At 72.7% G+C, this 57,671-nt stretch carries 38 protein-coding genes, 1 rRNA gene and 1 riboswitch (1 of these 40 running past the window's edge); of the genes, 26 read left to right on the top strand and 13 right to left on the bottom strand.

All coding sequences use genetic code 11. From position 1 onward, the window contains the following. A 5S ribosomal RNA gene (gene rrf, locus ACJ6WD_RS31725) occupies nucleotides 1–76 on the top strand; the annotation flags it as partial. 138 nt (nucleotides 77–214) lie between these two features. Then, on the top strand, nucleotides 215–883 hold the full coding sequence (locus tag ACJ6WD_RS31730; RefSeq protein ID WP_233657766.1) for a TetR/AcrR family transcriptional regulator: 669 nt from the start codon (nucleotides 215–217) through the stop codon (nucleotides 881–883). A gap of 34 nt (nucleotides 884–917) precedes the next feature. Here ACJ6WD_RS31730 and ACJ6WD_RS31735 read toward each other — a convergent pair whose 3' ends face one another. The 4 genes from ACJ6WD_RS31735 to ACJ6WD_RS31750 all read right to left on the bottom strand — a co-directional run bounded on the left by ACJ6WD_RS31735 (nucleotide 918) and on the right by ACJ6WD_RS31750 (nucleotide 6,268). Next, the gene (locus tag ACJ6WD_RS31735) at nucleotides 918–2,390 is read right to left on the bottom strand and encodes a DHA2 family efflux MFS transporter permease subunit (RefSeq protein ID WP_407617046.1); all 1,473 of its coding nucleotides are present in this window, start codon (nucleotides 2,388–2,390) and stop codon (nucleotides 918–920) included. 229 nt (nucleotides 2,391–2,619) lie between these two features. After that, the gene (locus ACJ6WD_RS31740) at nucleotides 2,620–3,672 is read right to left on the bottom strand and encodes a type III polyketide synthase (RefSeq protein WP_233657768.1); all 1,053 of its coding nucleotides are present in this window, start codon (nucleotides 3,670–3,672) and stop codon (nucleotides 2,620–2,622) included. A 261-nt stretch (nucleotides 3,673–3,933) separates the two neighbouring features. After that, complete coding sequence (locus tag ACJ6WD_RS31745; protein WP_233657769.1) at nucleotides 3,934–5,145, bottom strand: cytochrome P450; 1,212 nt, start codon at nucleotides 5,143–5,145, stop codon at nucleotides 3,934–3,936. A 589-nt stretch (nucleotides 5,146–5,734) separates the two neighbouring features. Beyond that, nucleotides 5,735–6,268, bottom strand: coding sequence for a hypothetical protein (locus ACJ6WD_RS31750; RefSeq protein ID WP_331250107.1), 534 nt, complete (start codon nucleotides 6,266–6,268; stop codon nucleotides 5,735–5,737). Between the two features lie 188 nt (nucleotides 6,269–6,456). Between ACJ6WD_RS31750 and ACJ6WD_RS31755 the strand changes: the two genes are divergently transcribed. The 15 genes from ACJ6WD_RS31755 (at nucleotide 6,457) to ACJ6WD_RS31825 (ending at nucleotide 27,641) form a co-directional block, all read left to right on the top strand. Beyond that, the gene (locus ACJ6WD_RS31755; RefSeq protein WP_376557599.1) at nucleotides 6,457–6,912 is read left to right on the top strand and encodes a MarR family winged helix-turn-helix transcriptional regulator; all 456 of its coding nucleotides are present in this window, start codon (nucleotides 6,457–6,459) and stop codon (nucleotides 6,910–6,912) included. Next, the gene (locus tag ACJ6WD_RS31760) at nucleotides 6,909–7,931 is read left to right on the top strand and encodes an ATP-binding cassette domain-containing protein (RefSeq protein WP_407617047.1); all 1,023 of its coding nucleotides are present in this window, start codon (nucleotides 6,909–6,911) and stop codon (nucleotides 7,929–7,931) included. Before ACJ6WD_RS31755 ends, ACJ6WD_RS31760 begins: the two co-directional genes overlap by 4 nt. Next, nucleotides 7,891–8,754 (top strand): ABC transporter permease, encoded by an 864-nt coding sequence (locus ACJ6WD_RS31765; protein WP_407617048.1) that lies wholly within the window; start codon nucleotides 7,891–7,893, stop codon nucleotides 8,752–8,754. The genes ACJ6WD_RS31760 and ACJ6WD_RS31765 overlap by 41 nt, the downstream gene beginning before the upstream one ends. A 900-nt stretch (nucleotides 8,755–9,654) precedes the next feature. Continuing rightward, the gene (locus ACJ6WD_RS31770; RefSeq protein WP_016576406.1) at nucleotides 9,655–10,044 is read left to right on the top strand and encodes a cell division protein SepF; all 390 of its coding nucleotides are present in this window, start codon (nucleotides 9,655–9,657) and stop codon (nucleotides 10,042–10,044) included. Between the two features lie 55 nt (nucleotides 10,045–10,099). Then, nucleotides 10,100–11,539 carry a biotin transporter BioY gene (locus ACJ6WD_RS31775; protein WP_407617049.1) on the top strand — a complete coding sequence of 480 codons (1,440 nt, stop codon included), beginning with the start codon at nucleotides 10,100–10,102 and terminating at the stop codon, nucleotides 11,537–11,539. After that, nucleotides 11,536–11,892: a nucleotide pyrophosphohydrolase gene (locus ACJ6WD_RS31780; protein WP_016577351.1), complete on the top strand. Its 357-nt coding sequence runs from the start codon at nucleotides 11,536–11,538 to the stop codon at nucleotides 11,890–11,892. The genes ACJ6WD_RS31775 and ACJ6WD_RS31780 overlap by 4 nt, the downstream gene beginning before the upstream one ends. A 513-nt stretch (nucleotides 11,893–12,405) precedes the next feature. Next, nucleotides 12,406–12,861 carry a DUF6099 family protein gene (locus ACJ6WD_RS31785; RefSeq protein ID WP_233657937.1) on the top strand — a complete coding sequence of 152 codons (456 nt, stop codon included), beginning with the start codon at nucleotides 12,406–12,408 and terminating at the stop codon, nucleotides 12,859–12,861. Nucleotides 12,862–13,875: 1,014 nt separating this feature from the next. Continuing rightward, nucleotides 13,876–14,799, top strand: coding sequence for an LLM class F420-dependent oxidoreductase (locus tag ACJ6WD_RS31790; RefSeq protein ID WP_233657774.1), 924 nt, complete (start codon nucleotides 13,876–13,878; stop codon nucleotides 14,797–14,799). A gap of 301 nt (nucleotides 14,800–15,100) precedes the next feature. Next, nucleotides 15,101–16,681, top strand: a complete 1,581-nt coding sequence (locus tag ACJ6WD_RS31795) for a 3' terminal RNA ribose 2'-O-methyltransferase Hen1 (RefSeq protein WP_407617050.1) — start codon at nucleotides 15,101–15,103, stop codon at nucleotides 16,679–16,681. Next, the gene (locus ACJ6WD_RS31800) at nucleotides 16,678–19,461 is read left to right on the top strand and encodes a polynucleotide kinase-phosphatase (protein ID WP_407617051.1); all 2,784 of its coding nucleotides are present in this window, start codon (nucleotides 16,678–16,680) and stop codon (nucleotides 19,459–19,461) included. Before ACJ6WD_RS31795 ends, ACJ6WD_RS31800 begins: the two co-directional genes overlap by 4 nt. Nucleotides 19,462–19,733: 272 nt before the next feature. Continuing rightward, nucleotides 19,734–20,969: an arginine deiminase gene (locus ACJ6WD_RS31805; RefSeq protein ID WP_233657777.1), complete on the top strand. Its 1,236-nt coding sequence runs from the start codon at nucleotides 19,734–19,736 to the stop codon at nucleotides 20,967–20,969. A gap of 354 nt (nucleotides 20,970–21,323) precedes the next feature. Further along, nucleotides 21,324–22,328 (top strand): ornithine carbamoyltransferase, encoded by a 1,005-nt coding sequence (gene argF / locus ACJ6WD_RS31810; RefSeq protein ID WP_233657778.1) that lies wholly within the window; start codon nucleotides 21,324–21,326, stop codon nucleotides 22,326–22,328. Nucleotides 22,329–22,515: 187 nt separating this feature from the next. Then, nucleotides 22,516–24,045 carry an amino acid permease gene (locus ACJ6WD_RS31815; RefSeq protein ID WP_407617052.1) on the top strand — a complete coding sequence of 510 codons (1,530 nt, stop codon included), beginning with the start codon at nucleotides 22,516–22,518 and terminating at the stop codon, nucleotides 24,043–24,045. Between the two features lie 393 nt (nucleotides 24,046–24,438). Then, nucleotides 24,439–25,266 (top strand): enoyl-CoA hydratase family protein, encoded by an 828-nt coding sequence (locus ACJ6WD_RS31820; RefSeq protein WP_233657780.1) that lies wholly within the window; start codon nucleotides 24,439–24,441, stop codon nucleotides 25,264–25,266. After that, on the top strand, nucleotides 25,263–27,641 hold the full coding sequence (locus ACJ6WD_RS31825; protein ID WP_331248500.1) for an FAD-dependent monooxygenase: 2,379 nt from the start codon (nucleotides 25,263–25,265) through the stop codon (nucleotides 27,639–27,641). Before ACJ6WD_RS31820 ends, ACJ6WD_RS31825 begins: the two co-directional genes overlap by 4 nt. A gap of 59 nt (nucleotides 27,642–27,700) precedes the next feature. On the opposite strand, the gene ACJ6WD_RS31830 is transcribed toward ACJ6WD_RS31825, so the two are convergent. Continuing rightward, entirely contained in the window at nucleotides 27,701–28,726 is a 1,026-nt protein-coding gene (locus ACJ6WD_RS31830) for a ScbA/BarX family gamma-butyrolactone biosynthesis protein (protein ID WP_233657782.1), read from the bottom strand. Between the two features lie 140 nt (nucleotides 28,727–28,866). Further along, complete coding sequence (locus tag ACJ6WD_RS31835; protein WP_233657783.1) at nucleotides 28,867–29,484, bottom strand: ScbR family autoregulator-binding transcription factor; 618 nt, start codon at nucleotides 29,482–29,484, stop codon at nucleotides 28,867–28,869. Nucleotides 29,485–29,678: 194 nt separating this feature from the next. Between ACJ6WD_RS31835 and ACJ6WD_RS31840 the strand changes: the two genes are divergently transcribed. Then, nucleotides 29,679–30,710, top strand: a complete 1,032-nt coding sequence (locus tag ACJ6WD_RS31840) for an MDR family NADP-dependent oxidoreductase (protein ID WP_407617053.1) — start codon at nucleotides 29,679–29,681, stop codon at nucleotides 30,708–30,710. A 51-nt stretch (nucleotides 30,711–30,761) separates the two neighbouring features. Here ACJ6WD_RS31840 and ACJ6WD_RS31845 read toward each other — a convergent pair whose 3' ends face one another. Continuing rightward, nucleotides 30,762–31,412, bottom strand: coding sequence for a TetR family transcriptional regulator (locus ACJ6WD_RS31845; RefSeq protein WP_407617054.1), 651 nt, complete (start codon nucleotides 31,410–31,412; stop codon nucleotides 30,762–30,764). 452 nt (nucleotides 31,413–31,864) lie between these two features. Here ACJ6WD_RS31845 and ACJ6WD_RS31850 point away from each other — a divergent pair, with 452 nt between their 5' ends. Next, the gene (locus tag ACJ6WD_RS31850) at nucleotides 31,865–32,671 is read left to right on the top strand and encodes an HAD family hydrolase (RefSeq protein WP_233657786.1); all 807 of its coding nucleotides are present in this window, start codon (nucleotides 31,865–31,867) and stop codon (nucleotides 32,669–32,671) included. Between the two features lie 124 nt (nucleotides 32,672–32,795). Here the strand turns inward: ACJ6WD_RS31850 and ACJ6WD_RS31855 are convergent, their stop codons facing one another. Together ACJ6WD_RS31855 and ACJ6WD_RS31860 are read right to left on the bottom strand one after the other, a co-directional pair. Further along, a complete protein-coding gene (locus ACJ6WD_RS31855; protein ID WP_407617055.1) occupies nucleotides 32,796–33,665 on the bottom strand; it encodes a PaaX family transcriptional regulator C-terminal domain-containing protein in 870 nt (289 codons plus the stop codon). A gap of 4 nt (nucleotides 33,666–33,669) precedes the next feature. Then, complete coding sequence (locus tag ACJ6WD_RS31860; RefSeq protein ID WP_233657788.1) at nucleotides 33,670–35,277, bottom strand: AMP-binding protein; 1,608 nt, start codon at nucleotides 35,275–35,277, stop codon at nucleotides 33,670–33,672. Between the two features lie 190 nt (nucleotides 35,278–35,467). Between ACJ6WD_RS31860 and ACJ6WD_RS31865 the strand changes: the two genes are divergently transcribed. From ACJ6WD_RS31865 to ACJ6WD_RS31890, 6 genes are all read left to right on the top strand, one after another. Next, nucleotides 35,468–36,613, top strand: coding sequence for an acyl-CoA dehydrogenase family protein (locus tag ACJ6WD_RS31865; RefSeq protein WP_233657789.1), 1,146 nt, complete (start codon nucleotides 35,468–35,470; stop codon nucleotides 36,611–36,613). Nucleotides 36,614–36,716: 103 nt separating this feature from the next. Further along, nucleotides 36,717–36,903, top strand: a riboswitch (cobalamin riboswitch). Nucleotides 36,904–37,103: 200 nt separating this feature from the next. Next, the gene (locus ACJ6WD_RS31870; RefSeq protein WP_331248497.1) at nucleotides 37,104–38,603 is read left to right on the top strand and encodes a CoA-acylating methylmalonate-semialdehyde dehydrogenase; all 1,500 of its coding nucleotides are present in this window, start codon (nucleotides 37,104–37,106) and stop codon (nucleotides 38,601–38,603) included. Next, complete coding sequence (locus ACJ6WD_RS31875; RefSeq protein ID WP_233657791.1) at nucleotides 38,600–39,757, top strand: acyl-CoA dehydrogenase family protein; 1,158 nt, start codon at nucleotides 38,600–38,602, stop codon at nucleotides 39,755–39,757. The genes ACJ6WD_RS31870 and ACJ6WD_RS31875 overlap by 4 nt, the downstream gene beginning before the upstream one ends. Next, entirely contained in the window at nucleotides 39,754–40,839 is a 1,086-nt protein-coding gene (locus ACJ6WD_RS31880; protein WP_376557617.1) for an enoyl-CoA hydratase/isomerase family protein, read from the top strand. Before ACJ6WD_RS31875 ends, ACJ6WD_RS31880 begins: the two co-directional genes overlap by 4 nt. A 41-nt stretch (nucleotides 40,840–40,880) precedes the next feature. Then, nucleotides 40,881–41,789 carry a 3-hydroxyisobutyrate dehydrogenase gene (gene mmsB / locus ACJ6WD_RS31885; RefSeq protein ID WP_233657938.1) on the top strand — a complete coding sequence of 303 codons (909 nt, stop codon included), beginning with the start codon at nucleotides 40,881–40,883 and terminating at the stop codon, nucleotides 41,787–41,789. After that, nucleotides 41,786–42,577 (top strand): enoyl-CoA hydratase, encoded by a 792-nt coding sequence (locus tag ACJ6WD_RS31890; RefSeq protein ID WP_376444349.1) that lies wholly within the window; start codon nucleotides 41,786–41,788, stop codon nucleotides 42,575–42,577. The genes mmsB and ACJ6WD_RS31890 overlap by 4 nt, the downstream gene beginning before the upstream one ends. Before the next feature lie 120 nt (nucleotides 42,578–42,697). Here ACJ6WD_RS31890 and panD read toward each other — a convergent pair whose 3' ends face one another. From panD to ACJ6WD_RS31910, 4 genes are all read right to left on the bottom strand, one after another. Then, nucleotides 42,698–43,069 (bottom strand): aspartate 1-decarboxylase, encoded by a 372-nt coding sequence (panD, locus tag ACJ6WD_RS31895; RefSeq protein WP_016575632.1) that lies wholly within the window; start codon nucleotides 43,067–43,069, stop codon nucleotides 42,698–42,700. A 6-nt stretch (nucleotides 43,070–43,075) separates the two neighbouring features. After that, on the bottom strand, nucleotides 43,076–43,288 hold the full coding sequence (locus tag ACJ6WD_RS31900; RefSeq protein WP_016575633.1) for an MbtH family protein: 213 nt from the start codon (nucleotides 43,286–43,288) through the stop codon (nucleotides 43,076–43,078). A 75-nt stretch (nucleotides 43,289–43,363) separates the two neighbouring features. Further along, the gene (locus tag ACJ6WD_RS31905) at nucleotides 43,364–49,798 is read right to left on the bottom strand and encodes an amino acid adenylation domain-containing protein (protein ID WP_407617056.1); all 6,435 of its coding nucleotides are present in this window, start codon (nucleotides 49,796–49,798) and stop codon (nucleotides 43,364–43,366) included. Nucleotides 49,799–49,954: 156 nt separating this feature from the next. After that, nucleotides 49,955–50,887: a TauD/TfdA family dioxygenase gene (locus ACJ6WD_RS31910; RefSeq protein ID WP_331248493.1), complete on the bottom strand. Its 933-nt coding sequence runs from the start codon at nucleotides 50,885–50,887 to the stop codon at nucleotides 49,955–49,957. 731 nt (nucleotides 50,888–51,618) lie between these two features. Here ACJ6WD_RS31910 and ACJ6WD_RS31915 point away from each other — a divergent pair. After that, nucleotides 51,619–57,671, top strand: the 5' portion of a protein-coding gene (locus tag ACJ6WD_RS31915) for an amino acid adenylation domain-containing protein (RefSeq protein ID WP_407617057.1). It continues 358 nt past the right edge of the window; the window shows 6,053 of its 6,411 coding nt (coding positions 1–6,053); it begins with the start codon at nucleotides 51,619–51,621; its stop codon lies off the right edge, out of view.

Here is a 57,671-nt window from a genome sequence, read left to right on the forward strand (position 1 = left end):
GAACCCGGAAGCTAAGCCTTTCAGCGCCGATGGTACTGCAGGGGGGACCCTGTGGGAGAGTAGGACGCCGCCGAACTTTCATTGTGGGAAAGCCCCGCACCTTATGGTGCGGGGCTTTTCTGCGTTGTGGCTCATTCGCACGTCGTGAGGTACTCATCTGCAACGGCGTGAACCGATTGGTTCGGTTCGTTGGGGACGTGAGTAGGCTGGCGCGGTGAGCGGAGCCAATGTCTCAAAGGTCTCGGTTCCCCGGCGAGCAGCGCGCGGGCGGATCGACAAACGACAGGCCATCCTCGACGCGGCGTTCCTCGTGTTCGCCCGAGAGGGATACGGAAGGGCCAGCATCGATGCGATCGCCGACGCGGCGAGCGTGGCCAAGCCGACGGTCTACAACCACTTCGGTGGCAAGGAGGACCTCTTCCAGGAGGCCATGGCTGCGACTGCCGAGCGGTCAACTGACAGGAGCTTGGCGGTGGTTGCCGGCCTCACGGGCGAGGTGGAGGATTTGGCCGCGTCGCTTTCCGACGTCGGTTACCGGCTGCTGCTCTGTTATTCCAGTGACGATGCGTGGGCGCTGCGACGGCTGCTCTACGCGGAGATCGTGCGTTTTCCCGACCTCTTCGACACTGTCAGGGGGCATGGCCCCCGCCAGGTGTCCGAGGCGCTCGCAGATCGGTTGGCCCGGCTGGCGCTGGCCGGTCGGCTCCGGCTGACCGAACCGGTCCGAGCCGCCGAGCAGTTCGTCGCCCTCCTCACCGGCCCCGCGGAGGGACGGGCTGTCCTCGGCACCCGTGTCGTTGCCGACGACGAGTTGCGTGCCATTGCCGAGGCCGCCGTCGATACTTTCACCCGTGCTTTCGGTGTGCGGGAAGGGGAGGGGTGAGCGGGTGCTGAGGGAGCGTTTGCGTTGTGATGGCTCAAGCTTTCAATTGCTCGATTCCTCGGCGTAGTTGGTGCCGTTTCGTGGGGCCGTGCTTCCTTCGGCGGCGGCTACGGTGGCTTTCTTGCCGGGTAGGAAGAAGCCTGTGAGCAGAACGGCGAGGGCCGCGGCGAGTACCCACCGTGAGGCGTCTTGGAAGGCGGCCACCTGGGTGCGGCCGGCGTTGGTCTGGCCTTGGAGTATGAGGGCGACCACGGCGGCGCCGAGTGAGGCGCCGAGCTGGTTGATGATGTAGAGGGCCGCGGTGCCTTGGGGACGGCATCCTGGGGGAGAGTTCGGTACAGCGCGCCCATCGTGGGGCGCCGATGAGGCCCAGCCCCACACCGGTGACGAACGCGACGAGCCCCAGCAGGACTTCGTCGGTGCGAGCGTCGGCCTGGGTGTAGGCGAACGCGCTGAGTGCGACGAGCAGACCGCCGAGCGGGGCCAGCCGGCGCGCGCCCATGAGGTCGCTGATCCTGCCCGCGACGGGCATGGCCAGGAACGAGCCGATGCCGAGCGGGGTCAACAGCATTCCGGCGGCCAGCACTTCGTGGCCTCGCACCCGTTGCTGGTAGAGCGGCACCAGGAACAGCAGGGAGAAGAGCATGACCCCGGTGAGGCCCATGACCGTGACGCTGGCCAGGAAGCTGCGGCTGCGGAAGAGGCTCAGCCGGATGAGGGCCCGCGCGCCGGCTCGGGCCGCGTGCGCCAGGTAAGCGATCAGCAGCAGCGTCCCCAGGATGAGGGCGGTGCGGACGGGCGGGGCGCCGAAACCGGCGTTTCCGGTGGCCTGCGACAGCGCGAAGGCCAGGACGGCGAAGGCGGGTCCCAGCAGGGCCAGTCCGATGACGTCGAGCCGGGGGGAGGTTGCGCGTGTGCGGATCGACGGGCCGGCTGGTACCACCCGAAGCGACAGCAGGATCGCCGCCAGCCCGATCGGCACGTTGATCAGGAACATCCAACGCCAGTCCAGGCCCTGGACGATCACGCCGCCCAGGATGGGGCCGAGGACGGGCGCGAGCGGGATGACGATGCCCATCAGGCCCATCACCCGGCCGGCGAGAGCGGGGCCCGCGGCCGTTGCCAGTACGGTCAGCATGATCGGGTCGAGCATGCCGCCGCCGAAGCCCTGGGCGACCCGGAAGACGATCAGGCTCTCGACGTTCCAGGAGAGGCCGGAGGCCAGCGAACCCAGCACGAAGAGGGAGAGCCCGATGAGCCACATCCTCTTGCTGCCGAACCGTTCCATTGCCCAGGCGGTGAAGGGGATGGCGATGGCGACGGCGAGGAGGTAGCCGGTGGCGATCCAGCTGACCGTGCTGAGGGGGGCGTCGAAGTGGCGGGCCATCGTGGCCATTCCGGCGTTCACGATCGTGCTGTCGAGCAGGCCGAGGAGCCCGCCCAGCAGGAGCACCCCGATCAGCCGTAACAGGCTCGAGTCCAGACGATCACCACGTGCTCGCGTCATGTGTCTCTCCGGTGTCCGTGCCTGCCCGATGTGTCCGGGCGCACTGCACTGAGGTGGGGACGGATGAACTGAACTGAGTGGTTAAATCTAATGAACTGGGTGAGAGTGGCGCAACTGGTGGTTCCTGGATAATGAACCGAAGGGTTCAGTCGTGGTGTTGTTGTCCGCGCATGAATGACGGGCCGTCGGTGACGGCCCGTCGGGTGGCTGTTTGGGGTTCGGGGTCAGGTCAGGTCGTCGACGTCCACGTTCCCAGCGACATCTCCGCGGTGATGCCGGGACCGAAGCCGGCCATCAGGCCGCGTTGTCCGTCCTGTGCCGATGCCTCGTCGAACAGGCGGGCCAGGGCGTCGAGCACCACCGCGCTGGCGATGTTGCCGTACTCGGTCAGCGTCGCCCGGCTGAACCGGAACGCTTCGTCGGGCACTCCGAGGAAGCGGCTCAGGTCGTCGAGGATGCGCGGACCTCCCGCGTGGACGATGTAGAAGTCCAAGTTCCCCGCGTCCCAGTGGTTTTCCTCCGCGAGGCCGCGGAGTGCCGGTGCGAGCGGTTCCATCGTGCCCGGAACTCGCTTGTCCAACTGGAAGTGGAACCCGGTGGATCGCACCGCGTACGAGATCCAGTCCTCGGTGTGGGGGATCAAGTACGAGGCGTTCCGCTCCAGATGGACGCCGGTACCGCCTGAGCCGCGCATCACGGCCGCCGCGACCGCGTCCCCGAACAGGCCGTTGGAGAGCAGCGATCCGACTCCGATGTCCTCGGGCTGGTAGCACAGCGAGCAGAACTCGCAGGCGACGAGCAGGACGTTGGCTTCCGGGTACGCCCGGCAGAAGTCGTGCGCGCGGTTGATCGCGGCACCTCCCGCGGCGCAGCCGAGTTGGGCGATGGGGATCTGCCGGGTGTCCGACCGGAATCCCATGTGGTTGATGAGCCACGCGGTCAGTGCCGGCATCATGAACCCGGTGCACGACACGTAGACGATCAGGTCGATCTCGCGTGGTTCCACCTCTGCCTGGACGAGCGCCCTGCGCACCACGTCAGGGACGCGGGCCTTGGACTCCTCTTCGTAGATGGCACTTCGGGCTTCGAACCCCGGGTGCTCCAGCACCTTGTCGATCGGCTGGATCAGATGCCGCCGCACGACGCCCGTATGCTCGATCAGCCTCAGCACGAGATTCAGCTGTGCGTGGTCGGCGTGCAGCTCTCGTGCCAGTTCGAGGGTGTCGTCCCTGGTGATGATGTATTCAGGGACCGCGATTGCCGGTTTGCACAAAACGGCCATCGATGCACTCCTTGCAGACTGTGGTCCGCCCAGAGCTGTTCTCGCTTTGCACTTCGCGTTGTTGTCACTTCCGTTGTCGGCCGGCGGAATCCTCAGCGATTACGCCGGCCTGATGACACAGACCCCTGGAAGGACGCGAGCGGGCCATCCGTCGAAGAATGAACTGTCCCCGTACAGCTGGGTCATTCCTAGACCGTACGCCAGCGGAGTGAGTTCCGCATGCCGCCGCCGGGGCCGCGGATTCACCGCGGCCCCGGCGCCTCACCACACCACTGGCAAAGCCAGCGGGTAGCGCCAGATCGCGGTCGTGTTCCAGCGGAGTTCCTCGGCCGGCTTGGCGAGCTTCAGGTCCGGGAACCGCTGCAGCAGGGTGCTGAGCGCGACCTGGAGCTCCGTGAGGGCCAGCGGGGCGCCCAGGCAGTGGTGGGCGCCCCAGCCGAAGGTCATGTGGCCGGTGGCCTCGCGGGACAGGTCCAGTTCGTCGGGGCGCTCGAACTTCTCGCCGTCCCGGTTCGCCGTCAGGTACGACACGTGCACGATGTCCCCGGCCCGGATCGTCACGCCGCTGAGCTCCACGTCCTCCAGCGCGACCCGCGGGATGCCGACCCCCTTGCGGAAGGGGATGAAGCGCAGCATCTCCTCCATCGCCTGCGGCAGGGCCTCGGGCCGCTCCCGCAGCATCGCCAGGTCCTTGGGCCGGGTCAGCAGCGTGTACGAGAGGTTGCCGATCTGGTAGGTCGTGGTGTCCTGGCCGGTGATGAGGAGCACCATGGCCATGACCGTGAGTTCCTTCGCGTCGAGGACCTCGTCCCCGACGCGGGCCGTGGCCAGCGCGCTGATCAGGTCGTCCCCGGGATCGCGCCGGCGCCGTGCGGTGAGCTCCGTGAAGTACTCGCGCATGTCGGCCTTGGCGCGGATGGCGTTGTCCTTGTTGGCGAGGCTGGTGTTCATCATCGTCCGGGCGTAGCCGCGCAACTGCGCCCGCTCGCCCTCGGGGATGTCCAGCACCTCGCAGATCGTCGTCAGCGGGAGCGGCGACGCGAGGTTCTCCATCAGGTCCCCCGGCGCCCCGTTCTCGACCATCCGGTCCAGCAGCTCGTCCACGACGTGCTGCGTGCGGGAGCGCATGCGCTCCACCTGCTTGGGGGCGAACGCCTTGGCGACCAGGCTCCGCAGCCGGCTGCTCGCGGGCGGGTCCATGACGTTGATCGCCTCGTCCTGCACGATCGGCTCCGGCGTCATCCGCGGAAAGTCCCGCCCGACGATGGCGTGCCGGCTGAACCGCCGGTCCGTCGTCACGGTCCGCACGTCGTCGTACTTGGTGACCAGCCACGCCTCGCCCTCGCCGTAGGGCAGTCGAATGCGTGCGACCGGCTCTTCGGTCATGATCCGCCTGAGCGTCGGATCAAACTCCAACGCCTCGGCGTAATCGAAGGGGCAGTTCCAGACGGTGGGGTCAGCTTCCTTTGCCATTCCGAACTCCCGGGGTGAGAAGGACGGGCGATTTCATGCGAGGGGGAATTGCCGAGAACGATGAGCGAATTACCGCCCGCGTGCCGGGGCGGTAAGGGAGGCACGCCTGTCTTCGCTTGCCTTCACTCATCGGTCACAAAGGTGCCATTTCATCCCGGATATCGTACGTAGCCGCTTCGGACGCCGCCTCGGCTGTGCGCCGGGGCTGCGGGCCTGTGCGCCGGTGTCGGTCCGGCTTTCGGACGCGGCCCCTTTCGGCGTTACCTGCCGTCACCCGTCGTTACCTGCTATTACTCAGTGCTTGCGCGGTGTGGCGGGGGATATCGGACCGGGTTGGCGGTCGGGGAGGGCGTTGGGCCGAATGGGTGAGGAGGGGGGAGGGCGTCAGACGGGTGGTGGGGTGTCTGGTTCTGCGGGTGCGGGTGCGGGTGCGGGTGCGGGTGCGGGTGCGGGTGCGGGTGCGGGTGCCGGGTTTCGGGCGGCGCACTGTGTGGCTGGTTGCGGGCCGGTTATGAGGTCCCTGCGCTGGGGTGGGAGGGGGCAGATGCGGGATCCGGTGGGTGCCTGCGGTGCGGTCCGTGGGCTGTGCTCAGTCCGTCTGGTGTGCCGTTCGGGCTGCCTGCACGAAGGTCTCCAGCGCCTTCCAGAAGGGGCTGTACGCGGCGTCGAACTCCTCGCGGCAGTCCGTGCCCTCGGTCATGCCCCTCCGTAGCGCTTCGTAGAAGGGGCCGGTGGCCTTCTGGAGGGCGAGCGCCGCTGCCGCGGCCGAGGGCGGGCCCTCCAGTTCCACGACCCGCGTGCAGCGACGGATCTTCGCGTACTCCGCGATCTCGCGGTCGTGCAGCGTGTCGAGCCTGGTGGTGCGGGTGCCCGAGGCCGGCCCCCGTAGCTCCGCGGAGATCTCCCAGTACAGTTCGCCGATCTGGTGGGCCTGCTCGATCAGGTCCAGGTAGGCGGTGCGCCGGCTCTCCCGCAGCTTCTCCGCGCGCTGCGACCGTGCGGCGGTCTCCGCCTGGATCTTGGCTGCCTGCGTACTGCCGCGACTGGTCACCCAGCTGGCCAGTACCGCCGTACCGCCCGTCAACGCCGCGATTGCCAGAGTCCACACCGTGCTGTCGCCCACGCGGCGCCACAATACCCATGGCGCGCGGTGCGGTTGGCCGGTTCTGCGGGTGCGGTGGCAACCCGTGCCTGGGCGGCTGCCGCATCGTGGTCTTTCCCCATTCCCCATTCCCCGTCGACTTGCGGTGCGTTTTCTTGACCGGCGGAGCATCGGCTGACGTGCCTCTCACTGAGAGCTAAAGTCGACATATGGCCACAGGGGACCTCCCCGATGAGCTGGCCGACGTACTGGCCGGAATCCAACGGCTGATCCGTCGGCGGCTCCGCCACGGCCTGCCTGCCCCGCGGCTGCGGGGCGCCCAGGTCGAACTCCTGCGGCTGGTCGCCTCCCGGCCCGGCATCCGGGTCTCCGCCGCCGCGCAGGAGCTCTACCTCGCGGGCAACTCGGTCTCCACCCTCGTCAACCAGCTCAGCCGGGCCGGCTACCTGCGCCGGCAGACGGACCCCCTGGACCGGCGCTCGGCCCAGCTCTTCCCGACCCTGGCGGCCCGGTCACGGCTGCACGACTGGGAGGTCCGCCGTAGCGCCCTCGTCCGCGAGCAGGTCTCCCGCCTCACCGAGGCCGACCGGACCGCACTGGAGGCCGCCCTTCCGGCGCTGCGCCGGCTCGCCCACAACCTGCACCAGCAGACGGAGGGACCATGACCAGCGAAGACCCAGGCCGGTCGGCTCCACGGACCGCCCCCGGAGCGGCCGCGGACACCGAGCAGCCTCCCGCGCCGGACCGGGCCCCGGGCGCCGACGCCCTCACCTGCCACACCCTCCGCTACGCCTTCGGCGAGACCCAAGCCGTCGACGGGGTGGACCTGGCCGTCCGCCCCGGCGAAGTCTTCGGTCTGCTCGGTCCGAACGGCGCCGGCAAGACCACCGCCATCCGCTGCATCACCACCCTCCTGCCCGTTCCCGTGGGCATGGTCCGGGTCTTCGGACACGATGCGGCGCGGGAGCGGATGGCCGTGCGCCGCCTCCTCGGCTACGTGCCGCAGCAACTGTCCGCCGACTCCGGACTGACCGGTCGGGAGAACGTCGCGCTGTTCGCCCGGGTCTTCGACGTGCCGCGCCGCGAGCGAGCGGCCCGCGTCGCCCAGGCGCTGGCCGCCGTGAACCTCACCGACGCCGCCGACCGGCTCGCCAAGACCTACTCCGGCGGCATGATCCGACGCCTCGAACTCGCCCAGGCGCTGGTCAGCGCACCCCGCCTGCTGATGCTCGACGAACCGACGATCGGCCTCGACCCGATCGCCCGCACCAGTGTCTGGGAGCGCATCAACGAGGTCCGCGCCGCCACCGGCATGACCGTGCTGGTCACCACCCACTACATGGACGAGGCCGAGCAGTACTGCGACCGCGTCGCCCTGATGCACCAAGGCCGGATCCGTGCCCTGGGAACGCCCGCCGAACTCCGTGCGGACCTGCGTGCCCGGCGTGCCCGCGCGGGGGGCAGGCCGGGCGCAGCGGCCACTCCGTTCACGTCGCCTTCCTCCACCCCCGCCCCCACCCCCGCCCCCTCCTCTTCCCCCTCGTTCTCGTCCTCGTCCTCGTCCGCCGCGGAGCCGACGCTGGAGGACGTCTTCCGGGACGTCGCCGGCACCGGCCTCGACGAGCAGTCAGGAGGCTTCCGCGATGTCCGGAGCACCCGTCGCACCGCAGCACGAGTCGGTTGAGACCGGCGCCGCCGCCCGCCACTTGGATCTCCTGCTGGTCCCGCCGCGCGCCCGCGCCGGATGGCGGGTGCTGCCCGCCAGGGTGGCCGCGATGTGCGTGGTGGAGTTGCAGAAGCTCCGCCACGACCGCACCGAGCTCTACACCCGCGCCGTCCAACCCGCCCTCTGGCTCGTGGTCTTCGGCGAGACCTTCACCCGTATCAAGGCCATCCCCACCGGCGGCACCCCCTACATCGACTATCTGGCACCCGGCATCATCGCCCAGTCCGCCATGTTCATCGCGATCTTCTACGGCATCATGATCATCTGGGAACGGGATGCCGGGATCCTCACCAAACTGCTGGTCACCCCCACACCACGGTCCGCCCTGATCGCGGGCAAGGCGTTCGCCGCCGGAGTCAAGGCACTGCTCCAGGCCGTCGTGGTGATCGTGATCGCAGCGCTTCTCGGCGTGGCCATGACCTGGAACCCGCTGCGTCTGCTGGGTGTGGCCGTCGCGGTGGTGCTCGGCTCCGCGTTCTTCTCCTGTCTGTCGATTTCGATCGCCGGCATCGTGCTGACCCGCGATCGCCTCATGGGCATCGGCCAGGCCATCACCATGCCGCTCTTCTTCGCCTCCAACGCCCTCTACCCCGTGGCCGTCATGCCCGGTTGGCTCCAGGCCATCAGCAGGATCAACCCCCTCAGCTATCAGGTCGACGCCCTCCGTGGACTGTTGCTGGGCACCGCCTCCCATCTGGCCCTCGACTTCGCCGTCCTTGCCGGTGCGGCGGTCGCCGGTATCGCCGTGGCCTCTTCGCTGCTCGGGCGGTTGGCTCGCTGACCCCGCGGTCGCCACATCCCAGACGTCGACCTGCACGCCTCCCGCTCGACAGGATCGGGCGCGTCGGGCCCCGCTCGCGACTGCAACGTTTCGTGTTCATGCAGCTACCGTACGAGGCTTCGCCGGTGCTGCGTTCGGCCTGTGGAAAACCCTGCTCGGGTCGACGAGGGCGATGCCGTACGGGCGCCTGGTGCCGCATGGGGATGCGCGGTGTGCCGGCGTATGAGGGGGAGGGGGCCGAACCGGCGCTGCCTGGGGGCGGGTCGGTGGGGTGGGGTGGCGCTCACGTGCGTGTCCCTCGCGCCGTCATCGCCCCTGTCTCTGTCTCTGCCTCTGCTTCTCTCTGCTGCCGCTGCCGCTGCCGCTGCCGCTGCCGCTGCCGCTGCCGCTGCCGCTGCCGCTGCCGCTGCCGCTGCCGCTGCCGCCGTCAGTGGTGCGTGGTCGCAACGCACTTGGGTCCCGGGGCGGGGTGCCGGCGGCTCGCCGTTCGTACGCCGGGCGGGATCGTGTCGCTTGGGGCGGCATTTCCTGTGGGGCGTCGTTCCGTGACGAACCCCACGTCCGGGGTTGCGGTGGGGCGGGCGCGCGGGTGGCCTTCGCCAGTGGCTCTCGGGTGATCAGCGCTGACTGTCACGCCCAAATGTGAGTGCACGTCAGGCACTTGTGGGTCGTCCGGTGGGCAGGGTGCCCGGCTGTCGTCACAAGAGAGGATGAACAGGCATACAGAAACTCGACCCGGCAGATCTGTCCAGGTGTCAGCACTGGTCAGAGCTATGAGGCAGGATGGGACGGGCTGCGCCGCCGCGTGTGTCGCAGTCGGCGACCTTTGTAGGTTTATCTCTAGAATCGTGCGATGCACATACCGCAGAAAGCCAGCGCTCCTCTGGGTGAGGTGATTCGGTGAACGGCCCCGATGCCACCGACGAGCAGTGGGAAGGGCTCGCCGAAGTCGTACCGCTACGCGGCGGCAACGAATGGCCCTCCTGGCCCGACCACCGGGCCCTCCCGGACGACGAACCGACGGAGGAGACGCGGCGGTTCATCGTCATCCGCGTCCAGACCTTCGCGGACGCGAGGGAAGTGGCCGAGTACCTCATGGCGCAGTTGCCGGTCCTTTTGGACCTCAGCAGCGCGGACACCGACGTCGCCAAGCGCATCCTGGACTTCGCCAGCGGAGTCGTCTTCGGGCTGGGAAGCGGCATGCACCGGGTGGACACCAACGTGTTCCTCCTGGCGCCGGCCGGTACCGAGGTCGCCGAGCCGGCGGCGGGCGGCGTCCCCCATTCGTAGGAAGAGCAGTTGGGCGTAACGGTTCTCCGGGCGGTCGACTGCATAGCGTCCCCGCATGGATACCGACAGTGCGCGTCCGGCAGTCATCGAATTACGACTGTCCGCCTTCAAGACGCATCGTGGCGTCACCCTGCCGCTCGGCCCGTTGACGTTGCTCAGCGGCGACAGTGGCAGCGGCAAGTCCAGTGTGCTGCAGGCCTACGAGATCCTCGCCCGGCTCGGCAGCGGCGACCCGTTGGAACGTGCCGTGGGGGTGGTGGCGGGCGGGGCCTCCGCCTGTGTGCCGGCCGACGCCCGCCCCGATGACCAGGGGCGGCGCGGCTTCCGCATCGGCTGCACGGTCGACGGCTCGGTGGGCCCGGTCCACCTCGACCTCGCCGTTCAGGCCGAACCCGAACTCCGCATCGTGGGGGAGCGGTTGACCGGCTGCGGCACGACGTTGCTGACCACCGCCCTCACCGATCCGACCCGCTCGGCCGTCCAGGCGGCCTGGCACACGGCCGGCGCGACGCCGGTGACCCGTGCCCCGCTCCCCGACGACCGGCTGGCCACCTCCCTCCTCCCGCTGCGGGTCGCGGGCAAGACGGAGGGCCAGCGCCTCGTCCTGGCCGCCGCGGAACAGGTCGTGGTGGCGCTGCGTTCGGCTTTCGTGTGCGATCCGCGGCCGGAGGCGATGCGGGGGCAGACGACTGGGGACGCCGCGCAAGGCGGTCCGGCCGTGGCGGGCGCGTCCGGCGGGGGAGGCGCGGGCCGCGGTACGGGGGCGCGAGGCGGGGGCCGGGGCGGCCGTCCGGGCCGGGCCGGGAAAGGTGGTGGCACCGTAGGTCCCGGCGGGGCGGCGGCGCTGCCGCGCGGCCGCAAGGGCGTCCGCAGCGGCAGTGAGGCCAGCGGTTGGGGCCACGACGAAGAGCGGGACGAGGGGCGGCTGCGGTCGTCCTGCGACAACCTCGCGGCCGTGTTGGAGCGCACCAGCCGCGAATGCTCCCGACGGCACGCCATCCTCGTCGCAGCTGTACGGGACGCCTGCTCCGGGCCCGTCGACGGGCTGCGGGCGGTCCCTCGGCAGCCGGACGCCGCGATGGCCCCGGACGCCACGGCCTCCCGTGGAGGCAACGAGGCTGCGGTGACGGGTGGGCAGGGGCTGCCGGATCTAGGGGGCGTCCGGACGGTGCTCGACCGCGGTGACCTGGGAGAGATGCCCGTCGAGCAGCTCGGCGACGGAGAGCTGCGGTTCCTCGGGCTGGCGCTGGTGCTCCTCACCGGTCCTGGGGTGTTGGCGATGGATCCGGCCGGGGAGATTCCGTCGGCACTGCAGCAGATGACGGTGATGGCGGACGGCATGGACCGCTGCATGGACCGGCGTCAGGCGCGGGAGCTGGTGTCGCTGGCCGTGCGGATGGCCGAGCGCGGACACGTCCGGCTGCTGGGCACGGTGCGGGACCCGACGGTCGCCGAGGGGCTGCCCGACGTGCAGGTGCTACACCTAGGGGTATGAGTGAGGACCTTCATGCCCTGCAGCGACGCCTGGCCGACTTCGCGGCCGCCCGGGATTGGCAGCAGTACCACACCCCCAAGAACCTGGCCGCGGCGCTCAGCGTGGAGGCCGCGGAACTGGTCGAGATCTTCCAGTGGTTGACGCCGGAGGAGTCGGCCAAGATCATGGCCGACCCGAAGGCGGCCGGCCGGGTGGAGGACGAGGTCGCGGACGTCCTGGCGTACCTGCTCCAGTTCTGCCAGGCGCTGGGCATCGACCCGCTGACCGCGCTTGCGGCGAAGATCGAACGGAACGAGTCGCGCTTCCCGGCGGTTCGGCAGGCGCCGCCGGACCGGCCGCGGGGCGGCGAGTGACCGTCGGGCGGACGGACCGCGGGCTTCGCGGGACGGCCTGAGGCCGGAGGGGTAGTGGCGGGGCCGCTACCCCTCCGGCTTTTCCACGCCGGTTGCGGGCCGGCTCGCGCCGTGGACCACGCTCCGGCCCGTACGCCGGTGCCGTGGCGCCGTCCGGGCAGCCGTTCCCGCCGCCGGACGGTGATGCGCGCCGCGAGGGACGTGTCTCGCACGAAGCGTTGGGGTGGTCGGGGCAGGTGTGCTGAAAGGGCGTTGAGCGGTGCGTGTGGTCGCCGTCATGCTGGGGGGTTGGTGGCATCAGAGTGGCGTGCGGGGGAGTCTCGACGGTCGGAAGTGCCGCTGAGACCGCCTCAAATCCGCCTCTCGTCACTCTATGGAGTCACGGATCTTTCCACAGCGCCTTGGTTGTCCACAGATTTGCGAATTCCTCTGGCCTTTTTGGCTGTTGGGCCTCACTCTGGGTAGTGGAAGGAGGGCGGGGCGATGCGCATGACGAAGGAAGGAGGGACACGGATGGACGGGGTGCGGATCATCGCGGCCAGTCGGCGCGGGCTGGCTCAGGCGAACACGGTGCATGACGTGGTCGTCGAGGCGTGGCAGGCGCAAGCCTTGGCGGAGGCGATAGGCAGCCATCTCGCGATATTCGGTCCGTACGAAGTGCGGTCCAGAGCCCGAGGGTTGGGCGACGCGGGCGGGCGGTTCAGCGGGGGACTGCTGTGCTCGGCAACGACCAACGGCGGGCTGCGGGCGACCCAGTTGACCGAGATACGCGACGTCAAGGCGGCTTTAATCGGCCTGTGCCAACTGCTGCGAGAGGTGTGCGAGGCGCTGGTGGGGGTGGTGATCTCGGCGGAGGAGGAGGGGATGTACTGGACCTGCGTCGAAGCCATGGACACCGCCGACGAATCGAGGGACCACGTCGCCGGAATACTGGAGAAGCTGGAGGTACGCGACCGGCACCTTGCCTGACAGCGGGCGGGCCGTCCCTCGACCTGCCCTCTGCCGCCACGGTCGGCCAGGCTGGCAACCCAGCCGACTGAGCACCTCTACCGGCACGCCTGGGGCGAGTCACGTCTTCCGCGCCCTGGCTGCCCGCGGCCCTGGTCTTTCGCGCTCTCGCTGGCCTTTTGCTGCTGGCGCTTCGCCCCTTTTTCTTCCGCGGTCTCCTTCCGGCCTCCGGCCTCCGTTCCGGCCTCCGTTCCGGCCTCCGGCCTCTGTTCCGTCTTCTTCCTCCTGTCGCCCGCTCGCCCGTTCCCTCCTCGTCCCTCTCTCTGCCCCTGCCCTGCCTTCCTCTTCCGTTTTCCCGTCCTGTTTCCCGTCCTGCTTGTTTCCGTCTGGGGGTGGCCTTCCTCTCGTCGTTCCCTCTTCCGGCTTCTGCCGCCTGTGCACTTGCCTCTTTGGGGTTCGGGGGGCTTCGGGGGGCTCCAGGGGGGCGGTGGTCGTCCGGCTCGCGTGGCTGGTGCGGTGACCACGTGCGTTCGTCGGGTTCAGTTCAGGGGCAAGGGCCGCTGCGTGGCAAACACGACATGCACGGTGCTGGTGCCTTCCGAGCTGATGTATCGCAAGGTGCGGCACGCAAGGTGACACACCCAAGGTGATGCATCGTGAGCTGTTGCATGCCGATCCGGTGGAGACCGTGGAGATGTCTGGGGAGGAGTGAGCGATGTGTTTCGCAGGCCCTGCGTGCTCCACCGGGAAGGGGAAAGGGGCTTGCCCGGCCGGATGGCCTTCTCAAGCACCATGCACACCGCTCGTCACACACGCTCCTCGTCACGCGCCGCTCGTCACACACGCTCCTCGTCACGCGCCGCTCGTCACACACGCTCCTCGTCACACACACCCCTCGCCGCGCATGCCTCTCGCCCGTGTAAACCGCCCCGGCCCGTCGGTCCGCCCACTCGCCCGCCGCGCAGCAGGATGGACTTGCTGGGGATGGTGAGGGGCTCGGGTGATTGTCCGGTGGGCGCCGTGCAGGATGGAGGTATGGACCTACGCATCTTCACCGAGCCCCAGCAGGGGGCTTCCTACGACACTCTTCTGACGGTCGCCAAGGCCACCGAGGACCTCGGGTTCGACGCCTTCTTCCGTTCCGACCACTACCTCCGGATGGGGAACTCCGACGGGCTGCCCGGGCCGACGGACGCGTGGATCACGCTGGCCGGTCTGGCCCGCGAGACCAAGCGGATCCGGCTGGGCACGTTGATGACGGCCGGCACCTTCCGGCTGCCGGGCGTGCTGGCCATCCAGGTCGCGCAGGTCGACCAGATGTCCGGTGGACGGGTCGAACTCGGGCTGGGCGCCGGGTGGTTCGAGGAGGAGCACAAGGCGTACGGCATCCCGTTCCCGAAGGAGAAGTTCGCGCGGCTGGAGGAGCAGCTCGCGATCATCACCGGTCTGTGGGGCACGGAAGCGGGTGCGGAGTTCTCCTACGAAGGGCGCCATTACCAGCTGGAGAAGTCGCCCGCGCTGCCCAAGCCCGCGCAGGCCAAGGTGCCGGTGCTGATCGGCGGTCACGGTGCGACCCGCACGCCGCGGCTGGCGGCGCAGTACGCGGACGAGTTCAACATGCCCTTCGCCTCGCTGGAGGACAGCGAGCGACAGTTCGGGCGGGTGCGGGCGGCCGCCGAGGCCGCCGGGCGCAAGGGCGACGACCTGGTGTACTCCAACGCCCTGGTCGTCTGCGTCGGCAAGGACGACGCCGAGGTGGCGCGGCGGGCCGCGGCCATCGGGCGCGAGGTGCACGAGCTCAAGGCCAACGGACTGGCCGGCTCGCCCGCGGAGGTCGTGGACAAGCTCGGCCGGTACGCCGCCCTCGGCTCGTCCCGGGCCTATCTGCAGATCCTGGACCTGGCGGACCTGGACCACCTGGAACTGATCTCCGCGCAGGTCCAGTCGCAGCTGGGCTGAGACCGGGGGCGGCGTGCGCGGGGGCGGGCCGGGCGGCCGACGGTCGCGTCCTCGGGCACGCGCCGGGTCCGTCCCCGCCCGGGGCGAGCACGTCACGGGCGGGGACGTCACGGTTGGGGACGTCACGGTCGGGACGGCGCGATCCGGAGTGCGGCGGGTCGCGGCGGCCCGGAGTGTGAGACTGCCTGCTGCCTGCTGCCTGCTGCCTGCTGCCTGCTGCCCGCTCCCGCCGCCCGTTGCCTGGCCGCGGCGCGCGAAAAATGGGTGGGGGTGAGACACCGTACACACCGATACTCATCGTGTGTTTCTGACCATCACGACCACGGGTACCACCGACCGTCCCGCGACCGACCTCGGGTTCTTGTTGCACAAGCATCCCGACAAGGCGCAACGGTTCTCGACCTCGTACGGCACCGCGCACGTCCTCTACCCGGAGGCGCACGCGGAACGGTGCACCGCCGCACTGCTGTTGGAGGTCGATCCCGTGGCCCTGGTACGCCGGGGGAGCGGGAAGGGCCGTGGCGGCGCCCCGGACGCGGCGCTGGCGCGGTACGTGAACGACCGGCCCTACGCGGCGTCGTCGCTGTTGGCGGTCGCGTTGCGGAGCGTCTTCGCCAGCGCGATGAAGGGGCAGTGCGCGGCCCGTCCGGAACTGGTCGGGCGGCCGCTGCCGTTGCGCATCGAGGTGCCGGTGCTGCCCGCCCGCGGCGGTGGCGCGCTGGTGGAGAAGCTGTTCCGGCCGTTGGGCTGGTCGGTGCGGGCCGAGCCGCTGCCGTTGGACGAGACCTTCCCCGAGTGGGGCGACTCGCGCTATGTGCGGCTGGTCCTGGAGGGCGCGTGCGACCTGGCCGCCGCGCTGCGGCACCTGTACGTGCTGCTGCCGGTCCTGGACGACGCCAAGCACTACTGGGTGGCGCCCGACGAGGTCGACAAGTTGCTGCGGGCCGGCGAGGGATGGCTGGAGGGCCATCCGGAGCAGCGGCTGATCGTCGGCCGGTATCTGGCCCGCCGCGGGGCGTTGGCCCGTGAGGCGATGGCGCGGCTGGAGCTGGAGCGGCTGGCCCAGACCGACGACGCGGCGGTCGAGGAGATCGACAACGCGGTGGACGAGGCGGCCGACACCGAGGAGCGGCCCGTGCCGCTCGCCGTGCGGCGGCGGGACGCGATCCTCGGCGTGCTGCGCTCGACCGGCGCGGCCCGGGTCCTCGATCTGGGGTGTGGACAGGGGCAGTTGATCGGTGCGCTCCTCAAGGAGGCGCAGTTCACCGAGGTCGTCGGGATGGACGTCTCGATGCGGGCGCTCCAGGAGGCCCGGCGCCGGCTCCACCTGGAGCGGATGTCCGAGCGGCAGGTGCAGCGCGTGCGGCTGCTCCAGGGCTCGTTGGCGTATGTCGACGGGCGGCTCAAGGGCTTCGACGCGGCGGTGCTCAGCGAGGTCGTGGAGCACGTGGAGCCGGAGCGGTTGTCGGCGCTGGAGTACGCGGTGTTCGGTGCCGCCCGGCCCCGGACGGTCGTCGTGACCACGCCCAACGTCGAGTACAACGTGCGCTGGGAGTCGTTGCCCGCAGGGCGGGTGCGGCACCCGGACCACCGGTTCGAGTGGACGCGGGAGGAGTTCCGGCGCTGGGCGGAGGACATCGGCGCGCGGCACGGCTACGCGGTGACGTTCGGCCCGGTGGGGCCGGAGGACCCGGAGGTCGGGGCACCCACCCAACTGGCGTGCTTCAGCCGCGAGGACGGATCCGCCCGTGGGGGCGGCAAGCACGGAACGAAGGGCGCCAGAGGCGGCAGGGAAAGGAGCGGGGCAGAGCGCGTGGAGGGCGCGGCGGAGGCGAGCCGCGCCGGTGGCGGGCCGGTCGGCGGGAAGGAGGCGGCGGCATGACGGACGGGAACCGCACGTCAGGGTCGCAGCCGGGGGCCGAGGTGCCGGCCGCGGGGGCGGAGTCCGGTGCGCCGGGCCCGGTGCCGGGGCCGGCCCCTCGGACGCTCGGCGTGCCCGATCTGTCGCTGGTGGTGCTCATCGGCGCGACCGGCTCCGGCAAGTCGACCTTCGCCGCCCGGCACTTCAAGCCCACCGAGGTGATCTCGTCGGACTTCTGCCGGGGGCTGGTCAGCGACGACGACAACGACCAGTCCGCCAGCGGCGACGCGTTCGAGGTGCTGCACTTCATCGTCGGCAAGCGGCTCGCGGCCGGCCGGTTGACGGTGGTGGACGCCACCAACGTGCAGGCCGAGTCGCGCGCCCAGCTGGTGCGGCTGGCCCGCGAGCACGACGTGCTGCCGGTCGCGATCGTGCTGGACGTGCCCGAACACGTCTGCGCGGAGCGGAACGCGGCGCGCGCCGACCGGGCCGGGCTGCCGCGCCGCGTCATCCAGCGCCACCAGCGCGAACTGCGCCGTTCGGTGGGCACGTTGGAGCGCGAGGGGTTCCGCACGGTGCACGTCCTGCGCGGCGCGCGGGAGGTCGAGGACGTCGAGGTCGTCCGGGAGCGGCGGTTCAACGACCTGCGACACCTGACGGGGCCGTTCGACGTCGTCGGTGACGTCCACGGGTGCCGCGCGGAGCTGGAGACCCTGCTCGACCGGCTCGGCTACGCGCTCGCCAGGGACGCCGAGGGGCGGGCCGTGGACGCGGTGCACCCCGAGGGCCGCACGGCGGTCTTCGTCGGCGACCTCGTCGACCGGGGGCCGGACAGCCCGGGCGTGCTGCGCCTGGTGATGGGCATGGTGGCGTCCGGCCACGCCCTGTGCGTGTCCGGGAACCACGAGAACAAGCTCGGCCGGCACCTCGACGGCCGCACGGTGCAGCACACCCACGGCCTGGCCGAAACCGTCGAGCAGTTGGCGAAGGAGGACGAGGCGTTCCGCGCCGGGGTCGCGACGTTCATCAAGGGGATGGTCAGCCACTACGTCCTCGACGGCGGCGCACTGGTGGTGTGCCACGCCGGACTGCCGGAGAAGTACCACGGCCGCACGTCGGGCCGGGTGCGTTCCTTCGCGCTGTACGGCGACACCACGGGCGAGACCGACGAGTTCGGGCTGCCCGTGCGCTACCCGTGGGCGGAGGAGTACCGCGGTCGCGCCGCCGTCGTCTACGGGCACACGCCCACCCCGCGCGCCGGCTGGCTCAACAACACCCTCTGCCTGGACACCGGCTGCACCTTCGGCGGGAAGCTGACCGCGCTGCGCTGGCCGGAGCGCGAACTGGTCGACGTGCCGGCCGAGCGGGTCTGGTACGAGCCCACCAAGCCGTTGGCGGCCGAGGCGCCGGGCGGGGCGGACGGCCGCCCGCTGGACCTCGGGGACGTCGCCGGCCGGCGGACGGTCGAGACCCGCCACATGGGCCGGCTCGCGGTCAGGGAGGAGAACGCCGCGGCGGCACTGGAGGTGATGAGCCGCTTCGCGCTGGATCCGCGGCTGCTGCCGTACCTCCCGCCGACCATGGCGCCCTGCGCGACCGCCGAGCCGTCCGACGAGGCGGACGCCCGGGGCGAGGGCTTCTTGGAGCACCCGCGGGAGGCGTTCGCCGAGTACCGCGCGGCGGGCGTGCGCGAGGTGGTGTGCGAGGAGAAGCACATGGGGTCGCGGGCGGTGGTGCTGGTCTGCCGCTCCGCGGCGGTTGCCCGCGAGCGGTTCGGCGTGTCGGGCGCGTCGGAAGGGGTGTCGGGCGCCGTCTACACCCGCACCGGCCGACCGTTCTTCGACGACCGCGCGCGAACGGAGCGGCTGCTCGGCCGGGTCCGGGACTGCGTGGAGCGGGCCGGACTGTGGGCGGAGCTGGACACCTCGTGGCTGCTCCTGGACGCCGAGTTGATGCCCTGGTCCCTCAAGGCGACGGGGCTGTTGCGGACGCGGTACGCGGCGGTCGGCGCGGCGGCCGGGGCGGTGTTCCCGGAGGCGCTCGGCGCGTTGGAGGCGGCGGCCGCCCGCGGGGTCGACGTGGCGTCGCTGCTCGACCGCCAGCGCGGGCGGGCCGCCGACGCCGCGGCGTTCACCGACGCCTACCGGCGGTACTGCTGGCGGGTCGGGGAGGCGGCGTCGGGCGCGGGCACTGCCGGGCCCGGCGGGCTGGCCGGCATCCGGCTCGCCCCGTTCCACCTGCTCGCCGTGGAGGGCCGCAGCCTGGCGGCCGTACCGCACACCGGGCAACTGGCCCTGATCGACCGGCTCATGACGGCCGAACGGGCGCTGTTGCAGGAGGCCGGCGACGCCGCACCGGAGGCCGGGGGGCCCGCCGCCGACCGCACGGGACTGCTCGCGCCGACCCGGCGGTTGGTCGTCGACACGGAGGACGAGGAGTCGGTCGCGGCCGGCGTCGCGTGGTGGCTGGACCTGACCGCCGGCGGCGGTGAGGGCATGGTGGTCAAGCCGGTCGGCGCGCTGGTCCGGCAGCCGGACGGGCGGCTCGTGCAGCCGGGCGTCAAGTGCCGCGGGCGGGAGTACCTGCGGATCGTCTACGGTCCGGAGTACACCCGCCCGGAGAACCTGCGGCGCCTGCGCGCCCGGCACTTGGGGCACAAGCGCTCGCTGGCCCTGCGCGAGTACGCACTGGGCCTGGAGGCGCTCGACCGGCTGGCGGACGGGGAACCGCTCTGGCGGGTCCACGAAGCGGTCTTCGCGGTGCTCGCGCTGGAGTCGGAGCCGGTCGACCCGCGGCTGTGACGGGCCGCGCCCCGGGCGGCGCTCGGGTGGTTCGGGCCACCCGAGGCGCCCGCTGCGTCCGCCGGTAGTCGACCGGGGGCCCGCCCGTCGCCCGGGTGAAGCGGCGGCGCAGGGCGGTGGCCGTCCCCAGGCCGGCGATCTGCCGACCGGCCGCGACGCGGGCCCGCCCCGGTCGTCCCCCTCCGCCGCCGTCCCTCCGCCGCCGTCACCCGGCGCCTCCCGACATGGCGCGACTGCCGACGTCGTGCGCCCGGAGCGGACAAGATGGGGAGATGGGATTCCATGTCGACTCAGAGGCCGGCCGGCTGCGCCGGGTGATCCTGCACCGCCCCGATCTGGAACTGAAGCGGCTCACCCCGTCCAACAAGGACACCCTGCTCTTCGACGACGTGCTGTGGGTGCGCCGGGCCCGGGCGGAGCACGACGGGTTCGCCGACGTGCTCCGCGACCGGGGCGTCGAGGTCCACCTCTTCGGGGATCTGCTGGCCGAGAGCCTGCAGATCCCCGAAGCGCGGACGCTGGTCCTGGACCGGGTCTTCGACGAGAAGGAGTACGGGCCGCTGGCGACCGACCACTTGCGGGCGGCGTTCGAACAACTGCCGGTGCCCGAACTCGTCGAGGCGCTGGTCGGCGGGATGACCAAGCGCGAGTTCCTGGAACGCCACCCCGAACCCACCTCGGTCCGCTTCCACGTGATGGACCTCGACGACTTCCTGTTGGGGCCGCTGCCCAACCACCTCTTCACCCGCGACACCTCCGCCTGGATCTACGACGGGGTGTCGATCAACTCGATGCGCTGGCCCGCCCGGCAGCGCGAGACCGTGCACTACGAGGCCATCTACCACCACCACCCGCTCTTCCGCGACGCGCCGTTCCACGTCTGGTCCGAGGGCCAGGCGGACTACCCCTCGACGATCGAGGGCGGCGACGTCCTGGTGCTGGGCAACGGCGCGGTGCTGATCGGCATGAGCGAGCGGACCACTCCGCAGGCGGTGGAACTCCTGGCGCGCGGGCTGTTCGCCGCGGGTTCCGCCCAGACGATCGTGGCGCTGGACATGCCCAAGCGGCGGGCGTTCATGCACCTGGACACGGTCATGACGATGGTCGACGGGGACACCTTCACCCAGTACGCCGGGCTGGGCATGCTCCGCTCGTACACCATCGAACCGGGGGCGGGCGCCCAGGACCTCAAGGTCACCGACCATCCGCCGGAGCACATGCACCGCGCCATAGCGGCCTCCCTGGGGCTGGCCGACATCCGGGTGCTCACCGCGACCCAGGACGTCCACGCGGCCGAGCGCGAGCAGTGGGACGACGGCTGCAACGTCCTGGCGGTGGAGCCGGGCGTGGTGGTCGCCTACGAGCGCAACGTCACCACCAACACCTTCCTGCGCAAGCGCGGCATCGAGGTGATCACGATCCCCGGCAGCGAACTGGGCCGGGGCCGCGGCGGACCGCGCTGCATGAGCTGTCCGGTGACGCGGGACGCCGTGCCGGGCCTGGGCTGACCGGGACGCAGGACCCAGGACGCGGGACCCAGGACGCGCGACGCGGGTGTGGGGTGGGGCGGGGCGGGGCGGGCCGTGCGGGTCGGCCGGCCCCGCCCCGGCACGGGGTGACGCGGGCCCCGTGCCACGGTGGGGGCGGGCCCCGGTGCGCCTCCCGTGCGCCGGGGCGTACGGGATTGGCACGCGCTCCCGGGGGCAGCATCGTATAGAGATACGGATGCTCGTATAGACTTCCAGAGTCCGCGCGGGATCGAGCCCGCCGCGGGTCCGATCCGCCCACCGGGCCGCACCCGGTCGCGGGCCGGAACCGGTACCGACCCTCCCACCCCGACCGCCGCGAACCAGGAGCCCCCCATGGCGATAGACCTCACGGGCCGCCACTTCCTCAAGGAGCTGGACTACAGCGCCGAGGAATTCCGCCGACTGATCGACCTGGCCGCCGAGCTGAAGGCGGCCAAGCGCGCCGGTGCCGAGGTCCGCCGCCTGAACGGCCGCAACATCGCCCTGATCTTCGAGAAGACCTCCACCCGGACCCGCTGCTCCTTCGAGGTCGCCGCCGCCGACCAGGGCGCGACCACCACCTACCTCGACCCGTCCGGCTCGCAGATGGGGCACAAGGAGTCGGTCAAGGACACCGCCCGGGTCCTCGGCCGGATGTTCGACGCCATCGAGTTCCGCGGCAGCCGCCACGCCGACGTCGAGGAGCTCGCCGCGCACGCCGGGGTGCCCGTCTACAACGGGCTCACCGACGACTGGCACCCGACCCAGATGCTCGCCGACGTCCTCACCATGATCGAGCACAGCGGCGGCCGGCCCCTGACGGAGACCGCCTTCGCCTACCTCGGCGACGCCCGCAACAACATGGGCAACTCCTACCTCGTCACCGGCGCCCTGCTCGGCATGGACGTGCGGATCGTGGCCCCCCGCAAGCTGTGGCCCGAGGAGACCGTCATCGCCCGGGCGCGCGCGCTCGCGGAGACCAGCGGGGCCCGGATCACCCTCACCGAAGAGGTCGCCGAGGGCGTGCGGGGCGCCGATTTCGTCGCCACCGACGTCTGGGTCTCCATGGGCGAGCCCAAGGAGGTCTGGGACGAGCGGATCGCCCTGCTCACCCCGTACGCGGTCACGATGGACGTGCTGCGCGCCACCGGCAAGCCCGGCGTGAGGTTCCTGCACTGCCTGCCCGCCTACCACGACCTCGGCACCGAGATCGGCCGGGAGATCCACGCCCGCCACGGCCTGGACTCGCTGGAGGTCACCGACGAGGTCTTCGAGTCCGCGCACTCGGTGGTCTTCGACGAGGCGGAGAACCGCATGCACACCATCAAGGCCGTGCTGGTGGCGACGCTGGCCCCCTGAGGCCGGCGGCGACCGCCGCCGGCGGTGCACCGGGCGGCGCTTCACCGTGCGCCCACCTGCGCGATCTTGCGGCGGAGATGGGTACCATCGAGCCGCTCACGGGGTCCGGACCCACCGGTCCGGGCCCCGCTGCGTGCCCGGCCCACCCGCGCCGCACGCCTCGCACCACCCAAGGGAGAACCACCCCATGCCCCGCCCAGGCGCGTCGGGACTGCGCATCAAGTCCCCCGACCTGCTCATCGCCGAATCCGGCGCGGACCTCAACGGCCACGGGCTGCGGCGCAGCATGGGCCTCTTCCAGCTCGTCTGCTTCGGCATCGGCGCCGTCGTCGGCACGGGCATCTTCGTCGGGCTCTCCGACACCGTCGCCCAGGCCGGCCCCGCGGTCGTCGTCTCCTTCGTCCTGGCGGCCGTCACCTGCGTCTTCACCGCCTTCTCCTTCGCCGAACTGGGCGGCGCGATCCCGGTCTCCGGCAGCTCCTACTCCTACGCCTACGCCACCCTCGGCGAGCGCACCGCCTTCCTCGTCGGCTGGTGCCTGCTGCTCGAATACGGGATCTCGGTCTCGGCGGTCGCCGTCGGCTGGGGCCAGTACCTCAACCAACTGCTGGGGAGCCTCGTCGGCTGGCAACTGCCCGCCGCGCTCGCCAACCCGCCCGGCGACGGCGGCGTCGTCAACCTCCCCGCCGTGGTCGTGGTGCTGCTGGCCGCGCTGCTGCTGGTCCGCGGGGTCCGGGAGAGCGCCCGCGCCACCGCGGCGATGGCGGTCCTCAAGCTGGCGGTCCTGGTGCTGTTCTGCGTGATCGGCTTCGGCGCGTTCCGCAGCGGCAACCTCTCCCCGTTCGCCCCGGAGGGCCTCGCCGGGATCACCTCCGGCGCCTCCGTCGCGTTCTTCTCGTACATCGGCTTCGACTCGATCACCACCGCCGGCGAGGAGGTGCGCAACCCGCGCCGCAACGTCCCCCTCGCGATCATGATCTGCATCGGGGTGGTCACCGTGCTGTACTGCCTGGTCGCCCTGGCCGCCATCGGCGCGCTCTCCTCCGGGGAGGTCGCCGGCCGGCCCGCGGCGCTGTCGCTGATCGTCGACCGGGTCACGCACTCCGACATCGGCGGCGCGGTGATCGCCTTCGGCGCGGTCGTCGCCATCGCCTCCGTGGTCCTCGCCGTGATGTACGGCCAGACCCGCATCCTGATGTCGATGGCCCGCGACGGCCTGGTCCCGCGGGTCTTCGCCCGGGTCTCGCCGCGCACCGCCACGCCCGTCGCCAACACCTGGATCGTCGCCCTGGTCTTCGCGGTCCCGGCCGCCGTCGTCCCGTTGGACATGGTGATGAACCTGAGCAGCGTCGGCACGCTCGCCGTCATGGCGGTGGTCAACGTCAGCGTCCTGGTCCTGCGCCGCACCCGGCCCGACCTGCCGCGCCGCTTCAAGGTCCCGCTCTCGCCGCTCAGCCCCCTGCTCGGCGTCGCCTTCTGCGGCTACCTCGTCTACGGCACCGGCCCGGCCACCTGGCTCCAGTTCGCCGGGTTCCTCGCCGTCGGCGCGGTGCTCTACTCGCTCTACGGGCGGCGCCGTTCCCGCCTCGCGGCCGGCGCCGACGGCGCGGCCGGCGGCCCGGCGTCGCGCCCCGACGCCGATCCGGACGAGGCCGCGCACGACGGGGCCGTCCCCGCCGCCACGACGGCCGCGGCCCCCGCGACGCGGGAAGCCTGAACCGCACTGCACTGCACTGCACTGCACTGCACTGCACCGCACTGCACTGCACTGCACCGCACTGCACTGCACTGCACTGCACCGCACTGCACTGCACCGCACCGCGCTGCGCCGCACCGCACCGCCGCGTGGCGTCCGGCGGTGCGGTGGCCGGCGGGCGCACCGCGCCCCTCGGTGGTCCGTGACCGCCGAGGGGCGCAGTGCCACCGGCCCCGTCACCCCCTTCCGGCCCGGCCGGACGCGCCCCGCCGCCCCGTTCCGGCTATCGCGCCCTCCTGACGACGGTCACGAACCAGTGATAGCTTCGAGGGGCATTTCGCGCGTCCCGCACCGCCACCGCATCCGCGGCCACCGCACGCACCAGCCACCCGGCTGAAGGGGGCAGGCAGACCGATGAGCCCGTTCGCAGGATCCGCCCGCAGCACCGGCGCATGGCGCCACATCAGGGTCACCACCCAGGACGGCGTCGCCACCGTCACCCTCGCCCGTCCCGAGAAGCTCAACGCCCTCACCTTCGCGGCCTACGCCGACCTCCGCGACCTGCTCGCCGAACTCTCCCGGGAGCGCTCGGTGCGCGCGCTGGTGCTGGCCGGCGAGGGCCGCGGCTTCTGCTCCGGCGGCGACGTCGAGGAGATCATCGGCGTCACCCTCGGCATGGACACCGCCCAACTCCTGGACTTCAACCGGATGACCGGGCAGGTCGTCCGCGCCATCCGGGAATGCCCCTTCCCGGTCATCGCGGCGGTGCACGGCGTGGCCGCCGGCGCCGGCGCGGTGCTCGCCCTGGCCGCCGACTTCCGCGTCGCCGACCCCTCCGCCCGCTTCGCGTTCCTCTTCACCCGCGTCGGCCTCTCCGGCGGCGACATGGGCGCCGCCTACCTGCTGCCGCGGGTCATCGGCCTCGGCCACGCCACCCGGGTCCTGATGCTCGGCGACCCGGTCCGCGCCCCCGAGGCCGAACGCCTCGGCCTGATCAGCGAACTCGCCGAGGAGGGCCGCGCCGACGAACGGGCCGCCGCCCTGGCCCGCCGGCTCGCCGAGGGCCCCGCGCTGGCCCACGCCCAGACCAAGGCCCTGCTCACCGCCGAACTCGACATGCCGCTGGCCGCCGCCGTCGAACTGGACGCGTCCACCCAGGCCCTGCTGATGAACAGCGCCGACTACGCCGAGTTCCACGCCGCGTTCACCGAGAAGCGGCCGCCCGAGTGGCAGGGGAAGTGAGCGCCCCCGCGGGCCCGGACCACCGCCCGCTGAAGGTCGCCGTCCTCGGCGGCGGCCCCGGCGGGCTCTACGCCGCCGCCCTGCTCAAACGCCTCGACCCGGGCCGGGAGGTCACCGTCTGGGAGCGCAATGCCCCCGACGACACCTTCGGCTTCGGCGTCGTCCTCTCCGACGAGACCCTCGGCGGCATCGAGCACGCCGACCCGGACGTCTACCGCGCGCTGCAAGCGGAGTTCGTGCGCTGGGACGACATCGACATCGTGCACCGCGGCCGCACCCTCACCTCCGGCGGGCACGGCTTCGCCGCCCTCGGCCGCCGCCGGCTGCTGGCCGTCCTGCACGACCGCTGCCGAGCCCTGGGCGTACGGCTGCTCTTCCGCACCGAGGCCCCGCCGGCCGCCCACCTCGCACGCGACCACGACCTGGTGATCGCCGCCGACGGCGTGCACAGCGCCACCCGCACCGCCCACGCCGACGTCTTCCGCCCCCAGCTGACCACCCACCGCTGCCGCTACATCTGGCTCTCCGCCGACTTCGCCCTGGACGCCTTCCGCTTCGAGATCGCCGACACCGGCCGGGGCATCGCCCAGCTCCATGCCTACCCGTACGCCCGCCCGTCGCCGACGCCTCCCCGGGCCTCGTCCGGGGCCCCGCGGCCGACCGCCGAACGCGCCGGCGTGCCGGACGGCGGCGCCAGCACCGTCATCGTCGAGATGCGCGAAGAGGTCTGGCGCGCCAACGGCCTCGACGCCCAGGACGAGTCCGCGGCGGCCGCCTGGTGCGCCGCGCTCTTCGCCGACACCCTCGGCGGCCGTCCGCTGCGCACCAACAACTCCAGCTGGATCGCGTTCCGCACGGTCGTCAACGAACGCTGGTCGCACGGCCGCATCGTGCTGCTCGGCGACGCCGCGCACACCGCCCACTTCTCCATCGGCTCCGGCACCAAGCTCGCCGTCGAGGACGCCCTCGCCCTCGCCGCCTGCCTACGGGAACAGCCCGCCCTGCCGGACGCCCTCGCCGCCTACGAGGCCGAGCGCCGCCCGGTCGTCGCCTCCACCCAACGCGCCGCCCGCGCCAGCCTCGCGTGGTTCGAGGACCTCGCCACCTACACCGACCAGCCGCCGCACCAGTTCGCCTTCAACCTGCTCACCCGCAGCCGCCGGGTCACCCACGACAACCTGCGGCTGCGCGACGCGGGGTTCACCGACGCGGTGGCCGCGGCGGCGGGCGTCCCCACCGGGACCCCACCGATGTTCACGCCCTTCCGGCTGCGCGGCCTGACCCTGCGCAACCGGGTCGTGGTCTCCCCGATGGACATGTACGCGGCCGACGGCGACGGCACCCCCGGCGACTTCCACCTCGTCCACCTCGGCGCCCGCGCACTGGGCGGCGCCGGCCTGGTGATGACGGAGATGGTGTGCGTCAGCCCCGAAGGCCGCATCACCCCGGCCTGCACCGGCCTGTACGCGCCGCAGCACGAGCGGGCCTGGCGGCGCGTCACCGACTTCGTCCACGCCCAGGCCCCCGGCACCGCCGTCGGCGTGCAGCTCGGCCACTCCGGCCGCAAGGGATCGACCCGCCGGATGTGGGAAGGCATCGACCAACCGCTCCCGGACGGCAACTGGCCGCTAGTGGCGCCCTCCGCACTGCCCTACCGGCCCGGCGTCAACCAGATCCCGCACGCCCTGACCACCGCCGAACTCGGTGTCGTGCGGGCGCAGTTCGCCCGCTCCGCCGCGGCCGCCGCCCGCGCCGGCTTCGACCTCCTCGAACTCCACTGCGCGCACGGCTACCTCCTGTCCGGCTTCCTCTCGCCCCTGACCAACCGGCGCACCGACGCCTACGGCGGCTCCCTCGCCGGCCGCCTCCGCTTCCCCCTCGAGGTCTTCGACGCGGTACGGGAACAATGGCCGGCGGACCGCCCCATGACCGTCCGGATCTCCGCCACCGACTGGGCGGACGGCGGCACCACCCCCGACGACGCGGTGGCCATCGCGGCCGCCTTCGCCGAGCACGGCGCCGACGCCCTCGACGTCTCCACCGGCCAGGTCGTGCCCGACGAGCGCCCCGACTTCGGCCGCTCCTACCAGACCCCGTACGCCGACCGCATCCGCAACACCCTCGGCGTGCCCGTGATCGCGGTCGGCGCCATCTCCTCCTGGGACGACGTCAACTCCCTGATCCTGGCCGGCCGCACCGACCTGTGCGCCCTGGCCCGCCCCCACCTCTACGACCCGCACTGGACCCTGCACGCCGCCGCCGAACAGGGCTACAGCGGTCCGGGTGCCCCCTGGCCGCTGCCCTACCAGGCCGGGAGCCGCACCCCGCCCACCGGCCGCACCGACGCGCCGAAGCCCCGCCTCACGCTGCACTGACGGGGAGGCCGGTCGCAGCGCGGGGCGGGGCCGATCCGGGGCGCGGACCGGGCGCGCCGTCAACAGGAGTCGGGCAACCCCTGCGGCAGCGGCAGGCCGGTGACCCGGGCGTCGACCACCGGCCGGCCGTGCTGCTCGACCCGCACCGACACCTCCCGGCGGCCGTCGGCGCCCGCCCCCGCGGCCCGCGCCCCCACCCAGCACGGCGCGTCCAACTCGGCGTACCGCGCGAAGGAGCAGTCCAGCGCGACCGGCAGCGACCAGTGGGGCGCCACGGCGCGGGCGGCCTGCCGCGCCGCCTCGACCATCAGCATGCCCGGGACGTGGTCCACGGGATGGTCGAACAGCACCGGGTGCGCGGTGTCCACCCGCAACCGCCAGCGGTCGGCGGGCTCGGCCGGGGCGTCGGGGCCGGTGCGGCCGGCGGGGGAGAGCACCACGTCGGCGGCCCGGTCCCGGCCCACCACCGGCGGTGCGACCGGTTCCGACGGCGGCAGCCGGCGGGCGTTGGCGAGCAGCAGGTCGCCGTACTCGCCGCGCAGCCGGCGGTAGACGGCCGGGCTGTGGCAGGTGTAGGTCAGGGACGCCCGGGCCAGCTCGGCGCCGTCGCGCACGATGCGGAACTCCTGGCGGACGCCGGCCAACTGCTTGCGGCGGCGGACCACGTCGTGGTCGGTGACGTGCAGCGCGACGTCGGCCGGTGTGTGGGTGGCGCGCAGCGCCTGCGGGCGCAGGACGTAGCTGACCTTCTGCCAGATGATCGGGTGGTCCAGCGGCACGCCGTGCGCGACGTGGCTCAGTAATATCCCCGCCTGTCGCACCGTCTCGATCAGCAGCAGCGGATCGTGCAGCCCGCCCGCCGGCCCGTAGAAGCTGTGCGCGCGGGGCCACTGGGCCGTCACCAGCCAGCCGCCGGGCCCGTCCTGCCGCCAGTTGGTCAGGAACACCTCGGAGACCGCAGTCCGGTGCACGTACTCCCGCGGTACCGTCGTGGTCAGCGCCCGCGGTCGGTTTCCGTCCGCCCACCACCCCGGGACGTCGTCGGATCGCTCACGCGCGGACGGGCTGAGGATGGCGCTGGCCATGAAGGTCCTTTCAGAGGGGACGGCTCTCGGCGCCCTGGCGAACGGCATCCGATCTCCCCGGACAAGATACGAACCATGCGGTTTGTTTTCCAGTGCTGAGCGGGCCGTTCCCCCGACAGGGCGACACTCCTGGTGAACGGTCAGACGGCGATCCGCGCGGACCGGCCCTGCGGGTCCAGGTGGCTCAGCGCACCCGGCGACGCCAGGCCCGGCAGGGTGTGCCGCCACAGGGCCGTGACCCGCTCGGGCAGGTCGGCGCGGTTGGTCGCCGCCCGCGAGAACAGCTGCACGCCCATGTAGGCGGCGACGAAGAACTCCGCGGCCCGTTCCGGCACGACGGCGGGCAGCAGTTCGCCCTTGTCGCGGGCGTCACCGAACATCGCGGTGATGATGTCGGTCCACGCCTGGTAGGGGACCAGCGGCTCCTCGCTGAACGTCGTCTCGACCGCGATCCGGGTGCCGGCCTGCAACAACGGATCGCTGCGCAGTGCCAGTGCGACCTGGTGGGTGAAGTCGATGGCGTCCTGGAGGCGGGATTCGCTGACCGGTGGCACGAACGGCTCGGTCTGCTCCCGGATGACCGCGCGCGCCAGGGCGTCCTTGGAGCGGAAGTGGAAGTAGACGGCTCCCTTGGTGACGCCGGCGCGCTGGATGATCTCCGCCATCGTCGCGGCCTGGTAGCCGCGGGTTCCGATGACGTGAGCCGCGGCCTCGAGGACGGCGCGCCGGGTGCGCACTGCGCGTTCCTGCTTGACCACCGATCATCCTCCGTATGCTCTCGTGGAGTTGTTGTGCCCGGGCGCGCACCGCTGCCGTGGCCGCGCAGTCTATTTCCGCATCATAAAGAAGCCAACCGTGCGGTATTGAAGGTGGACGGCGCGTCCCTGGCCGGAATGCGTGGTCCGGCGAAGCGGTGCCGCGCGGTGCCGTCGAACGTCCGAGGAGCAGATCGATGACCGTCCCCGCCGTACCCGGCCTTCCCGCAGTCCACCGGGAAGTGCGGCTCGTCCGCCAGGCCGGGGGTGAGCAAGTGACGGAGCGTCACTTCGAGCTGGCCGAGGTGCCGCTGCCGGCCCTCCGGTCCGGTCAGGTGCTGGTGCGCACCCGCTTCATGGCGGTCACCGCGGCGATGCGCACGCGGATGACCTCGGCGCGGCTGCCGATGCCGTCCTTCGAGCCCGGCCGGCCGCTGTGGGGCGCCGCGGTCGGCGAGGTCGTGGCCGCCGAGGGCACCGCCCTCGCCCCCGGTGATCTCGTCCACCACCCCTACGGTTGGCGGGAGTTCGCCGCCGTCGACGAGGCGCGCGCCCGGCAGCTGGATCCCGACGCCCTGCCCTTCCCGGCCGCGCACCTCTCCCAGGGGGCCACCGCCTGGGGGGCGCTGCGCCACGCGGCCGGGGTCCGGCCCGGCGACACCGTCTTCGTCAGCGGCGCGGCCGGCGGCGTGGGCAGCATGGCCGGGCAGCTCGCCCGCCGCCTGGGCGCCGCCCGGGTGATCGGCAGCACCGGCTCGGAGGTCAAGGCGTTGCGTCTGCGCGCGGAGTTGGGGTACGACGCCACGGTGGTGCGCGATGCCGGGCCGATCGAGGAGCAGTTGCGCCGGGCGGCGCCGGACGGCATCGACGTGCTGCTGGACCTCGTCGGCGGCGAGCAACTGCGCGCGGCGCTCGCGTTGGCGCGCCCGGAGGCCAGGTTCGCGCTGGTCGGCGCGCTCGCCAGCCAGATGGGTGAGGGGGGCGGGGTGGTCAGTCCGGTCGAGCTCGACGCGGGGCTGATCATCACGCGCCGGGTGGCGCTGCGCGGTTTCGGGGTGTACGCGCATCCCGACCTTCCGGCGGAGTGGACGGCGGAGTTCGGTCGGGGGCTGCGGGACGGCTCCCTCGCCTTCCCGCACGTCCTGCTGCAAGGGATCGAGCAGGCGCCGCGGGCGCTCTGCGAGCTGGCCCAGGGGCGCCATGTCGGGTCGGTGCTCGTGGAGTTGTGATCCCGGCACGGGGCCGGTGCGCGGCGCGGGCGGGCGTCGCGGGGCGGTCGGTCAGCCGGCCGGGACCTGCGCCGGCGCCGGGATTCCGGCCGGGACCCGGCCCGCCGCGGCGGGCAGCAGCCCCCACAGTCCGGTGACCGCCTCCCCGTCCCACCACGTCCGGTCGCCGCCGCCCAGGTGCAACAGGCCCACCACGATCGACGTCAGCAGCTGGGCGGTACGGCGGGGTTCGGCGTCCGAGGGGTGCGGGCCGGTGAGCCCGTCCCCGATGCCGACCGGTGTGCCGGTGGGGCAGGTGACCGCCTTGTCGAGGAAGAGCGCGTACCAGCGCTGCTCCAAGGCGTGGATGTCCAGACCCGGTGCGGTCTCCGGGCGCAGTCGCAGGCCGGCGCGCAGCACCGCGTCCGACTGCACCCGGCCGAACAGCTCCACGGCGAAGTCGCGGACCGCGACGGTCAGCGGCTCGGGGGAGCGCGCGAAGCCGTCCTCGATCTCGTTGAGGGTGGCCAGGGCGGCGTCCCGCACTGCGAGGGTGAGGTCGTCCTTGGACGTGAAGTGGAAGTACAGGGCGCCCTTGCTCAGTCGGGCCCGCCGGCTGATCTCGACCATGCCTGCGGCGGGCACCCCCTTCTCCAGGAAGGTCTCGGCGGCCGAGCGGATGAGCGCCTGACGGCTTTGGATGGCGCGATGCTGCGTGGGCACGGTGTCCGTCCCGTCTCTCGTACGACTGCAACGTGTTTGCAGTCTACAGAGAAAACCAACCATGCGGTTCGCTATGGCTGAGCGAAATGGCCGGAACCCCGCTGACCTGTCGGGAAGTGATCGCTCCGGCCGGTGAGGCGGGGGCCGTGCGCCGGCCGGCACCGGGGGCTATGTCCAGTGTGGTGGGCCTGGGGAGGCTTGTCGACCGTCAGGGACGGGCTAAGGCACATTGACAAACAGCGCAGGCGGTTTTTAAATCTCCGAAGGCGGTAAACGGGACGATCCGTTCCGATGCCGCCGCCTCGACGGTCGCGTGCCGCCCTTGGACAGCGGTGCGCCTAGGCGAGACCGCCTCTGCCGCCACAGTCGTCGACCGCAGGCCCGCCCGACCAGCTGAGCCCGCACAGTCACCCGAGCCCCCGCACCCACGGAACCCGGAAAGGTCCCCCTCCATGCGCGTATCAATGGAAGTCGGCGAACGTCCTGTGAGAGGCGCGCGGAGCGCCGGCGGTGAGACCCTCAAGGCCGCCGTCTTCGATCTGGACGGCACCCTCGCCAACACCCTGCCCGCGATCAGCAAGCTGCTGGTCAAGGTGGCCGCGGAGCAGGGCTGTTCGGTGACGGCGCGGCAGGCGGCCACGGCCATCGGCAAGCCCCCGGCCGCCGCGTTCGGGCGGCTGCTGGGCCGCCCCGAGGACGACGGCCGGGTCCAGGCCGCCATCTCCCGCTACCGGGAGCTGTTCGCCTACGAGGTCCTGTGCCAGGGGCCGCAGCTGCTGTACCCCGGAGTGACGGCCGGGCTGTCCGCGCTGCGCGCCCACGGCGTCGAACTCGCCGTGGCCACCTCCAAGACCACCCGCAGCGCCGAGGCACTGCTCGACGTGATGGGCATCCGTGACCTGGTCGGTCCGGTCGTGGGCCAGGACATGGTGCGCCGCGGCAAGCCGCACCCGGAGATGGTGCTGCGCGCGGCCGGCCGGTTGGGGGTCCCGGCCTGGCAGAGCGCGTACGTGGGGGACACCGTGGGGGACATGCGGATGGCGGTCACCGCGCGCATGGAACCGGTCGCGGTCACCTACGGCAGCGGAACGTTCGGTGAACTCGCCGCGGTCGCCGGCACGCGGATGTGCAGCTCCTTCAAGGACGTGGTGTCGGTGATCGCCGCCGCCCGTCCGCGTCCGGCGGCGGCCGCCGCGGGGACGGTCGGCCGGCAGCGCCGGGCCGCCGTCCCGGTGGGGGCGCAGCAGCGGCGACGCTGAAGACGGGGGCACGGGGAGTGCCCGCGGCCCAGGGGGAACACCGGGGCCGCGGGCAGGAGGCGATGGCGCGGGACGTGCGAGGACGCGGGGCACCTCCCGCTCGACCGGGGTCGGGCGGATCGGGTCAGCCGGCGTCCTGGGTGCGGGACGTCCCGGCCGTCGCCTCGTGCGCGTAACGGGCGCCCGCCGCGCGCAGTGTGTCGTGCAGGCGGCGGAACACCTCCGCCGCGCGGCCGCCCGGCCAGTCCTGGGGCAGGAGGTCCGGCGGAAGTCCGGGATCCGCGTAGGGCAGGTGGCGCCAGGCGTCCAGGGCGAGCAGGTAGTCGCGGTAGGCGGCCTCGGGGGGAACGGCGCGGCGCCGGGTCCAGTGCTCCAGCACCGGTTCGTGCGCCGCCAGGAACGCGCGGTGCCGCGCGGCGAGGGCGTCCAGGTCCCACCAGCGGGCCACCGCCCGTGCGGTGGGCGTGAAACCGGCGTGGGCACCGGTGAACAGGTCGACGTAGGGGTCCAGTTGGAGCCGCTCCAGGGTGTGCCGGGTCTCCTCGTAGAGGTGCGCGGGGGCGATCCACACGCCGGGGGCGGCGGTGCCGAAGCCCAGGCCGGCCAGCCGGGAGCGCAGCAGGTGGCGCTTGTGGCGCTCCTCCTCGGGGACGGAGAAGACGGCCAGCACCCAGCCCGGCGGCGGCCCGGTCGGCCGCCCGAATATCCGGCGGTCGCCGTCCGCGAGCAGTTGGCGGCCCGCCTCCGACAGGCCGTACGCGGCGGCGCCCGCGGTGGTGCGCTCCGGGACCAGCAGCCCGCGGCGCTTGAGCCGGGAGACCGCGGAGCGGACCGACGGCGGGTCCACGCCGAGCACGCCGAGCAGCCGGATCAGCGCGGCCACCGGCACCGGACCGGGCGCATCCGGGTGGTCCTGCGTGCCGCCGCGTCCGTAGGCCCCGTAGAAGGTGACGATCAGGGACCGCGGGGTGTGCTGGGCTTGCTCGTCGCTCACCGGGTCACTCTAGTTCGCGCGAGCGCAGCCGGAACCGCTGGAGCTTGCCGGTCGGGGTGCGCGGCAGCGCGGTGTGGAAGACCACCTCGCGCGGGCACTTGTAGGGCGCGATCTGCGTTTTGACGAAGGCCCGGAGCGCGGTGACCGTCTGCGGCCCGGGCGGTACGCCGTCCCGCAGCACCACGTGGGCGACGACCAGCTGACCGCGGTCCTCGTCGGGCCGGCCGACCACCGCAGCTTCGGTGACGTCCGGGTGCCGCAGCAGGGCGTCCTCCACCTCGGGGCCGGCGACGTTGTACCCGGCCGAGATGATCATGTCGTCCGCGCGGGCCACGTAGTGGAAGTAGCCGTCCCGGTCCCGTACGTAGGTGTCGCCGGTGAGGTTCCAGCCGTCGCGGACGTAGCCGGTCTGGCGGGGGTCGGCCAGGTAGCGGCAGCCGGTCGGGCCGCGGACCGCCAGCAGCCCCGGTTCGCCGTCCGGCACCGGGCGGCCGTCCGCGCCCACCACGCGCGCCTCGAAGCCGGGCACCGGCAGTCCCGTCGTCCCCGGCCGGATCGCGTCGTCGGCGGCGGACAGGAAGATGTGCAGCAGCTCGGTGGCGCCGATGCCGTTGATGATCCGCAGGCCGGTCGCCTCGTGCCAGGCCCGCCACGTCGCGGCCGGCAGGTTCTCGCCGGCCGACACGCAGCGGCGCAGCGAGCCCAGGTCGTGCCCGGCGAGCTTGGGCAGCATCGCCCGGTAGGCGGTCGGCGCGGTGAACAGCACCGAGATCCGGTGCGCCGCGACGTCGGCGAGCATCCGCTCCGGCCCGTTCCAGTCGGCCAGGTACGTCGAGGCGCCGACCCGCAGCGGGAAGACCACCAGCCCGCCGAGCCCGAAGGTGAAGCCGAGCGGCGGGCTGCCGGCGAACACGTCGTCCGGCCGCGGCCGCACCACCTGCGCGGAGAAGGTGTCCGCGATGGCCAGCACGTCGCGGTGGAAGTGCAGGCACCCTTTGGGGCGGCCGGTGGTGCCCGAGGTGAAGGCGATCAGCGCGACGTCGTCGGAGGCGGTCGGCACCGCTGCGTACGGCGCGCCGCCGGGCCGGGCGCACCGCGTCAGGTCGTCCGGGCCGTCCCCGCCGAACGGCGTGATGCGCAGCCCCGGGACGCCCGCCCGGACCAGGTCGCCGACCGCGCCCGCGTCGCACAGTGCGTGCCGGACCCGGGCGAGCCCGCAGATCGTGGCGAGTTCCTCCGGCCGGTGCGCCGCCAGGACGGTCACCGCCACCGCGCCGGCCTTCATGACCGCGAGCCAGCAGGCGGCCAGCCAGGGCGTGGTGGGGCCGCGCAGCAGCACCCGGTTGCCCGGCACGACGCCCAACGGGCCGGTGAGGGCGTGCGCGATCGCGTCGACGCGTGCTTGCAACTCCCCGTAGGACCACGCCCGGCCGTGCGCGTCGCGGATCGCGGGGCGGTCCGGTCCCAGCCGGGCGATGGTGCCGTCGAGGAGTTCCGCCCCGCAGTTCAACCGGTCCGGATAGCCCAGGTCGGTGAGGTGCGGCCACTGCTCGGGCGGGGGTAGGCGGTCGCGCGCGAAGGTGTCGGTGTGGGCCGAGGACCGTAGCTCCATGCGGGGTGCGCCCCCTTGGGCCGGGTGGCCGCCGCGCGGCCGGGGAGGGGTGGTGGTCGGGTGCGGGGACCGGGGAGGACTGCCGTACGGATCCTCGTCAGCGTAACGTCATCGTGACGGCAGTCAACAGACCGCGATATCCGGCCGCCGGGCCGTCGCCGTGCCCGGTCCGCTACCAGGGAGCCGCCTCGTGACCGCATTCGCACTGGGACCGGAGGAACAGCAATGGTGCGCCGAACTGCGCGCCCGGACCGCCGAACGGCTGCGCCCCCTCGCGGAGCAGGGGCGAGGGGGCCGGGTCAACCGGCCCCTGGTCGCCGCCCTCGGCGAACTGGGCCTGCTCGCCCGGCTCTTCCCCGACGGCGGCAGCCCCAGGGCGCTGGACCTGTGCCTGCTGCGCGAATCGCTGGCGCAGGAGTGCACGGAGGCGGAGACCGCGCTGGCGCTCCAAGGACTGGGCACCTGCCCGATCCTCCAGTCCGGGACGGACGCCCAACGGGCCCGCTGGCTGCCGGAGGTGACGGCCGGCCGGGCCGTCGCGGCCTTCGCGCTGAGCGAGCCGGGCGCGGGCTCGGACGCCGCGGCGCTCGCCCTGACGGCCGCGCCCGACGGGCCCGGCCGCTGGCGGCTCACCGGTGAGAAGTGCTGGATCTCCAACGCCCCCGAGGCCGACTTCGCCACCGTCTTCGCCCGCACCGGCGGTGCCGACGGCGCCCGCGGCATCACCGCCTTCCTCGTCCCGGCCGACCGCCCGGGGCTGGGCGGCGAACCGTTGGACATGCTCAGCCCGCACCCCATCGGCACCCTGGTCTTCGACGGCACGCCGGTGACCGACGCGGACGTGCTCGGTGACGTGGGCGGCGGGTTCGGGGTGGCGATGCGCACGCTGAACCTCTTCCGGCCGAGCGTGGGCGCCTTCGCGGTCGGCATGGCGCAGGCCGCGTTGGACGCCGCGCTGGCGCATGCCGGGACGCGCACCGCGTTCGGCGGGCCGCTCAGGGAACTCCAGTCCGTCGGCCACCGACTGGCCGAGATGGCCACCCGCGTCGAGGCCGCCCGCCTCCTGGTCTACGCGGCAGCGGCCGCCTACGACCGCGGCGCCCCGGACGTCGCCCGCCGCTCGGCCATGGCCAAGCTCCTGGCCACCGAGACCGCACAGGAGGTCGTCGACGCCGCCGTCCAGATCCACGGCGCCCGCGCGCTGCGCCGCGGCCACCTGTTGGAACACCTCTACCGCGAGGTCCGCGCACCCCGCATCTACGAGGGTGCCACGGAGGTCCAACGCTCCCTCATCGCGAAGGAGTTGTACCGCGACGCCGGTCGCCAGCCGGTCTGAGGTGCCGCTGCGCACGAGACCGTGCCGGCCTCGCGGTGGGCCGATTCCCGGTGCGTCGGGTGTCGCCGAGGGCCGTCGAGGGTGGACTTACTAGGACGTCCAACTATATCGTCGTGACCAAGGCCCGCGGTGCAGGGAAGCCGGTGCGATTCCGGCGCGGTCCCGCCACTGTGACCGGGGAATGCGCTCCCCGAACGAGACCGGCCACTGACGGAGCAGTCCGTCGGGAAGGCCGGGGAGCGCGTGCTGATCCGGGAGTCAGGATACCGGCCGCGGGATGTTCCGTGTTGTCCACGAGGATGGAGCAGACACGCATGGCACCGGCATGCACCCGCGCCCCCGACCGGCGGATCCGACGGGTGCCGCGCACCGACCTCTGACGGTCACCCGGCCCCTGCGCATCCCGCGCCGCCCGCACGCGCCGCTGTTCGGCGACCGTGCCGGGCCGGCGCGCCATCCCCGGATCTCACCTGACGGAGAGCAGGCATCCATGGTCCGTGAACTGGCACATCTCATCGGCGGCAAGCAGACCCCGGGCGCCTCGGGGACCTACGGCGACGTGCACGACCCCAACACCGGCGCCGTCCAGGCCCGGGTGCCGCTCGCCGGCCGCGCCGAGACCGAGGCGGCGATCACCGACGCCGCCGGGGCCCAGCACGCGTGGGGCGAGTGGAACCCGCAGCGCCGCGCCCGGGTGCTGCTGAAGTTCCTCCAACTCATCGACGGGGAGCGGGAGTCGCTGGCCCGGCTGCTGTCGTCCGAGCACGGCAAGACCGTCGCCGACGCCCACGGCGACCTCCAGCGCGGCCTGGACGTGGTGGAGTTCGCCGCCGGTATCCCCCATCTGCTCAAGGGCGAGTTCACCGACAACGCCGGCAGCGGCATCGACGTGCACTCCCTGCGCAGCCCCATCGGCGTCACCGCCGGCATCACCCCGTTCAACTTCCCCGCGATGATCCCGCTGTGGCAGGCAGCCCCCGCCCTGGCCTGCGGCAACTCCTTCATCCTCAAGCCCTCCGAACGCGCTCCCTCGGTGCCGCTGCGGCTCGCCGAACTGTTCCTGGAGGCGGGGCTGCCACCGGGCGTCCTCAACGTCGTCAACGGCGGCAAGGAAGCGGTCGACACCCTGCTCACCGACCCCAGGGTCGGGGCCCTGGGCTTCGTCGGTTCGACCCCGATCGCGGCGCACCTGTACGCCACCGCCGCCGCGCACGGCAAGCGGGCCCAGTGCTTCGGCGGCGCCAAGAACCACCTGGTCGTGATGCCGGACGCCGACCTGGACCAGGCCGTCGACGCGCTGATCGGCGCGGGCTACGGCTCGGCGGGGGAGCGCTGCATGGCGATCTCCGTGGCCGTCCCCGTCGGCGAGGCCACCGCCGACGCCCTGGTGGAGCGGCTCAAGGAACGCGTCGGGCGGCTGCGCGTCGGCCGCAGCGACGACCCCGAGGCCGACTTCGGCCCGCTCGTCAGCCGCGAGGCCCTGGACCGGGTGCGCCGCTACGTCGACATCGGCGTCAACGAGGGCGCCGAACTGGTCGTGGACGGACGCGGGTTCACCCTCCCCGGACACGAGGACGGCTTCTTCGCGGGCCCCTCGCTCTTCGACCGCGTCGCCCCGCAGATGCGCGTCTACCGGGAGGAGATCTTCGGGCCCGTCCTGTGCGTCGTGCGGGCCGCGGACTACGAGGAGGCGCTGCGGCTGCCCAGCGAGCACCCGTACGGCAACGGCGTGGCGATCTTCACGCGGGACGGGGACACCGCCCGCGACTTCACCCGCCGGGTGAACACCGGCATGATCGGCGTCAACGTGCCCATTCCGGTGCCGGTGGCCTACCACACCTTCGGCGGCTGGAAGCGTTCGGGCTACGGCGACCTGGGCCAGCACGGGCCGGACGCGATCCGCTTCCACACCCGCACCAAGACCGTCACCTCGCGCTGGCCCTCCGGGACCAAGGAGGGCGCGAGCTTCACCCTCCCGACGATGGGATGAGCGCCGTGCCCACCACCCTGCTCACGGAGGACCAACTCGCCCTCGTCGAAGCCACGTTGGACTTCACCCAGGACCACCTCGCCCCGCACGCCGTCGCCTGGGACCAGGCCAAGCACTTCCCCCTCGACGTGCTGCGCAAGGCCGCGGGCCTGGGCCTGGGCGGCCTCTACGTGCGCGAGGAACACGGCGGCAGCGGACTGAGCCGCACCGACGGGGTGCTGATCGTCGAGACCCTGGCGTCCGGCTGCCCGTCCATCGCCGGGTTCGTCTCGATCCACAACATGGTCGCCTGGCTGATCGACCACTACGGCGACGCCGCGCAACGCGAACGCTGGCTGCCGCGCCTGTGCGCCATGGAGGACCTGGGCAGCTACTGCCTGACCGAACCGGGCGCCGGCTCGGACGCCGCCGCCCTGCGCACCCGCGCGGTGCGCGACGGCGACCACTACGTCCTCACCGGCGTCAAGCAGTTCATCTCGGGCGCCGGCGCCTCCCAGACGTACCTCGTCATGGCCCGCACCGGCGACGACGGCGCGCGCGGCGTCTCCGCCTTCCTCGTCGACAAGGACGATGCCGGCCTGTCGTTCGGCCCCAACGAGAAGAAGATGGGCTGGAACGCCCAGCCGACCCGACAGGTCGTCCTCGACCGGGTGCGGCTGCCCGCCGACCGGCTGCTCGGCCACGAGGGCGAGGGCTTCCGCATCGCCATGAGCGGGTTGAACGGCGGCCGGCTCGGCATCGCCGCCTGCTCCCTCGGCGGCGCCCGCGCCGCACTGGACCGCAGCCTGGTCCACCTCGCCGACCGCGAGGCGTTCGGCGGGCGCCTGCTGGACGCGCAGGCACTGCAGTTCCGGCTCGCCGACATGGCGACCGAACTCACCGCCGCCCGCGCCCTGGTCCACCAGGCCGCCCACGCCCTGGACCGCGGCGACCCGCAGGCGCCGCAACTCTGCGCGATGGCCAAGCGGTTCGCCACCGACACCGGCTACGCGGTCGCCGACCGGGCCCTGCAACTGCACGGCGGCTACGGCTACCTCAGCGACTACGGCATCGAAAAGATCGTCCGAGACCTGCGGGTCCACCAGATCCTGGAAGGAACCAACGAGATCATGCGCGTCATCGTCGCCCGCGGCCTGACGGAGGCACTGCGGTGACCGGCTCCGACGACCCCGTCCTCCTGACCGGAGAGGGCCGCACCGCCCGCATCACCCTCAACCGGCCCCGCGCCGTCAACGCCCTGACCCACCCCATGGTCGACCGCATCGACGCCGCGCTGACCGCCTGCGAGACGGACCCCGCGGTGGCGGCCGTGGTCCTCACCGGCGCCGGGGAGCGCGGCCTGTGCGCCGGCGGCGACATCCGCGCCATCTACGAGGACGCCCGCGCGCGGGGCACCGCCTCGGCGGCCTTCTGGCGCGCCGAGTACCGGCTGAACGCCCGCATCGCGCGCTACCCGAAGCCCTACGTGGCCGTCATGGACGGGATCGTGATGGGCGGCGGGGTCGGCCTCTCCGCCCACGGCAACGTCCGCCTCGTCACCGAGCGCTCCCAGATCGCCATGCCCGAGACCGGCATCGGCTTCGTCCCGGACGTCGGCGGCACCTACCTGCTGGGACTGGCCCCCGGCGAACTCGGCACCCACCTCGCGCTCACCGGCACCGCGATCGGCGCCGCCGACGCCCTGCTGTGCGGCCTCGCCGACCACTTCGTCCCGTCGGACCGGCTCGTCGACCTGCTCGCGGACCTCACCACCACCGAGGTCTGGGACGCGCTGGAACGCCACGTGCGCCAGCCGCCGCCGGGCGAACTCGCCCGGGAGCGCGCCTGGATCGACACCTGCTACCGCGCGGACACGGTGGAGGAGATCGTCGACCGGCTGCGCGCCCACCCCGCACCGGCGGCCGGGCGGGCCGCCGAGACCCTGTCCCGGAAGTCGCCCACCGCCCTCAAGGTCACTCTCGCCGCCGTGCGCCGCGCCCGGCACCTCGGCCCCCTGGAACGCGTGCTGGAGCAGGAGTACCGGATCTCCTGCGCCGCCCTGTCCTCGCCCGACCTGGTCGAGGGCATCCGGGCCCAGGTCATCGACAAGGACCGGACCCCGAAGTGGTCACCGGGCACGCTCGCCGAGGTCGGCGCGGCGGACGTGGAACGGTTCTTCGCCTCCCCCGAACCGCCCGGCCCCGACGCGCCCTTCGGACCCGCCCCCCGCGCGACGGCACAGGAGGTGCCGTGGTGAACGACCCGATCCGCACCATCGGCTTCATCGGCCTCGGCCACATGGGCGGACCCATGGCCGCCAACCTCGTCAAGGCCGGCCACCGCGTCATCGGATTCGACCTGGTGCCCGAACTCCTCGCCGCCGCCACGGGGACCGGGGTCGAGGCGGCCGGTTCGGCCGCGGCGGCCGTGACCGCGGCGGACGTGGTGATCACCATGCTGCCCGCCGGCCGGCACGTCCTGGGCCTGTACCGGGACGACGGGCTGCTGGCCGCCGCCCGCCCCGGCACGCTGTTCGTCGACTGCTCCACCATCGACGTCGCCGACGCCCGCACCGCCCACGACGCCGCGGCCGCCGCCGGCATGCGCGCCCTGGACGCGCCCGTCTCCGGCGGCGTGCCCGGCGCCGAGGCCGCCACCCTCACGTTCATGGCGGGCGGCGCGCACACCGAGTTCGCCGAGGCGGAGCCGCTGCTCGCCGCGATGGGCCGGAAGGCGGTGCACTGCGGCGGGGCCGGCGCGGGCCAGGCCGCCAAGATCTGCAACAACATGATCCTGGGCGTCTCGATGATCGCCGTCAGCGAGGCGTTCGTGCTCGGCGAGCGCCTCGGCCTGTCACACCAGGCGCTCTACGACGTGGCGTCCACCGCGTCCGGCCAGTGCTGGGCGTTGACCGTCAACTGCCCGGTCCCAGGCCCCGTCCCCACCAGCCCCGCCAACCGCGACTACGCCCCGGGCTTCGCCGCCCCCCTGATGGCCAAGGACCTCGGCCTGGCCGCCAACGCGGCCCGCACCGCCCACGTCCCCGCCCACCTCGGCCTCGCCGCGGCCCGGTTGTACGCCGACTACGCCGCGGGAGCCGGCGCCGAGCAGGACTTCTCCGGCATCGTGCGGACCCTGCGGGACGGCACCGCCACCGCGCCCGGACGCGAACCCGCCAGCGACCCGAAGGACGGCACCGCCACATGACCCCCGCCCACGACCCGACCTACGAAACCGTCCTCGTCGAACGCACCGGCCGCACGGCCCTGGTGACCCTCAACCGACCCCGGGCCCTCAACGCCCTCGACCTCCAGGTCATGAACGAGGTCGTCGCGGCGACGGAGTCCCTCGACCGCGATCCGGGCGTCGGCTGCATCGTCCTGACCGGTTCGGCGAAGGCGTTCGCGGCCGGAGCCGACATCAAGGAGATGGCGCCGCGGGGCCCCGTCGACATGTACCTCACCGACTGGTTCGCCGCCTGGGACCGGCTCGGGCAACTGCGCACCCCGACCGTCGCGGCCGTCGCCGGCTTCGCCCTCGGCGGCGGCTGCGAACTCGCCATGCTCTGCGACGTCCTGCTCGCGGCCGACACCGCCGTGTTCGGACAGCCGGAGATCAAGCTGGGCGTCATCCCCGGCATCGGCGGCTCCCAGCGCCTGACCCGCGCCGTCGGCAAGGCCAAGGCGATGGAACTGTGCCTGACCGGCCGCACCATGGACGCCACGGAGGCGGAGCGCGCCGGCCTGGTCTCCCGGATCGTCCCCGCGGCCGACCTGCTGGACGAGGCCCGCGCCGTCGCCGCGACCATCGCGGGCATGTCGCTGCCCGTCGCGATGATGGCGAAGGAGGCGGTCTCCCGGGCCTTCGAGACGACCCTCGCCGAGGGCGTCCGCTTCGAACGCCGCCTGTTCCACGCGGCGTTCGCCACCACTGACCAGAAGGAGGGCATGGCCGCCTTCATCGACAAGCGCCCACCGGAGTTCCGCCACCACTGACCGGCCGGCCCGCAGCGCCCCGGGGCGGGCCCCGCCAGGGGGTCCGCCCCGGGAGGGCTTCTCAGGGTTCCCGGGAGAGACCGGGAACCCTGAGACCTGCCCGAGAGAGCCGTGGGTGGGTCAGGAAGCCGGGTCCGTGCCCAGCTTCACCACGTGGTTGCGCTCGTCGACGAAGACGACCTTCGGCTCCAGCGTGCGGGCCTCCGCGTCGTCGACCGTGGCGTAGCCGATGACGATGACGATGTCGCCGGGGGCCACCAGCCGGGCGGCGGCGCCGTTGAGGCAGATGACGCCCGACCCGGGCTCGCCCTCGATGACGTACGTCTCCAGGCGGGCTCCGTTGTTCACGTTCACGATGTGCACCTGCTCGCCCACCAGCAGGTCCGCTGCGTCCATGAGGTCGCGGTCGACCGTCACGGAACCCACGTAGTGCAGATTGGCCTCGGTGACGGTGGCCCGGTGGATCTTCGACTTGAGCATGGTCCGCTGCATGGCGGATCAGCTCGCGGAGACCGCGTCGGCGAGACTGGCCGGGCGCATGTCCGTCCAGTTCTTCTCGATGTAGTCGAGGCAGCTCTGCCGGTCGGTTTCCGTCACGACCACCTCCCAGCCCGCCGGTACGACGGCGAACGCGGGCCACAGACTGTGCTGGCGCTCGTCGTTGACCAGCACCAGGAACGTGCCGTCCTCGTTGTCGAAGGGGTTGGTCATGGTGTCAGTCCTCCAGGTCTCGGTGATCTCGGGTGTGCGGAAGGTGGGGGCGGGCGGTCCAAGGGCCCGGGCGGTTCAGGTGAGGGCCTTGGCCAGGGCGCGCGCGGTGCGGCAGCGGAAGAGGGTCTCGACGTCGACGGGGCGACCCAGCACCGCCTCAAGCCGGCCCGCCAGGCGCAGCGCCGACAGCGAGTCGCAGCCCAGGGCGAACAGGTCGTCGTCCGCGCCGACGAAGTCCCGGCCGAGCACCTCGGCGATCAGGTCGCACAGTGTCGACCGCCCCGGGCCACGGGCGGACGCCGGCTCGGCTGCCATGAAGCGTTCCGTCGGTGCGTCCATGGCCTGGGGCAACTCGGTGAGCAGCTCGCGCAGCCGGTCCGCCGTCTGCTGGGCGAAGCCCCCGTCGATCAGGTCGGGGCGGTGGCTGATCTCCAGTCGGAGCCGGGGGCCGGGGGCGACCATCAGCTTCAACGGGTAGTGGTAGCCGTCGTATCCGGTGACCTGCACCAGCCCCAGACCGTCGTCCGGTCCGCTCGGCAGCTCCTCGGCGGTCGGGAAGTTCTCGAAGACGACGCAGCTGTCGAAGAGCGTGCCCAGCCCCGCGGTCCGCTGGATGTCCGGCAGGGGCAGATGGTGGTAGGGCAGGAGTTCCGCGTGCTCCTCCTGCAGCCGGGCGAGCAGATCCGCCACCGGCTCGGCGGGATCCAGCCGTACCCGCACCGGAACGGTGTTGATGAACACCCCCACCATGTCCTCGACACCCGGCAGTTCCGCCGGGCGGCCGGAGACGGTGGCGCCGAACACGAGGTCACGCTGGAGCGTCCGCCCGTGCAGGCACAGCGACCATGCGGCACGTACCAGCGTGTTGGGCGTGATGCCCCGGTGACGCGACACCTCGTGCAGAGCGCGGGTCTCGGCCTCGGACAACTCGACGACCAGGCTCTTGGGCAGTGCCCGCACCCGAGCGGTGTCGTCGTCCGCGGTGAGCAGTGTCGGTTCCTTCAGCCCTGCCAGCGCCGCGTGCCAGGCGGACCGGGCCCGGCCCTGGTCCTGGGCGGCCAGCCACGACAGGTAGGCACGGTAGTCGGGAGGCTCCGGCAGGGCGCCGTCGCTGCCGTCGCTGCCGTCGCCGTACAACCAGAGCAGGTCGCGCAGCAGAAGCGAAGTGGTCCAGCCGTCCACCAGCAGGTGGTGCATGCTCAGGACCACCTGCCAGCGGTCCGGGGCGAGAGCGATGCAGGTGCAGCGCATCAGCGGCGGTGTGGCCGGGTCCATGCGCCGGTGCCGGTCGGCCTTGAGGAGGTCCGTGAGCCGCTCGGCCCGATCCCGCGGCTCCAGGTCCGTGAGGTCGTGCGTGTACCAGGGCATGCGGACGTCGTCCGGTACCACCTGCACCGGCTCGCCCGATCGCAGCTGGAGGAAGCCTGCCCGCAGCATGGGATGGCGCCGCAACAGTGCGTCACAGGCGGCCCGCAGGCGCCGTACGTCGAGCCGCCCCGCCACTTCCAAGGCGATCTGCACGTTGTACACGTCCAGGCTGCGGCTGTCGTACCGGGCGTGGAAGAGCAGTCCTTCCTGCAGCGGTGTCATCGGCAGCACGTGGGAGACGGGCAGGCCCGTCCGGGCGCCGAGCCGGCTCAGCTCCTCGGCGTCGGCCTGGGCGGCCGACGCGGCGGACACCGCCCGGGTCGCCGCGTGCGCGACGAGCGCGCCCAGCGCGGTGAACCACAGCTGGGCCAGTTCCGAGGCTTCGGCCTCCGCCAGATGCAGCCGGGCCCACAGCCAGTGGGCGACCAGGCGCGGCCCCGCCGGGCCGTCGTCGACCACCGCGTTGACCTCGACGATGTGCCGCATCGGCATCCGCGGATCCGCGCCGACCGGCAGCGCGTCCGACTCGGGCGCCACGTCCCAGTCGCCGTCTCCCGAACCACGCCCTCTGCCCAGGTAGTTGAAGCCGACCTGGGGGCTGGGGAAGCCCTTGAGGTCGGCGGCCGTGTCCCGGTTCAGATGGCGTAGCAGGCCGAAGCCGATGCCGTTGCGGGGCACCTCGGCGAGTTGGTCGGCGACCCGGCGCACCGCCGCACCGAGCCGCGGGTCGGCGGGGTCGCCGTCGGGGCTCCAGCCGTCGATCCCCGCGTCGATGCGAACCGGGTACAGGGAGGTGAGCCAGCCGACGGTGGCGGACGGGTCCACGTCCTCGTCGAGCTGCTCGCGGCCGTGCCCCTCGACGTCGACGAGAACGGCCGTACCGTCCGGCACGCGCGGCCGCCAGGCGGCGAGTGCGAGTGCCAGACCGGCGAGCAGCACCTCGTTGGTGCGGGCGCCGAACGCGGCGGGCACGGTCGTGAGCAGCGGGGCGGTCAGGGCCGTCGGGAGGGTGAGGACGCTCTCCCCGGCCGTGGCGTAGATGTCGTGGGCGGCGGACAGCGGGACGTCGCTGATCTGGATGCTGCGCCCACCCAACGTCCGCTTCCAGTACGGCATTTCCCGCACCACTTCGGAGCTGTGCGCGGCCGCACGCAACCGGTCGCTCCAGTCCCGCAGGGTGACTGGCACCGGCTCCTGGTGCGGGACGGTTCCGGTCGTGGCGCCGTGCCACGCGGTGTACAGGTCGGTGAGCAGGACCCGCCAGGAGACCGCGTCCACCGCCAGGTGATGGACGGTGACGAGCAGTCTGCCCTGGCGGTCCGGGCCCGCATCGAACCACGTGACCCGCATCATCGCGCCTTCGTGCGGCGCGAGTGCCGCAGCGTCCTGCCGGGCGCAGCGGGTGAGGCGATCCCGCAGGGCGTCCTCGGCCAGTCCCGACACCTCGACCCGGCGCACGGCGTCCACCAGCGCGTCCCGGTCGACGGGAGCCAGCACCAGACCGCCGCTTCCGTCCAGACGTCCGCGCAGTGACTGGTGGCGTTCCGCCACGGCCCGCGCGGCGGTGATCAGGTGGTTCAGGCCGAGTCCCGGCGGGACGCGCAGGAGAGTCGACTGGTGGAAGGCGTCGATGGTGCCGCGGTGTTCGTGCAGCCAGTGCATGATCGGGGTGGCGAGGGCCGTCGCGGAGCCGTGGTGGTCCGCGCTCGTCTCCGCGCTCGTCTCCACCGTCGCCTCCGCCCTCGTCGTGCCGGAGCCCTGCTGGGGGGTCTCGGCGCGGGCGGGCTGGCGGTCCCGTTCCAAGGTGCCCTGGGCGCTGGTGCGGGGGCTGCCGGCGTTCTGTTGCAGGAAGCGGGCGAGGGCGGCGGCCGTGCGGTGGGTGAAGAGGTGCTTCGGGGTGAGGTGCAGACCTGCTTTGCGGGCGCGGGCTACGAGTTGGATGGCGGTGATGGAGTCTCCGCCGAGGGTGAAGAAGTCGTCCCCGGCCCCGGTGCTGTCCAGGTGCAACACCTGCGCGAACAACTGGGTCAGGGTGTCTGCCGCGGTCCCGTCGGGCGCCTCGGTTCCGTCGCCGGCTCCGGTCGCCCCGGCGTTCTCGGCTTCCCGGGCCGCCGCGGGCGCCTCGGCTCTCCGCCGCGCGGCGGCTCGCGGAGTCGGCTCCTGCGCAGGCCGGTGGTCCTCGGCGGGGATCGGCTCGTGCGCGGGGAGCGCCGCCCGGTCCACCTTGCCGTTGGGGGTCACGGGCAGCGTGGGCAGCGTGACGAACGCCGACGGGACCAGGTACGCGGGCAGCCGCGCCGCGATCCGTTCGGCGAGCCCTGCCGTCCCGCTCCCCGGGACATCGGATGCCACCACGTAGGCCACCAGCCGGGGCGTCCCCAGTCGGTCCTCCCGGACGGCCACCGCGGCCTGGGCGACCGCGGGGTCGGCCACCAGCGCGCTCTCGACCTCGCCCAGTTCGATGCGGTATCCGCGGACCTTGACCTGGTCGTCCAGCCGGCCGCCGTACATCAGCATGCCGTCGTGCCGCCACCAGGCCACGTCCCCGGTGCGGTACATCCGGCCGCCGGGGGTGCGGAACGGGTCGGCCACGAAGCGTGCCGCGGACAGCCCCGGGCGGTTGACGTATCCGCGGGCCAGCACGTCACCGCCGATGTACAGCTCGCCGGGTACGCCCGCCGGTACGGGGCGCAGGAAGCCGTCGAGGACGTAGAGCCGGGCGCCGGGCACGGGCACGCCGATCGGCACCGCGCCCCGCGGCAGCGGGGCGCCGGGCTCCAGTCGGTACTCCGTGCAGCCCACGGTCGCCTCGGTGGGGCCGTACTCGTTCACGACCGTCGTCCCCGGGTGGCGTGCGCGCCATTCCGCCAGCGCCTCCCCGGTCAACTGCTCGCCACCGAGCACCAGTTCGCCGGAGGGCGAGTACCAGTCGTCCGACGCCACCAGGATCGGCAGGTGGCTGGGGGTGGCCTTCACGAACGAGGGGGGTCGCCCGTCGCCGACCGGGGCGTCGAAGTCCTCCAGGTCGACGACGCGTACCAGCCCGCCCGTGACGAGCGGGCCGAAGAGGCCGGTGACGGTCAGGTCGAAGGAGGGCGGCGAGTGCACCAGCGCCTGTTCGGCGAGGCCGGGGTACGCCGTGCCGGCGAAGGAGAGGTAGCCGTCGACCGTACGGTGCTCCACCGCGACGCCCTTGGGGCGGCCGGTGGACCCGGAGGTGTAGATGATGTACGCGAGATCCTCCGGCCGCAGTGGCCGGCCGCGCTCGGTGTCGTCCACCGGGTGCGCGGACAGCAGCGCCAGTTCGGCCTGGACGACGGGGTCGCCCAGGGGGAGCGGCGACGGGTGTCCGGCGAGCCCCGGATGGCTCTGGTCGGCGCAGACGACGAGTTCGGGAGCCGCGTCGGTGAGCATGAACGCGACACGCTCCACCGGGTAGCCCGGATCGACCGGTACGTAACAGGCGCCCGCCTTCAGCGTGGCGAGCAGCGCGACGACCAGGTCCGTGCCGCGCGGCAGTGCCACCGCGACCGCGTCCCCGGGCCGCACTCCGCGGCGCAGCATCAGCCGGGCGAGGCGGTTCGCCGCCTCGTCGAGTTCCCGGTAGTCCAGAGCGCGCTGTCCGTCGGTCACGGCCGGAGCGTTGGGCGCGCGCCGCACCTGCGCCGCGAACCGCTCGACGAGTGTGGCGGCCCGGCGGCCGGCCGCCCGCTCGGCGCCGGGGCGACGGCTCCAGGCGCCGAGCACCAACTGCCGCTCCTCCCCGGTCAGGAGCGGGACGGCTGCCACGGGAGTCTCGGCCGCGTGGGTGAAGGTGTCGAGCAGGAGGCGCAGCCGGGAGGAGAGCAGCTCCATGCGTTGCTCGTCGAACAGGTCGGTGCGGTAGTTGAGTTCGAGCCGCAGACGTGGTCCGGGCACGGCGACGACGCTCAGCGGGTAGTGGGTGGAGCCGCTGATCTGCTGCTCGGCCGCGTCGGCTTCCTCCGGCAGCGGCCCCAGGCGCAGACCGGGCGCGATCTGCTGGACGGATGCCCAGTCGAAGGGCGCGTTGCCGAAGCCCGTCGAGGTGTCGTAGAGCGTGCCGAGCCCGGCGAGGCGCTGCACCTCGTCCAGACCGATGTGCTGGTGGGGCCCCAGCGCGAGTTGTTCGTCCTGCACGCGGGTGAACAGCCGGGCCAGCGACTCCTCGGGGGCCAGGCGGATGCGGACCGGAACCGCGTTCATCAGCAGGCCCACCATGGAGTCGACGCCCCTGAGGTCCACGGGACGCCCGTGCACGGTCTGGCCGAACACCACGTCGTCGCGCCCGGTCAGCAGCGACAGCAGCAGCGCCCATACGCCCTGCACCACCGCGTTGAGCGTGAGGTGGTGCGTCCGGGCGGTGGCGGTGAGCGCCTCGGTCGCCTCTTCCGACAGGGTCAGCGGGAGCATCGCGGGCATCGCGCCGGCGCCCGCCGGGGCCGCACCGGGGGCCACGAGGGTCGGTTCCTCCAGTCCGTGCAGTGCCTGCTGCCACGCCTGATGCGCCGCGGCACGGTCCTGCCGGCCGAGCCAGCGCAGGAAGTCGCCGAACGGGGCCGTCGGTCCGAGACCGGCGGACGGGGCTGCGGTGTCCGCCGGCGCGTCGAGGCCGGGGCGTCCGTACAGCGTGCACAGGTCCTTCAGCACCAAGGGCAACGACCAGCCGTCCAACAGGATGTGATGGTACGTCAGGACGAGTACGTGCCGCTCCTCGGCCAGCCGGACCAGGGCGAACCGCATCAGCGGGGGCGCGGCCATGTCGAAGCGCCGCAGCCGGTCCTCCTCCATGAAGGCCAGGAGCCGCGTGCGCCGGTTCTCCTCGGGCTCCCCCGTCAGATCGTGCTCCGTCCAGGGCGTCGCCACGGTGCGCCGGACGAGCTGCACCGGCTGCCCGTTCGCACGCACGCGAAAGCCCGTCCGCAGCACCGGGTGGCGGGCGAGCGTCGCGGCGCAGGCGGCGCGCAGTCGTGCGGGTCGGACGTCGCCGTGCAGTTCGAAGGCGGCCTGGATGGTGTAGACGTCCACCGCGTCGCTGTCGTACAGCGCGTGGAAGAGCATGCCCTGCTGCATCGGCGTGAGAGGCAGTGCGGACTCGATCGGCGACTCTGTCACTTCGTTCACAGATAGCTCCCCAGGGGGCGGACAAGGGTGGCTGCGCGCGAGCGCGGAGGGAGGGGGACGCGGGTCGGCCCGCGGGGGAGGGGGGAGGCGGCGCGGACGACGCCGTGGCGCCGTCGTACGGCCGGCAGCGGCAGGGAGGGTGCGGGACCGCCCGGTTCAGCTCCGGGTGATGAGGTCCGTCATCGAGACCAGGACGCGGCGTTCGCCGGTGAACGCCTCCCGGCCGTGCGACCAGCGCATGTTGTCGATCACCAGGAGGTCGTGGAGCTCCCAGTCGAAGCGCTGCTGGCGACGCTCGAACGCCGACCGCACGGCGGCCACCGTCGCGTCCGGGATCGGCTCCCCGTCGCCGAACAGGACGTCGTTGGGCAGCCCGTCCTCTCCCAGCACGGCCACCAGGGCCGCACGCACTTCCGGGGCGAGCGAGGACTGGTGGAACAGCACGAGGTGGTTGAACCACAGGCGTCGACCGGTGCGCGGGTGCGTCGCGAGGGCCGGCGCTCGGCGCTGGGTGCGCAGACAGTCGTCCGCCAGCCACTCCCACTCCAGACCGCCCTCGGCGCAGAAGCGGTCCACCTCCGCCCGGTCGTCGGTCTGGAAGGCTTCGCGCCAGTCCATGCCGACACCGCTGCCGTAGTTGCGCACGTAGCGCAGACCGCGCCGTTGCACGGTCTCGACCACCTCCGCCGGGATGTCGTCGAGCACGCGCGTGACGTCCGTGAGGGGGGTCGCGCCGCCGGTCAGGGCCGGGGTGGCGGAGAAGAACGCGAGCCGTGCGGGCCAGGCACCGGCGTAGGAGGACTCGCAGTGCTGCGGGATCACCTCGCGCGCCGGGTACTCGGTCGAGGTGAACACCCCGTCGCCCACCTGGCTCCGGGGCGTGGACCGCTCCGTGTACGCCAGCGGCTCGAAGCCGAGCCCTTGCAGGGCCCGTTCGAAGTCCCCGGTGCCCTCGGCCCGGGCGCCCCGGACCAGCGCCGCACCGTTCTCGGCGACGGCCTCGTCGATCATCCGGGCGTGCCCGTGCGTGAAGGACGCCAGCCCTTCGCCGTGCGCCTCGAACACGCTGATACCGGTCAGATCGTTCAACTCTCACAACTCCCTGGAAACTGGGTGGCAAACCGGTACCGCCCGACGAAGCCCGTACGGCCGGGACCGGTCAGCGAAGCGTCGCGGCCGGCCGGTCGAGCACCGCGGACGCCTCGGCCGACCGGCAGTCGCGCCCACCGGGCCGGAGCTGCCGGGTGACCGCGCCACCGTCGTAGCCGCGCCGCACGTCAGCTGCTCCCCGCCCACCGGCGGATCCTCGGTACCGGGCCGGGCGCCGGTTCGCGCTGCGGGGCGCGCGCCGCAGCGGGCCCGGCTGCGGTAGGCGTACGCATCTGGCTTCCCGCCCCTCCTCGTGTGCCGCGGCCGGCGCGGGACCGGGGTCCTGCGCGGCCAGCTGTCCCGCCCATCGTGGCGGGACGGCGGGAGCAGGACCAGGCATATGGACCGGCAACCGGTCTGCCGCCCAATTGCCCTGCCGATTCCTGGAGGCGGGACGGGCCCGGCGCGCACACTCCGTGCGACGACCGCTGTTTTCGAAGAGGTGTCCGACATCATCCTGGCCGCGACCGTGCGGCGGTCACCAGGCAAGCGGGCGGTAACCCCACCGGCGTCGGGCGGCAGCTTCTCCGGGCATCGCGATTGCCGGTCGGTTGCCTGGTGAGCGGTTGTGCGGGAAGTGCAGCATCGTCTCGGATTGCCGGCTCCCGACTCACCCCAGAGAGCGGTTCACGAGAGAGCGGTTGACACGCCGAATGACTTCACGCGACGCAGTGACCTCACACCATCCCGCGGGCAGCGGCCTCCTCCCGCTCACGGTCGCCCAGCGGGGAGTCTTCTACGCCCAGCAGCTCGACCCCGGCAATCCCGCCTACAACACCGTCGTCGTCATGGAGATCCACGGGCCGGTGGACGGCCGCCTGTTGGCGCGTGCGGTCCGCCGGGCCGAGGCCGAGAGCGGCACCTTCGACGTGGAGTTCGTCGAGCTGCCCGACGGTCCCCACCAGCGCCCCGTCGCCCCGGGCTGCTCGACCTGGCGGGAAGTGGATCTCCAAGGTGAGGCCGATCCCTTCGGCGCGGCGCACGCGCTGATGGAGCGCGACAGCCGGACCGCCAACGACCTGTTCACCGACGTCCTGTCGGTGCACGTGCTGATGCGCGTCGGCGACGACCACTACCTCTGGTACCAGCGCAGCCACCACATCCTGTCCGACGGCTACGGCTCGGTGCGCCACTCCCGGCGCATCGCCGAGGTGTACGAGCAACTGGCCGCCGGCGAGGAGGTCTCCGGTCGGCCGCTCGGCCGGCTCACCGACCTGCTCGCGGACGAGGCCGAGTACCGGGCATCCGCGGACTACACGGCGGACAAGGAGTACTGGACCGGCGCCTTCGCCGACCGGCCCGAGACGGTCAGCCTGGCCCCCGGCGTACCGACCGGCGCCTCGGCCCGCGCCCTGGCCGCGACCAGTGAACTGCCCCACGCCGAAGTGCGGGCGCTGCGCACCGCCGGGCGGGAGGCCCGTACCTCGTGGAGCGTGGTGATGCTGGCGGCGGTCGCCGCCTATCTGCACGGCATGACCGGAGCCACCGACCTCGCCATCGGAGTGCCCGTCGCCGCACGGGTCGGAGCACGCTCCGAGAACGTGCCGGGCATGGTCTCCAACACGCTCCCGCTGCGGCTGTGCGTCGATCCCGGGGCGAGCCGCAGCGAGCTGGTGCGGCACGTGGGGCAGCGGCTCGGGCAACTCCTCGCGCACCAGCGGCACCCCTACGACGACCTGCGGCGCGACCTGCGGATGCTCGGTGCGAACGAGCAGCTGTTCGGCGTGCTGGTCAACATCATGCCGGCCGGCTCCGAGAGCAACTTCGCCGGCCGTGAGGCCACGTTGACCGCACTGTCGGGCGGACCCGTCCACGACCTCAACCTCACCTGCCACCCGGGGCCGGACGGTCAGGGCATGCGGATCGAGTTCGAGGCCAATCCCGCGCGCTACACCGCCGACGAACTCGCCGCGCACCAGCGCCGGTTCATCGATTTCCTGACCCGCTTCCTCGGCGAGCCCGCCGGCCGGGTGCTGGCCCGGACCGATGTCCTGACAGCGGCCGAGCGCGCTCGGGTGCTGGCCGCCGGACAGCTCCCGGGCCCTTCCGCTCCGGTGCCCGCGCGCACGTTCCCGGACCTGTTCGAGGAGCAGGTCCGCACCACCCCGCACCGTCCTGCGGTGATCTCCGCCGCCGGAACCCTCGATTACACCGAGCTCAACGCCCGGGCCAACCGGCTGGCCCGGGCGCTGGTGGAGCGCGGTGCCGGGCCCGAGAGCGTGGTGGCCGTCGCCCTGCCGCGCGGCGTCGCCGCCCTGACGGCTGCCGTCGGCGTACTGAAGTCCGGTGCGGCCTACCTGCCGATCGACCTCGCCCACCAACGGGCGCGGGTCGCCACCATGCTCGACGACACCGCCCCGGCGCTCCTGCTGACCACGCGCGCGGCCGATGACCCCGCCCTCGCCCCCGATGTGGTGCGGCTGCACCTGGCCGATGACGCCGATGACGCCGACGCCGACAGCCCCACCGGTCGGCCCGTGCCGGGACTGCCGGACACCGATCTCACCGACGCCGACCGCCGTTCGCCGCTGCGGCCCGCCCACCCGGCGTACGTCATCTACACCTCCGGTTCGACCGGCAACCCCAAGGGTGTCGTCGTCCCGCACACCGGCCTGGCCGGCCTCCTCGCGCACCAGAAGGCGCTCCTGGACCTCACCCCGGGCACCCGGGTGCTGCAACTGGCATCACGGGGCTTCGACGCCTCGATATGGGAGCTGTGCACCGCGCTGTTGACCGGAGCGGCCGCCGTCGTCGCCCCGGCGGAGCGGCTCGCCCCCGGGCCGCAGTTGGCCGGCCTGGTGCGCGAACTGGGCGTCACCTGCCTGCTGATGGCCCCGTCCGCCCTGGCCGCCATGGCGCCGGACGGTTTGCCCGAGGGCGTCACGCTGGTCGTCGGCGCGGAGGCGTGCGCACCGGAGCTGGTCGCCCGGTGGTCCCCGGGCCGGCGCATGGTCAACGCCTACGGGCCCACCGAGTCCACGGTCATCGCCACCCAGACCCCGCCGCTGTCCGGCCGGACCGTCCCACCCATGGGCCGTACCGTCCCCGGCACCCGGGTCCGGGTCCTCGACACCGCCCTGCGGCCGGTTCCGCCCGACGTCGAGGGCGAGGTGTACCTGAGCGGCGACGGGCTCGCCCGCGGCTACCTCAACAACCCCGGAATGACCGCCGAACGGTTCGTCGCCGACCCGTACGGGCCGCCCGGCACCCGCATGTACCGCACGGGCGACCTGGCCCGCTGGACGGCCGACGGTGAACTGACCTACCTCGGCCGTGGCGACAGGCAGGTCAAGGTCCGCGGATTCCGCATCGAACCCGGTGAGATCGAGAGCGTCCTCGCCCAGGCACCCGGCGTCGGCCGGGTGACCGTCGTCGTCCGTGAGGACCGGCCGGGCGTCCGCCAGTTGGTGGCGTACGTCGTGCCGGCGGCAGGCGCCGGGCCGCTCGACGCGACCGCGCTGCGCGACACCGTCGGTCGGGCGCTGCCCCCGTACATGGTCCCGGCCGCCGTGGTGTTCCTGCCCGAGCTGCCGCTGGCCCCGAGCGGCAAGCTGGACCAGCGGGCGCTGCCCAGGCCCGAGTACACCGGCTCCGTCACCGGGCGCGCCCCGCGCGACGCACGCGAGACCACGCTCTGCGAGTTGTTCGGTGACGTGCTCGGCGCGAGCCGCGTGAGCATCGACGACAGCTTCTTCGAGCTGGGCGGGGACTCCATCGTCGCGGTCCGGCTCGCTGCGCGGGCCACCCGCGCCGGCATCCCGCTCACCCCGCAGGCGGTGTTCGCGCACCGCACGGTCGCGGAGCTGGCCGCCCATGCCACCGAACCCGTCGAGGAGCCGACACAACTGCCGGTAAAAGAAGCGCAGTTGGTGGTGTTGGAAGCCGGCGAGCGAGCCCGTCTGGAGCAGGCGTGGCGGCACCTGGACACGACCGGTGAGGGCCCCGTGGCGGATGTGCTGCCGCTCGGCCCCCTCCAGCAGGGGATGCTCTTCCACGCCGGGCTCGCCGAGGGAGCCGACGCCTACACCGTGCAGAAGGTCTTCGGGCTGTCCGGCCCGCTGACCTCCGGCGCCTTCCGACGCGCCTGTCAGGCCGTGGTGGAGCGGCACACCGCCCTGCGGGCCGGATTCACGCAGTCGGCGGCGGGCGAGCCGCTGCAACTCGTCGCCAGGCATGTCGAGGTGCCCGTGCACGAGCACGACCTGCGCGGACTGCCGCCCGAGGAGCGGGACCGGCGCCTGGCCGACCTGCTCGCCCGGGACAAGCGGACCCCGTTCGACATGTCCGCGCCGCCGCTGCTGCGCTTCGGCCTGATCCGGCTGGCGGACGAACGGCACCTGGTCGCCCTGTCGAGTCACCACATCCTCTTCGACGGTTGGTCGGTGCCCCTGATCCTGCGCGACGTGCTCGCGTTCCTGCACGGTGAGGAAGCGGAGCTGCCCGCACCGGTACCGTTGCGTGCCTTTCTCGCCTGGGCCGCGAGCCAGGACCGGACCGCCGCCGAGCAGGCATGGCGGGGGGCGCTCGCCGACCTCGACGGGCCCACCCTGGTGGCCCCCGCCCGCCCGGCTCCCGCCGACTCCCTCCCGGGCCTTGTGGTCACCGAGCTGCCCGCGGGCCTCACCGCGGCCGTGGAAAGCACCGCCCGCACCCGTGGCCTGACCCTCAACACCGTGATCCAGGGGGCGTGGGCGCTGCTCCTGAACACCCTCACCGGCCGTGCCGACGTCGTCTTCGGCGGGACCGTCTCCGGTCGTCCGCCGCACCTCGCAGGGGTGGACGAGATCGTCGGCCTGCTGATGAACACCCTCCCGGTCCGGGTCCGCCTCAAGCCCGGTGAGCCACTGGCCGCACTGCTCGCCCGGGTCCAGGACGAACAGAGCGCGCTCGTCGGACACCACCACCTCGGCCTGCCGGATCTGCACCGGCTCGCGGGACACGGCGAGCTGTTCGACACTTCGGTCGTCTTCGGGAACGCGCCGATCGACCGCGAGGAGATCCTCAAGCAGGCCAGGGGGCTGCGCGTCACCGTCGAGGAGTCCGACCCCACCGGTGGTACGCACTATCCGCTCAGCCTGTCCGTGGTGCCGGGCGAGCGGTTGCGACTGGAACTCACCTACCGGGGCGACCTGTTCGAGGCGGCTGACGCCGAGACCTGCGTCGGTCGGCTGCGCCTGGCCCTGGAAGCCTTCGCCACCGCTCCCGACCGGCTGGTGGGCCGGCTGACACTGCTCACCGACGCCGAACGGCCCACCCCGGCACGCGGTACCGACGACACCGCGGGGGACGTCGCGACCGCCACGCTTCCCGTGCTCTTCGCCGCGCAGGCACGACGCACCCCGGACGCCGTCGCGGTCGTCTGCGACGGCGAGCGGATCACCTACGCGGAGCTGGCCGCCCGCGCCGGCCGGCTCGCCGGCGCCCTGGCCGCCAAGGGCGCGGGCCCGGGGCAGATCGTCGCGGTCCGACTGCGACGGTCCATCGAGCTGATCGTCGTCCTGCACGCGATTCACCTGGCAGGCGCCGCCTACCTGCCGCTCGACCCGGACTACCCCGACCAACGCATCCAGCACATGCTGGCGGAGACCCGGCCCGTGCTCGTCGTCGACGACGCGTTCCTGGCCGGCCTCGGACCGGAAGCCGCCGTCCCCGCGCCGGCCCCGGACCTGCGGCCCGAACACCCGGCGTACGTGGTGTTCACCTCGGGATCAACGGGCCGTCCCAAGGGGATCGTGGTCACCCACGCGGGCATCACCGCCTACCTGGCCGGCATGCAGGAACGCCACCCGCTCAGCACGGCCGACCGGGTGCTGCAACGCACCTCGCTCAGCTTCGACCCGTCGGTGTGGGAGATCTTCTGGCCGTTGCAGCGGGGAGCCGCCGTGGTCGTGGCCCGGCCCGACAACGAGGTCGCCCCCGGCTACCTGCCCGAGCTGATCCGCGAGGAACGGGTCACCGTCGCCCAGTTCGTGCCGTCCACCCTGGAGGTCTTCCTGCGCGAACCGGGCAGTGACCGCTGCGACAGCCTCACCCGGGTGTTCGTGGGCGGCGAGCAGCTGACGGGAGCGTTGGCCGACCATTTCCATGCCGTGGTCGGAGCCGAGCTGCACAACCAGTACGGCCCCACCGAGGTCTCGGTCTACACCACCACCGGCCGCGCCGCGGCAGGCGAGAACCCGGCCGCCGTACCGGTCGGCACCCCCCTCACCCACCTGCGTGTGTATGTGTTGGACGGGTTTTTGCGGCCGGTTCCGGTGGGTGTGGTGGGGGAGATTTATATCGCTGGTGTGGGGGTGGCTCGGGGGTATGTGGGTCGTCCTGGGTTGACGGGTGAGCGGTTTGTGGCGGATGTGTTGGGGTCGTCGGGTGGGCGGATGTATCGGACGGGGGATATGGGGCGGTGGTCTGCGGAGGGGGTGGTGGAGTACTGCGGTCGGTCTGATTTCCAGGTGAAGGTGCGGGGGCACCGGATTGAGTTGGGGGAGATCGAGGCGGTGTTGGCGGCTGATCCGTCGGTGGCGCAGGCGGTGGTGGGGGTGCCGGTGGATGGGGCGGGGGTGCGGCATGTGGTGGGTTATGTGCGTGCTGTGCCTGGTGTGGTGGTGGATGTTGAGGGTGTGCGGGGTCGGGTGGCGCGGGTGTTGCCGGAGTTCATGGTTCCGGTGCGGGTGGTGGTGGTGGAGTCCTTTGCGTTGACGCCGAACGGGAAGGTGGATCGGCGGGT

This window comes from Streptomyces sp. VTCC 41912, from assembly GCF_045799175.1.
Taxonomy (GTDB): Bacteria; Actinomycetota; Actinomycetes; order Streptomycetales; family Streptomycetaceae; genus Streptomyces; species Streptomyces albulus_C.

What these genes read in the sequence shown, in the direction of transcription:
- ACJ6WD_RS31735 (WP_407617046.1), bottom strand. Translation starts at nt 2,390, where the DNA reads ATGACGCGAGCACGTGGTGATCGTCTGGACTCGAGCCTGTTACGGCTG.
- ACJ6WD_RS31740 (WP_233657768.1), bottom strand. Translation starts at nt 3,672, where the DNA reads ATGGCCGTTTTGTGCAAACCGGCAATCGCGGTCCCTGAATACATCATC.
- ACJ6WD_RS31745 (WP_233657769.1), bottom strand. Translation starts at nt 5,145, where the DNA reads ATGGCAAAGGAAGCTGACCCCACCGTCTGGAACTGCCCCTTCGATTAC.
- ACJ6WD_RS31755 (WP_376557599.1), top strand. Translation starts at nt 6,457, where the DNA reads ATGGCCACAGGGGACCTCCCCGATGAGCTGGCCGACGTACTGGCCGGA.
- ACJ6WD_RS31760 (WP_407617047.1), top strand. Translation starts at nt 6,909, where the DNA reads ATGACCAGCGAAGACCCAGGCCGGTCGGCTCCACGGACCGCCCCCGGA.
- ACJ6WD_RS31765 (WP_407617048.1), top strand. Translation starts at nt 7,891, where the DNA reads ATGTCCGGAGCACCCGTCGCACCGCAGCACGAGTCGGTTGAGACCGGC.
- ACJ6WD_RS31775 (WP_407617049.1), top strand. Translation starts at nt 10,100, where the DNA reads ATGGATACCGACAGTGCGCGTCCGGCAGTCATCGAATTACGACTGTCC.
- ACJ6WD_RS31780 (WP_016577351.1), top strand. Translation starts at nt 11,536, where the DNA reads ATGAGTGAGGACCTTCATGCCCTGCAGCGACGCCTGGCCGACTTCGCG.
- ACJ6WD_RS31785 (WP_233657937.1), top strand. Translation starts at nt 12,406, where the DNA reads ATGGACGGGGTGCGGATCATCGCGGCCAGTCGGCGCGGGCTGGCTCAG.
- ACJ6WD_RS31790 (WP_233657774.1), top strand. Translation starts at nt 13,876, where the DNA reads ATGGACCTACGCATCTTCACCGAGCCCCAGCAGGGGGCTTCCTACGAC.
- ACJ6WD_RS31800 (WP_407617051.1), top strand. Translation starts at nt 16,678, where the DNA reads ATGACGGACGGGAACCGCACGTCAGGGTCGCAGCCGGGGGCCGAGGTG.
- ACJ6WD_RS31805 (WP_233657777.1), top strand. Translation starts at nt 19,734, where the DNA reads ATGGGATTCCATGTCGACTCAGAGGCCGGCCGGCTGCGCCGGGTGATC.
- argF (WP_233657778.1), top strand. Translation starts at nt 21,324, where the DNA reads ATGGCGATAGACCTCACGGGCCGCCACTTCCTCAAGGAGCTGGACTAC.
- ACJ6WD_RS31815 (WP_407617052.1), top strand. Translation starts at nt 22,516, where the DNA reads ATGCCCCGCCCAGGCGCGTCGGGACTGCGCATCAAGTCCCCCGACCTG.
- ACJ6WD_RS31820 (WP_233657780.1), top strand. Translation starts at nt 24,439, where the DNA reads ATGAGCCCGTTCGCAGGATCCGCCCGCAGCACCGGCGCATGGCGCCAC.
- ACJ6WD_RS31830 (WP_233657782.1), bottom strand. Translation starts at nt 28,726, where the DNA reads ATGGCCAGCGCCATCCTCAGCCCGTCCGCGCGTGAGCGATCCGACGAC.
- ACJ6WD_RS31840 (WP_407617053.1), top strand. Translation starts at nt 29,679, where the DNA reads ATGACCGTCCCCGCCGTACCCGGCCTTCCCGCAGTCCACCGGGAAGTG.
- ACJ6WD_RS31850 (WP_233657786.1), top strand. Translation starts at nt 31,865, where the DNA reads ATGCGCGTATCAATGGAAGTCGGCGAACGTCCTGTGAGAGGCGCGCGG.
- ACJ6WD_RS31860 (WP_233657788.1), bottom strand. Translation starts at nt 35,277, where the DNA reads ATGGAGCTACGGTCCTCGGCCCACACCGACACCTTCGCGCGCGACCGC.
- ACJ6WD_RS31870 (WP_331248497.1), top strand. Translation starts at nt 37,104, where the DNA reads ATGGTCCGTGAACTGGCACATCTCATCGGCGGCAAGCAGACCCCGGGC.
- ACJ6WD_RS31875 (WP_233657791.1), top strand. Translation starts at nt 38,600, where the DNA reads ATGAGCGCCGTGCCCACCACCCTGCTCACGGAGGACCAACTCGCCCTC.
- mmsB (WP_233657938.1), top strand. Translation starts at nt 40,881, where the DNA reads ATGGGCGGACCCATGGCCGCCAACCTCGTCAAGGCCGGCCACCGCGTC.
- ACJ6WD_RS31890 (WP_376444349.1), top strand. Translation starts at nt 41,786, where the DNA reads ATGACCCCCGCCCACGACCCGACCTACGAAACCGTCCTCGTCGAACGC.
- panD (WP_016575632.1), bottom strand. Translation starts at nt 43,069, where the DNA reads ATGCAGCGGACCATGCTCAAGTCGAAGATCCACCGGGCCACCGTCACC.
- ACJ6WD_RS31900 (WP_016575633.1), bottom strand. Translation starts at nt 43,288, where the DNA reads ATGACCAACCCCTTCGACAACGAGGACGGCACGTTCCTGGTGCTGGTC.